Raw genomic sequence first — 41,296 nt, forward strand, 5'->3', positions numbered from 1 at the left:
CTATTATAACAACGAAAGAATTAAATCAAATTTAAACAAAATGAGCCCGATAAAATATCGAGCTCATTATTATCAAAATTAATTATAAATTTGTCTAACTTTTTGGGTGCAGTCTATTTCAGGAGCTTTTTATTTATTCTAAAGACAAAGTAATCTGTCCGTCATCTTCCAATTGAATATCAGAATCATCAGCATCCGTTTCTCCTTTTACTTCTAAATCCTCAGGAATAACCTCAACAGGGATTTCATATGGCAAAGGTTCCAGCAGGTTTACTTGTTTCAACTTATCGGTTGTCAATTGATTCCCTAAAGCCTTAAATCCTTTTACCGAAATAAACGATTCTATATCTACCGTCATTGCCTCTTTTTGAACTCCTTTTACTTTTGTAAAAATTAATTCAGCCACAGGGCGATAATCCGTTGATACAATCTCTAATTGTGAATTAGGATGTTCCGTGATAAAACTTTCTTCTTTATTCTCTGTTTCCACTAAGAAACGTTTGATGTAATAACGTTCTTTTTCTCCATCATAATAAATCGCCGAAATTGGTTTCTTAGGAATCCATTTCTCCAAAACCACCATATCTTCATCAAAATGAGTCGATAATTCTGGTGTAATTACTTTTATTTTTCCAGATTGCGATATGACCAAAATTTTATCATTAGGCCTGAACTCCCCTAACAACTCCCCTCTTGCATCTACGTTTAATCGTTGAACGGTATCATCAAACCAAACTTTTCTTGGCAATAAAGTAGAAATACCTTTTTCCTTCAGTTCTATTTTTTTGATTGGATATTTGGTTACCAAATTCCCTTTGGAAGCACGACCTTTTATCGCTAAACTGGCAAAATCAATATCGAATTTCAATTTTTTGACACTTCCTACCTGACGCAATAATATCGTAATTACTTCAGCTTCTCCATTTGGATTACAAGAAAAATACAATACTTGTGAACCAGCAGTTTCATTGGTCAAATCGTATGCTTTGTCTCGGGTAACTCCTGAAACATTGAATCGTTTGATATAAGAAGGCCCAGATTTTCCATCGCGGTAAATCATGTTATAAATGGTACGCTTATCACTTTTGTCAAAAATAGCAATGTGAATAATATCTTTACCCACGAAGGTTTTCGCATCAACTTTGGTAATCATCATTTTTCCATCACGCAAAAACACGATAACATCATCAATATCAGAGCAATCCGTAACGTACTCGTCTTTTTTCAGGCTCGTACCTACAAATCCTTCCTCTTTATTGACGTATAATTTAGTGTTTCTTAAAACTACTTTGGTCGCTTCAATATCATCAAAAATACGAAGTTCGGTTTGGCGTTCCCGCCCTTTTCCATACTTCTCTTTTAATTTGGTAAAATAGGCAATAGCAAAATCAATCAGATGTTCTAAATTGTGTTTTACTTGTTCGATATCGCCTTCCAACGCTTCGATTTTGTCTTGCGCTTTATTGCTGTCAAATTTGGAAATACGCATGATTCGAATATCCAATAAACGCAGAATATCGTCTTCGGTAACAGCGCGTTTTAAATGTTTTGTGTGTGGTTTCAAACCATCATCAACGGCCTTAATTACCGTTTCTCTGGTCGTCATTTCTTCAATGTCACGATAGATTTTATTTTCGATAAAAATACGTTCCAAAGAAAGAAAATGCCATTGTTCTTCCAGTTCACTCAATTGAATCTCCAATTCACTTTTCAGTAATTGTACCGTTCTATTGGTTGAAATTTTCAACATATCCGAAACCCCGATAAACAACGGTTTGTTATCTTCAATCACACAACCCAATGGTGCCACCGAAGTTTCACAAGCTGTGAAAGCAAACAATGCATCAATGGTTTTATCTGGAGAAACACCTGGAAAAAGATGAATTAATATCTCGACCTCAGCAGCGGTATTATCCTCAATTTTCTTGATTTTGATTTTCCCTTTATCATTTGCTTTCAAAATACTGTCAATCAAAGTCGTCGTATTTGTAGAAAACGGAATTTGGGTAATCACCAAAGTATTTTTGTCTAGTTGACCAATTTTGGCACGAACACGAATACGTCCGCCACGCAATCCATCATTATAATTAGACACATCGGCAATACCTTGCGTCATAAAATCCGGATACAGTGTAAAAGGTTTCCCCTTTAATATTTTTATAGAAGAATCGATTAATTCATTGAAATTATGAGGCAACACTTTCGTCGAAAGACCAACAGCAATACCTTCAGCTCCTTGTGCCAAAAGCAATGGAAACTTCACCGGAAGATTGTTTGGTTCTGCTCTTCGTCCATCGTAAGAAACGCCCCAATCGGTAATTTTTGGACTGTAAATAACCTCCAAAGCAAATTTAGACAAACGCGCTTCGATGTAACGAGAAGCTGCAGCGCCATCACCCGTTAGGATATTCCCCCAGTTCCCCTGACAGTCAATCAATAATTCTTTTTGTCCAATTTGCACCATTGCATCTCCAATACTCTGATCTCCGTGAGGATGATACTGCATGGTGTGACCTACAACATTGGCAACTTTATTATAACGACCGTCATCTAATTCTTTTAGAGAGTGCATGATACGACGTTGAACCGGTTTAAAACCATCTTCAATCGCCGGAACGGCACGTTCAAGAATCACATACGAAGCATAATCCAGAAACCAGTCCTTATACATCCCAGTAACTTTGGTAATGGTATCGTTTCCGTCTTCTTGATTATCGTAAAAATGCTGGCCTTCAAAAGATTTAGCATCTACTTCAATAATTCCGTCAGCATCATTCTCTTCTTGATTTTCATCAATAGAATGATCTTCTGAATTATTTTCTTCGTCCTGACCTTCTGGGATTGTGTTATCGTCTTCTTCGTCTTTCATTTATTTTGTTAACAGCTTTTAGTTAACGATTTTTAGTTAACAATTAAAAAAAATCAATAATTTATATAACCTTTACTTTTTAAAAATAAATATTCTTCTTGTTCATCTTTACTATCTTCAACAAAATATTTAATACCAAATTTTTTAAATAAAGCACTCATATCTGAATAACAGTATTTTTGAAATCCATCCAAATTAGTTGAACTTCTAGAGCCAATACAGCTTATACAAAACTCATCATACCCTATAATTCTGTTTTTATTGTCTCTAAACAAAATCATATGTCTGGGGTTGTAACAAGCAGCGGACATTTCATGAGAAACACAAGTATCGCAAACCATTAAATTCAAAAGTTCTTTTTCTTGCTTTTTATTTAAAATAACTCTCTCTTGTATCATGGTACTATCGAAGGTTAATTTAAAATTATCTACTAATTCTTTTTGAAATGGTCGTTCTCCCTTATGTTTTAGTGTATCCCAAAGAATTCTGTCATAGTAGGAAACTAATTCAACTTTTGAAATACCTTTCAAAGGAAAATCTCTTTTAACGATTCCTTTACTAACTGATTTTACAATAGGCACTCCTATTTCATTTTGTGTTTCCCCGTTTTTACAAGAAAAAATTAAAATACTGGTCAAAATTATTATCAAATATTTCATTAAATATATTCTATTGAATAGTAATCAATTCTAATTTTGTGCTAAAATGCTAAAAAGAATATTTCTCTTTACAAACATGTTCTTCCTTTGCAACTTCAATTCCATTTTTATCCATCTCTTTTTTTACAATTGTACTACATTCTTTATGATCATTACTCCTTATAATAAAAAAGGTAGTTGAAAAACTAATCACAAATAGTAAAGCGATAAAAATTAGTGTTCTTTTTTTAGGCATTTTATAAATATTTAAACTTTCTCGATTACATCTAATTCTACCTTCAAATTCTTGATAATAAATTCTTGTCTGTCTGGCGTATTTTTCCCCATATAGAAAGACAATAATTGTTCAATAGAAGTATTTTTGTCCATCATAATTGGATCAAGACGAATGGTTTCTCCAATAAAATTCTTGAACTCATCTGGAGAGATTTCTCCCAATCCCTTGAATCGTGTGATTTCCGGTTTTGGCTTTAGTTTTTCAATAGCATCTTTGCGTTCTTCATCAGAGTAGCAGTATATTGTTTCTTTTTTATTTCTAACCCTAAAAAGTGGCGTTTGCAAAATATACAAATGTCCTTCTTTTATCAATTCAGGAAAAAACTGAAGAAAAAACGTAATCAATAGTAATCGAATGTGCATCCCATCGACATCGGCATCCGTTGCAATAACGATATTATTGTAACGCAATTTTTCCAATCCGTCTTCAATATCCAAAGCCGCTTGCAGTAAATTGAATTCTTCATTTTCATAAACAATTTTCTTGCTCATTCCATATGAATTCAAAGGCTTACCACGTAAACTAAAAACCGCTTGTGTATTTACATCCCGTGATTTGGTAATAGAACCTGACGCCGAATCTCCCTCAGTGATAAAAAGGGTACTCTCTAAACTTTTAGGATTTTTGGTGTCTGGAAGATGCGCCCGACAATCCCTTAATTTTTTATTGTGCAAATTCGCTTTTTTGGCACGATCTGTCGCTAATTTTCTAATACCGGAAAGTTCTTTCCGTTCTCTCTCCGCTTGAAGAATTTTTCGAAGTAAAGCATCCGCAGTTGCAGGATTCTTGTGTAAATAATTATCTAATTTGGTTTTTACAAAATCATTTACAAAAGTACGTACCGAAGGCATTCCCGGTTCTGAACCCATATCAGTCGAACCTAATTTGGTTTTGGTCTGTGACTCAAAAACAGGTTCCATAACCTTTATACTTACCGCACTTACAATGGATTTTCTAACATCAGAAGCTTCAAAGCTTTTGTTATAAAACTCCCGAATAGTTTTCACTAACGCTTCCCTGTAAGCCGCTAAGTGCGTTCCTCCTTGTGTGGTATTTTGTCCGTTTACGAAAGAATGGTATTCTTCGCTGTATTGTGTTTTACTGTGTGTTAAAGCGACTTCGATATCGTCGCCTTTCAAGTGAATGATTGGATATTCCAAATCATCAGCATGTATTGTTTCTTCCAATAAATCTTTTAGACCATTCTCCGAAAAGTATTTTTCACCATTGAATAAAATAGTCAAACCATTGTTCAAGTAACAATAGTTTTTAAGCATTTTGATTACATATTCATATCGGAATTTGTAATTTTTGAAAATCGCTTCATCCGGAATAAAAGTTACTTTAGTTCCTTTTCGTTTAGTGGTATCAATTACATCTTCTTCGAGAACCAAATTTCCTGCAGAGAATTCCGCAGCTTTTTGTTTTTCGTCTCGAACAGATTCTACACGAAAATAATTGGACAAAGCATTAACGGCTTTTGTCCCTACTCCGTTCAAACCTACAGATTTCTTAAATGCCAAGGAATCGTATTTTCCTCCGGTATTCATTTTAGAAACCACATCAATCACTTTTCCTAACGGAATTCCACGTCCGTAATCTCGAACAGTAACCGTTTTGTCTTTAATCGTTACCTCGATAGTTTTACCGGCACCCATAACAAATTCATCGATACAGTTATCGAGTACCTCTTTTAGAAGAATATAAATACCATCATCTGGGGAAGATCCGTCGCCCAATTTCCCGATGTACATTCCGGGACGCATGCGAATATGTTCTTTCCAGTCGAGTGACCGAATATTATCTTCGGTATATTGATTTTGTTCGGACATTGTAAAATTTGTGGATTTGGTGCTAATGTAGTGTAATTCGATAAAATTTAAAATAGGAAGCCATCAAAGTTATCAAGAATGATATTGACAACCGATTGAGGATTTAGAATTAATGATTTTAGAATGCAGATTTCAAATTGATATTGATTTTTGATGTTCAAATTTAAAAATTCTTGATAATCTCTTTCAATTGATTGTCTAATTCAGGATTAGAAATTTTACCGTTTACAATATCAAAATTAGCATCAAAACTAGGAAGTGAAAAAGCAGCCTTAACGTTTCCGCCATAAAATGGAAAAGCTTTTTTAGCGATTTCCAAAACACTTGCGCCACCTCTGGCTCCCGGAGAAGTTGCCATCAACAACATGGGTTTTTCCTGAAAAATTTTTCCTGTAATTCTGGAACACCAATCAAAAACATTTTTGAAAGCCGCTGAATAATTTCCGTTATTTTCAGCAAGAGAAACCACTAGAATATCTGCGGTGGCAATTTTAGCCAAAAATGCTTTTGCCAGCTCGTGCTGACCAATTTCTTTTTCTATATCAACAGTAAATATGGGCATTTGGAAATCGTTTAAATCCAATACCTCTACTTCGGCATTTTCAAAAAGATTTGCTGCGTACGTTGCTAATTTTTTATTGATAGAGTTTTTGCTGGGGCTTGCGCCAAAAGCGATTATTTTCATAATATTTTATTTTTACTAAAAGTAATAAAAATTGGCTCTGATGCAAAATAATTAGACACAGATTCACACATTTTGAAAACGAATAAGAAACTATGAAATCTGATATTAACCGAAAGCTATTTTACCCCGGATTACTTCACTAAGGCTTTTATTTTTAATTGGAGTTCAGTGAACTTTGTTTACAACGGAAAGCATTTATCAGATCAATCTTATTTTTTCTTGATAAAAAAGAGCGACCAAAGGAAGCTCCTTTTTTGTATTAGAAAAAAGAGATTGATAGAAAAATCTTAAAGTGTAAAGCTGGATTAGGTGCATAAAAAAAGTCGAAAGCTATTGCTAACTTTCGACTTTATGATTTTTTATTTTACGCCTTATTTTAGACGTTGAATCTAAAGTGCATGACATCACCATCTTTAACAATGTATTCTTTTCCTTCTACTTTAAATTTCCCGGCTTCTTTACATTTAGCTTCTGAACCATATTGAACAAAATCTTCGTAAGCAATAACTTCGGCACGGATAAATCCTTTTTCAAAATCAGTGTGAATAACTCCAGCAGCTTGTGGCGCAGTTGAACCAACATCTATAGTCCAAGCACGAACTTCTTTGACACCTGCGGTAAAATAAGTTTGTTGTTTCAATAATTTGTAAGCGGCACGAATCAATACTGATGCTCCTGGCTCACTTAAACCCATATCTTCTAGGAAAACCTGACGTTCTTCGTAGCTTTCTAATTCGGTGATATCAGCTTCAGCACCTACAGAAAGCACGATAACCTCAGCATCTTCATCTTTTACCAATTCACGAACTTGATCTACATATTTATTTCCGTCAACTGCTGAATTTTCATCAACATTACAAACGTACAATACTGGTTTTGCAGTAATCAATTGAAAACCTTCCATCAAAACTTCTTCGTCATTATTTTGTGGCGTAATAGTCCTAGCTGATTTCGCTTGAAGTAAAGTCTCTCTAATTCTGTTCAACAACGCTTCTTCAACGATTGCTTCTTTATTTCCAGTTTTAGCGGCACGTTTTACTTTTTCCAAACGTTTTTCAACATTTTCTAAATCTTTCAACTGCAACTCAATATCGATTGTTTCTTTGTCACGAATTGGATTTACATTTCCGTCAACGTGAACAATATTGTCGTTATCAAAACAACGCAAAACGTGAATAATAGCATTACACTCTCTAATGTTTCCTAGAAACTGATTTCCTAAACCTTCACCTTTACTGGCTCCTTTTACCAATCCTGCAATATCCACAATATCAACAGTAGCCATTTGCACTCGCTCTGGCTTTACTAATTCTTCCAGTTTTTCTATTCTGGAATCCGGAACATTCACAACACCTATATTAGGTTCGATAGTACAAAAAGGAAAATTCGCACTTTGTGCTTTTGCATTAGATAAACAATTGAATAATGTTGATTTTCCAACATTTGGTAATCCTACAATCCCTGCTTTCATATGTAGATAATATTTATTTTTTTAATAGAATATTGTATCGCAATCCTAATTTGTTTAAAAAAACTGAAGGATTGTGACATTATGATCATTTTGTTTACCAATAACCGTTACCAGTTAAAAGTTTAGCTATTACTTTAAAAGTTTGCAAATATAAGATTTTATAAATGTTTAAGTAAGTAAAAATTGCAGTTTAAACAGGCTTAATATGTTTTTTATAAAAAATTAAACGATGTGCCAATCTTTTGTTAAAAAAAAATTATATTGCAGCCGATTTTAAACCAAACAAAAACCAAACACAACTTATTATGAAAAAATTTGCATTATTATTATTTCTATTAAACGTCTCGTTTCTTTTTGCACAAAAAGAAGTCTCGGGGGTTGTAAAAGATAACACCGGCAATGCTTTGCCTGGTGTAAATATTATTGAAAAGGGAACTCAAAACGGAGTTTCTACCGATATGGACGGTATGTACAAGATTAAAGTAAAAGAGGGCGCTACTTTAGTTTTTAGTTATGTAGGGTTTTCTAAATTAGAGAAAGCTGCTACAGATGCAGTAATAAATGTTGTTTTATCCGAAGAAGGTGGACAAAACCTGGACGAAGTTGTTGTTACGGGTAGCAGAATGGCCGCTAGAACTAATACAACATCTGCACTTCCAATAGATGTATTATCATCAAAAGACATGATGTCGACAGGTCAAGCAACATTTGACAAAGCATTACAGTACAGAATCCCTTCATTTAACACGGTAAACACACCGGTAAATGACGCAACTTCGCTTTTGGATCCTTATGAAATCAGAAACATGGGACCAAGTAGAACATTAATCCTTATTAATGGAAAACGTAAAAACTTAAGTGCGTTAGTTTATGTTCAAACGTCTCCAGGACGTGGTGAGACAGGAGCAGACATTTCTGCAATTCCTACAGATGCTATAGAAAGAGTGGAAATACTTCGTGATGGAGCATCTGCTCAATACGGTTCTGATGCTATTGCAGGAGTTATGAACATCATATTAAAAAAGAACACTAACGGAGGATCTGCAACTCTTAGAACTGGAGTTACCAGTGAAGGAGACGGAGAAATGTATGGTATTAGTATCAACAACGGTACTACAGTAGGTGATAAAGGATTTATTAATTATACGCTAGATTTCTCTAAAACAGAAATGTCAAATCGTCCAGGAACTGTAGATGCGGGTGGTGAATTTAATTACTGGGGAGGAACTACTGCTGGAGTAAACACTCTAACTGACATACAAAACTTTTTATCTAAACGTCCTGATGCAGGGAATATTAATGGGGCTCCAGAAACTGCTGCCGCTAAATTCTTAGTGAATGGTGGAAAAGAATTAAGCGAAAATGCACAGGTATATTACAATGCAGCTTATGTGTATAAAAAAGTAAATTCATTTGCAAATTACAGAACGCCATATTGGAGAACTGCAACAGATTTCCCTTATTTACCATCATTATATGGTAATGGTACACTTGCTTCTTATCAAGGCTATGTCCCTACATTTGAAGGAGAATTAAACGATTATAACGCAACATTAGGATACAAATTCAACAAAGATGGTTGGAACGGAGATGCTAGTATTACAACTGGTGGAAATCAACAAAATTATACTGTTTCAAATTCTCATAACCGTTCTAAAGATGCCAGCGGAGATTTTATTTACGCTCCAGACCCAACTTTTTATAGTGGACCACTACGCTTTAACCCAGGCGGTGTAGGATTTACTCATTATGTTGGGAACATAGACATTAGTAAACAAATTTTTGACAACTTCAGCATTGCATTTGGTTCTGAATTTAGAACAGAAATATTTGAAGTAAGAGCAGGCGATGAAGCTTCTTATGTAGGGGTTGGAGCTGATTCTTACCAAGGAAATACACCTGAGAATTCTGGTAAATTTAACCGCTACAATATTGGTTTTTACGGTAGTGCTTCTTTGGACATAAATGAAGATTGGTTAGCAGAAGGAACTGTTCGTTATGAGGATTATAGCGATTTTGGCAGCAAAGCTGTTTGGAAAATTAGCTCAAGATATAAATTTGCAGATGACAAAGTTACTTTAAGAGGTTCTGCTTCTACTGGTTTTAGAGCACCTACTTTACATCAAATATACACTCAAAAAGTACAATCTTCATTTGGTGGTGGAGGTATTCAGTTAGAAGGAATTATAAATAACGTTTCTTCAGCTGCAAGACAAAATGGGATTGAAAATTTAAAAGCAGAAAGTTCTACTAACTATACTATCGGACTTGGAGTAAAACCTTCAAAAAACTTTAGCGCAACTTTAGACTATTACAATATTAGTGTAAAAGACCGTATCGTTTTAGGAGATAAAATCACATACAGCCCGGGTAATATTCAATCATGGTTCACAAATGCAATTGACACAAAAACTTCTGGTTTAGACTTAGTTGCAAATTATAGAAACATTGAATTAGGTAGTGGTAAATTAACCGTAAATCTTTCAGGAAATTATACTTTGGAAAACAAGCTAGATGGTCCTGTTCGTAACATAGCTAGTGTTCAAGCTGTAAATCAATCCGTATTTGGAGCAACACAAGAAGCTTTATTACTTACTTCTCGTCCTAAATTCAAATACATAATTGGAGGAGACTACGAGATTAATAAATTCTCATTCTCACTAAACAATACGGTTTTTGGACCTGCAAAATTCAAAAATGCTGATTTATATGACAAAGCACTAACTGTCGAGTTTTTAACTAAAATGGTTACAGACTTAGGTGTTTCATATAAAGCAACAGAAAAAGTTACTTTAAATTTAAACGTAAATAACTTATTTAATGTGTTACCAGAATGGAAATTAAAATCTGATGGGTCAGCTGGTGCTGAAGCTATCGTAAACAATCCTACAACATTAAAAAATCAAATTAATGATTTGACATTCAACGGTCGTTATTCTCAAATGACGTATGATGGATCGCACTTTAGCCAATTAGGAACAATGTTTAATTTATCTCTAAACTATAAATTCTAATTCATTTATTGAATAAATCAAAAAGGGCTGTCGAAAGATAGCCCTTTTTTTATTTTGCTCATTCTCTGTGAAATTAGTGATTATAAAGCATCTGCAACTGGAAAACAATTTTATCATAAAATTTCATTCTGGAGTGAATCACGCAACATTACACCTCAAGAAGGACGAAAAGAAATAATTGCTAATGATTTCTACAGTTCGTGTTTTTACCTTAAAACGAAATACAATTATTTTATATCTAAATGATTTTTAAATCATTAAAACAATTTACCAAAAAACTATAAACATGACACTTTTGCAATTGTTACTAGACAAAATTAAAAATATTGTATTTAGCTTCCTTAATGTAAATTATATAATCTTTTATCATAATTACGTAACAAGTACTCAACCAGAGGATTGTAAATTAGCTTTATATTAATCCTAAAATTAAATATTATGAAGACTCTAATTCTTGGAATGGTTGCTTTTCTATTTTCAGTAAATATTCAAGCTCAAAATAAAAATGTTAAATCCGAAATTAAAACGACAATTACTACTGTAAAGAACTCTGACGGCCAAAAAAAATCAGTAAAAACTCAAGAAGTCAAAGAGATTCAAAAAATCGAATTAAAAGACGCAGAATCTAATGCCTTAAACAAAGAAAGAAAAGAAACTCCGGTTGAAGTGACAGCTATTACTAGCATTACCGCAAATGGAGTTACAAATATTGTTGATGTAGATAGATCCGCATATTATGATTTGAACGGGCAAAAATATGAAGTCAAACTAGCTGACAGTGGATATACAATTTACCAACCTAATGCTGAAAAAGCCGCTGTTTTGAGAAAAACATCAAACAATAACTATATTTATAGTTCAAAAAATAAAACTTCTTATGGTTACTTTGATGCCAATGGGAATTTAGTTTTAGAATCTTATGATGACAAAACAGACAAAATTACGGTAGAAACTTTTGTAATTATCAAAAAATAATCTGTTTCCTAGTACCTCAAAAAAAATCCTGTTTGCCGTGGCAAACAGGATTTTTTTTATTGTAAAAATATAAAAATTTTATCTTTATTCGTTATGTAAAAACGCTTGCCTACTCAATAACGTTTCTTCACTTTCCACATGATTATCATCCGGAATACAACAATCTACAGGACATACTGCAGCACATTGTGGCTCATCGTGAAAACCTTTACATTCTGTACATTTTCCGGGTACAATGTAATACACTTCATCAGAAATAGGAGTTTGAGCTTCATCAGAATCTACTTCTGTACCATCCGGCAAAATTACTTTCCCTTTAAGTTTTGTTCCGTCTTTATATCTCCAATCATCTGCGCCTTCGTATATTGCTGTATTTGGGCACTCTGGTTCACATGCACCACAGTTAATACATTCGTCTGTTATAATAATTGCCATTTTTCTATAGTTTTAAAGTCTTAATATCGAATGTCGAATGTCAAAATTCTTTTGACATTAGGACTTTTGACTTTCGACATATTTATGCTTATTTTTGTACAAAATTACAATCAAAACTATTCATAAGCAAACATTATGACATTAGAAACAAAAAAAAGTGTTTTTGTTGAATTAGGAAAATTCCTAAGTCAATTTTCTGAAGATAATACTTACCGAAATCCGAGTGTTTTGCACAACAATGTGTTTTTTGAAGATTTCATAGCATTAATAAAATTATCTCAATCCCATAATGGATGGTATACACCGGAGCAAGTGTATTTTGCTATTCAATCTTGGGCAGAAGCATTAACTGCAGAAAACTTAAATCAATGGCTTTCGGCTTATGACTTTCCAATAAAAGAACCTAAAAATATCGCCTTAATTCTTGCTGGAAATATTCCGTTAGTGGGTTTTCATGATTTCCTTTCAGTTTTAATTACAGGGAATAACGTATTGGTAAAAACATCTTCAAATGACCAACATTTGTTGCCTTTTTTAGCAAAGTACATCCTGGCAGTTGCCCCTGAATTAGCCAATAACATTACTTTTGTAGAAGGGAAATTAGAAAATTTTGATGCTGTAATAGCAACAGGAAGCAATAATACGGCACGTTATTTTGAATATTATTTCAAAGACAAACCTTCTATCATTCGAAAAAGCAGAAACTCAATTGCTGTCTTGAATGGAAAAGAAACCAAAGAACAACTAGCAGCTTTAGGGGAAGATATATTCCGCTATTTTGGATTGGGTTGTCGCAATGTTTCAAAACTTTTTGTCCCAAAAGGATATATATTTGATACGTTTTTTGAAGCCATATTCGAATACCAAGACGTAATACATTATGAAAAATACGCTAACAATTACGATTACAATAAGGCTGTTTTCCTAATGAGTAATTTTAAATTATTAGACAATGGGTTTTTGACAATAAAAGAAGATCAAAGCCACGCCTCCCCTATTTCTAGTGTGTTTTATGAGTTTTATGATGATATCAATGAATTGAAAACAAGATTACAATCAGAAAACGAGCAAATTCAGTGCATTGTAAGTGACAATCTTATAGAGGACAGCATTGGTTTTGGACAAACCCAAAAACCTAAATTATGGAATTACGCGGATAACATCGATACTATTTCGTTTTTGTTAACAACATAGCTGAAATATGTTTAATTATTTCGAATTATTTAACGCCTTTTAAATTCCTATTGCCGAAATTTGCACTTTAATTTTTTGGACTTAAACTACACCATGAAAAAACACAACTACAGCGCAGGACCTTGTATTTTACCACAAGAAGTTTTCGAAAAATCAGCACAAGCAATTTTAAATTTTAACGATTCTGGGTTATCGCTTTTAGAAATTTCGCATAGAAGCAAAGACTTCGTTGCCGTAATGGACGAAGCAAGAGCAATTGTTATTGAACTTTTAGGCCTTGAAGGCAAAGGCTACAGCGCCTTGTTTCTTGCTGGCGGAGCTAGTTTAGAATTTTTGATGGCTCCTTATAATTTAATGAAAGAAGGCGGAAAAGCAGCTTATCTTGATACTGGAACATGGGCATCAGCTGCTATAAAAGAAGCAAAACTTTTTGGAGATACCGTTGTTGTCGCTTCATCAAAAGAACAAAATTACAATCATATTCCAAAAGGATACACTGTACCTACAGATGCTGATTATTTCCATTGCACGAGTAACAACACTATTTTTGGTACACAAATGAAGGAATTTCCGTCACTTGATATGCCAATTGTATGTGACATGAGTTCTGATATATTTTCAAGAGAATTGGATTTTTCTAAATTTGATTTGATTTATGCAGGAGCACAAAAAAATATGGGTCCAGCAGGAACTACTTTGGTTGTTGTGAAAGAGGAAATTTTAGGCAAAAATGGCAGAATAATCCCAAGCATGTTGGATTATGCTAAACATATCAAAGCAGAAAGTATGTACAATACGCCACCTGTTTTCCCTGTTTACGCATCTTTATTGACCTTACAATGGTTGAAAAACCTTGGAGGTGTTGCTGCAATTGAAAAAATAAATAATGCTAAAGCTGCATTACTTTATGGAGAAATTGACAGAAACCCTTTATTTAAAGGAGCTGCAGCTGTTCAAGACCGTTCAAACATGAATGCTACTTTCTTATTAAATGATGAAGCACATGCTGCGACATTTGATACAATGTGGAAAGCAGCAGGAATATCTGGTTTACCTGGACATCGCTCAGTAGGTGGTTACAGAGCTTCTATGTACAACGCACTTCCATTAGAAAGTGTTCAAGTATTAGTTGATGTAATGCAAGCTTTGGAAAAGGCAATTTAAAAAATTAAAATATTGAATGATTTAAAGATTTAAAAAGTCAATTTTTAATCAATCACAAATTAAACAACACAGATTGAAACTTAAAATCATTTAATTTTTCAATCTTAAAATATAAAATAAAAATGAAAGTATTAGCCAACGATGGAATTTCTAAAAGTGGAATTCTAGCTTTAGAGAAAGGTGGATTTGAAGTTATAACTACAAAAGTAGCTCAAGAACAAGTAGCTAATTTTGTAAACGAAAATAATGTAAGTGTAGTTTTAGTTCGAAGTGCGACTAAAGTTCGTAAAGATATCATCGACGCTTGCCCAGGATTAAAAATTATAGGCCGTGGAGGTGTAGGAATGGATAACATTGATGTGGATTATGCTAAAAGCAAAGGAATTCACGTAATCAATACTCCAGCTTCGTCATCAGAATCAGTGGCAGAATTGGTTTTTGCACATTTATTTTCTGGTGTACGTTTTTTACACGATTCTAACAGAAATATGCCCCTTGAAGGAGATACAAACTTTGAAGGTTTGAAAAAAGCATATGCTAACGGAATCGAATTAAGAGGAAAAACTCTTGGTGTTGTAGGAATTGGCCGTATTGGTCAGGCTACCGCTAAAATGGCATTAGGTTTAGGAATGAAAGTAATTGCTGCTGATATGTTTATTCCACAAGTTGACGTTAAAGTAGAGTTTTTTGACGGTCAATCTATCACAACAACTATCGTTTCTCAATCATTGGAATCCTTGTTCAAAGAATCTGATTTCATCACTTTACACGTTCCCGCTCAAGATGGTTACATCATTGGAGAGAAAGAACTTGCCATTATGAAAGATGGTGTAGGTATTGTAAACTGTGCACGTGGCGGTGTTATTGACGAAGTGGCATTAGTAAAAGCATTAGACAGTGGAAAAGTATTATTTGCAGGATTAGATGTTTTTGAAAATGAACCAACTCCTGAAATGACTATTTTGATGAATCATAAAATCTCGTTGACTCCTCATATTGGAGCCGCAACAGGAGAAGCTCAAGATAGAATTGGTACTGAATTAGCTGCACAAATTATTAGTATATTAGGCTAGTATTTTTTGACTAAATAAATAAAAAGAGATTTATTAACTTTGTTTAATAAATCTCTTTTTTCATTAAATTTGATTTCTAATCAAAAAATACTTTCCATGTTTGAACAATTAACACAATTAGCACAACAGTTTGGAGTAGAATCAGTTGTTAAAAACCAAGCGATTCCAAACGAACAAAATGAAGCAGTTATGACCGAGGCAAGTAGTTCTATTTTTTCAGGATTACAAAAAATAGTTTCAGAAGGCGGAGCAGATCAACTTGCTGGTTTATTTCAAGGAAATAATGCACAAGACAGTTCAAATCCTGTAGTACAAAAACTCACCGAACAACTTACAGGAAGCTTAGGCGAAAAATTTGGTGTCAATAGTGAAACTGCCTCTAGTGTTGCAGGAAGTTTAATTCCTCAAATTTTAGGATCTTTAATCAATAAAGCTAAAGATCCAAATGACAGTAGCTTTCAAATTTCTGATATTATTGGAGCTATTTCTGGTAATAACACCCAAAATTCAGGCATAATGGAGGCTATATCTAAATATGGAGGTCAATTTGGTTTAGACCAAAATGCAGATGGAAAAGTAGATATAAGTGATGCCATGTCAGTCGTTACAAAAAAAGGTGGTGGAATAGGAAGCATACTAGGCAAACTTTTTGGAAAATAATAAAAGTAAAAATATTTATAAAAAATCATCTACAATTAGTAGGTGATTTTTTTATGTTAAAACGCTATAAACAAATCATTTAATTTTGTAAATTTAATATTCAATTTTCTGATTATGAAAAATAGTGTTTATCTATTAGCAATTATTCTAGTTTCTATTTTTAGTTGTAACACTTCAAAGTCTAATTTTCCAAGTACCGAAAAACCTGTTGTAAATCAAGGCGATACCGTGCGAATTGCCAATGACGAGCTCGAATATGAAGTTATCATTATTGATCCCGGTTTTAGCACATGGCTTAACTCCAGGGCATACCCAAGAGGATATCATTCTCAAAGCTATTTAGAGAATAAAAATCAATTGTATGTCAGCGAGTGGAATAGTCGTGTTATGCAACCTATGCGATACAATCCAAATTTATATGAAATGTCCATCAATTATGATCCAAATATTGATTATGGCTACGAAGTAAATTATCTGATTTACAATTACATGATTTATTTTCAAAATACCTACAAACAAAAACTTTTTGGTTTAGTCCCCATCAGATAATGTTACTATATTTGTAATCATTATAAATAAAAATGAATAAACTAAAACAACGTTGGGGAATTGAATCTAATTTCCAACTCATAATCATATTTATCGTTTTTGCAATTACCGGCTCGGCTTCGGCATGGTTGTCAAAACCGTTTTGTTTTTGGTTGGGAATTACAAAAGAAGACTTAGGATATTGGTTTACACCAGTGCGATTAATTCTGATTTTTCCAATATACCAAGTGCTTTTAGTTCTAATAGGATTTCTTTTTGGGCAGTTCAGTTTCTTTTGGGCATTCGAAAAAAAGATGCTAAAACGCATGGGATTAGGATTTCTTTTTAAAAAATAAAAAAACGCCTCAATTACGAGGCGTTTTTGTTTTTAATCCAATACTTATAAATCCAAGTCAATGTAAACGTTGGAATAAAATCCGAAAAGGGTAAAATTTCTTCCAGAAAAGTAACCACACCTCCTACTCGTCCTATCGTTCCTTTATACATCCAGGTCATTAAAAATCCCGCCAATGGTGCCCAAATCACATCGGAAAACTCACCAACCAACGGAACCGTAAACGATACTAATCCTATTGCATCAAACAGAATTCCTAATATAAGATTTCTTGTTTTATTATTTTCTGTACTAACGGGCACTTGCTCTGTCATACTATTTCAATTTACTAGAAAGTTGTACAAATCCAATGCCAATTATTTTTTTAGCTTGTCTTGATACACTTTTTTCAGCTTCTCAATTTTTGGAGTAATCACATAACTGCAATATCCTTGTGTTTTGTTTTGATTGTAATAATTTTGATGATAATCTTCGGCTTCATAAAATTTAGAAGTGGCAGAAATCTTGGTCATAATTGGTTTACCAAATGTATTCTCGCTAGTCATCAAAGCAATATAATCTTCGGAAAGTTGTTTTTGGGTAGGATTGTGGTAAAAAATCTCACTACGATATTGTGTCCCAATATCATTCCCCTGACGATTTAACGTAGTTGGGTCGTGTGTTGCAAAAAATATTTCCAATAATTCTCCAAAACTTATTTGGCTGGGATCAAAAGTAATTTCAATAGCTTCCGCATGGCCCGTATCTCCATTACAAATATCCTTGTAGGTTGGATTCACCGTATTGCCGCCTATATATCCTGAAACAACTTTTTTTACTCCATTTAATTCTAAAAAAACTGCTTCTGTACACCAAAAACAACCTCCTGCGAAGGTTGCAACTTCCAATCCGTTTTGTATTTCCATATTTTTTATTTCTTTACTTTTTGGCACATTAATTCTATTTTCTTTTGCACAAAATGAAAAAGGCAATAGCGCCAGAAAAATACCAATTATTTTTTTCATCATTACCAATTTAGAATCAAATTTATTCATTAAAACGAACTGATTATTCGATATTAACTAAAGTTTATATTTTGTCAAAGCAAAATATATTGGGATGCATTTAATAATCATTAAAATCTTTGTTTCTTTGTGAAAATAGTTTCAAAATGATACAAGCCAAAAATCTACATAAATATTACGATCAACTACATGTGTTGAAAGGAGTCGATTTACATATTCAAAAAGGAGAAATTGTCTCTATCGTAGGGGCTTCGGGAGCCGGGAAAACGACTCTTTTGCAAATCCTTGGAACTTTAGACAAGCCTACAGTCGAAAATGGAATTGAATTACGCATCAACAATGAAGACATTCTGACTATGAATGACAAAACCTTATCTAAATTCAGAAATTTAAATTTAGGTTTTATTTTTCAATTTCATCAATTATTACCTGAATTTACTGCATTAGAAAATGTTTGCATTCCCGCTTTTATTGCTAATAAATCAAAATCGGAAACGGAGATTGAAGCAAAAAAACTGCTGACTTATCTTGGACTTTCCCATCGAATGAATCACAAACCCAATGAACTTTCTGGCGGAGAACAACAACGTGTAGCGGTTGCAAGAGCTTTAATCAACAAACCGGCAATCATTTTTGCAGATGAACCTTCGGGAAATCTTGACACCGCTTCGGCTGAAAACCTGCATCAATTATTTTTTAAATTGCGTGATGAGTTTGGGCAAACCTTTGTCATTGTGACCCATAATGAAGATTTAGCGAATATGGCCGATAGAAAATTAGTAATGGTTGATGGCTTAATTTCAAATTAGTATTAATGATTATAATAGCATTAAGTTGGGTTGTTCTGTTATTATTTTGCATTCCTACAGGAATCATAGCAAAATCAATATTCAAAATAAACACTACTGATAATTATATCACTATATTTTTGGGCATATTTATGCAATGTTTTGGATTAAGTATATGCAGCTTTTTCTTTAAAATTGGCTGGATTGTTTTTCTTATTAATTTTCTTATTGTCATTGGATTTTCTTTCTGGAAATTACGAGATATAAAAAATAGTTTGAAAGAAATAAAAACGGACTTACTATGGATCTCAACAATTTCAAAACTTATCCTTTCAACAATATTTATTTTTGCATTATTCAAATGTGCGCAATCACCTTTTCTAATTGATAACGAAAGCTATTATGTACAAACCATAAAATGGATTAACGAATATGGATTCGTAAAAGGATTAGCTAATCTTCATATCTATTTAGGACAAACATCACCGTTTCACGTTTTGCAAGCGGGTTTTAATTTTAGTTTCTTTACCGATAGGATCAATGATATAAATGGATTTTTACTATTATTATCCTCCGTTTATTTTATCACTGAATTCGAAAAAAAAAATTCAAGGAACGGAGAAATTCATTGGATCGGATTTATTCTGACATTCAATATTCTTTTTTTTCAATTTATCAATGCACCTTCCCCTGATTTATCAATAATACTGGTGTCCCAAATTCTTTTCTATTATTTTTTAGACAAAGAAGATTCTCTGGATAATTTCAAAATTGTAACACTTTTATATTTATACCTTCTGTTTATAAAAATTACCATTGCTCCTTTTGGATTACTTTTTATTTATTTACATCATTTTGACAAAAAAAGAATTTCGTTTTTATTCATTTTCGGAACATTAATAGCTATTATTTTATTACTAAAAAACGCTATAATCACAGGTTATCCGTTATATCCATTTGATATTTTACCTTTACATACTGATTGGAAAATTCCGGAAGAAGTATTAAAATTCATTTCTGATTACACCAAAAGAGAAGGTTATAGCCAAAACGAATCTTTCTATAATCCTTCATTATCAATCAACTTAAAATCGTGGTTAAATCTTGAAGGTATTAATCGTTTTTTTAATTTTGGGATACTTATTTTATTTGTTTTTGGATTATTTATAATCAAATTTAAGAAGCAAATTAAACACAAAATATTGTTACTAATTCTTGTTTTCCATTTTATAATACTGCTTTTAACTTCGCCACAATTTCGATTTTTCCTGCCAGAATTTGTGTTTTTATCTGTTTTAGCAGTAAGTTCTTTTTTAACATATTTTAAAATGAACACTAATATTATTCGATTATCATTACTTGCTATTATTATTTTTCCTCTTATTTCAATTGAATTTATCAATTATAAAAACCTCACAGCAAACAAACTACACCAGCAAAAAGAACTCTATAGTTGGCATCAAATTTTATTTCCACAAAAAAACTCTAAATACGCCGAAATAGCTTTCGAAAAAATAAATGAAGGTAACTTGAACTATAATTCTCCTCAAGAAAACTTCTTTTTTTATGGCACTGCCAATGGCGATTTGCCTTGCGTGAACAAAGTTCAAATTGATTATTTCAAGCAGTATTATTATATAAAACCGCAGCTACGAACTTCTAATTTAGGCGACGGATTTTATTCCAAACGCATTTCACATAATGAATAAAAAAGAACTCAAATCGTTTCTTGACGAAAAAGTGGTACAGTACAACACACTCGACTTTATCGAAAGTGATCCTGTCCAAATTCCGCATTTGTTTTCACAAAAAGAAGATATCGAAATTGCCGGTTTTCTTAGTGCTACAATAGCCTGGGGAAATCGCAAAATGATTATAAAAAATTCCCATAAAATGATGGATTTAATGGGGAATGCACCTTATGATTTTGTTATGTCACATTCCGAAAATGATTTGGAACGACTAGAAACTTTTGTGCATCGCACTTTTAACGGTCAGGATTTTGCAAGTTTTATCAGAAGTCTAAAAAACATCTATGAAAACCATGATGGATTAGAATCCGTATATGCTAAAAACCAAGAGTTAAAAACCATGCAAAATAGCATCTCGGAATTCAAAAAGACATTCTTCGAAATTCCACATCAATCTAGAACCCAAAAACACATTTCAGACCCTCTGAACAATTCTGCAGCCAAGCGAATAAACATGTAAGTAAGGGTAATTTAGATGGTATTAATCAAATAAAACTAATTCTTTTGGATTTAGGTCAACACTTTCTCCAATCATACCCGAAACAGTAGTATTTCCTTCATAGTCAATTAAGTCTTCTTCATTAAATGGTATGCCTTTGCGTTCGTAATTAGCTTTAAGCATTTCAATGTCTTCAGCAAGTTGTTCCTCATTTAATGCTTTTTCTCGATAATGTGTATGCCAATACCACTTCAAGCCTTTCCAGTCTGTGGTAAATGTAGATTCCTCAGAGTAATTTCTATATTTGATAACTATAAAATAATATCCAAATTTGTTTTGTTTTGAATGATGTATTTTGATGCTCTCAATCAATGAATGCACCAAACGTTTAATTTCATCAAATTGAATATCGTCAGTATAAGTTTCTATCAAAGTTTTGGTTCTTGAGTTTCTGGTCTCATTTTCCATTTCTAAAACTTTTATCTGGAGGTCATCAATTTCTAAATTTAATTTAACCCTTTTTACTTTCGTTGATTTGTAGTCCTCTTTAAAAGTTTCATCATCCTCTAAGTCTGGGTCTCTTAATAATTTTACTAAACGTTCAACTTGTTTCTCCAACTGAACTAACTCTTTCTTCTTACTAATTAGTTTTTCTCTTAGTGGAATTGATAGATTACTCTTTGGAGCATCTATCAATAAATCTTTAAGATTTTTAGTCTTAAATAAGTGTTGAATTATAAAATTCTCTACTTTAGGAAGTGAAATCGCTCTACTGTCTGGACAATCTTTATGTGGTGGTCTCTTACCCTTACATTTATAGGAGTTGTCATTCCCTCTCAGTCTTTTCTTCCCTAGAAATTCATTACCACAGTGACCACAAATAATTAGCCCATTAAGTAAATAATGATATTCTGCTTTCTTACCAACATTTTTAATGTTTTTAGAAAGATTCTCATTTACTTTATCCCACAAATCGTCAGAAATAATTTGGACATTAAGTTTGACTTCAACTCTTCTTTCAACATCATTTTTGTTCCAAATTCGAATGCCTTTATTAATAGGATTCCTTAACATGTCATGAATGACATTGCCTCTCCATTTTACATTACTTTTTTCGAACTCAGTAATTTTCTTGGTGAATTCATTTTTTCTTTTTATTCTCCCTTTAAATCGATTAAATTTTGTTGGAGCTTCTTCTTCATTCAAAATATTTGCAATTGTATATGTGCCAATTCCTTGTAATGACAAATCATACATCTTACGTACATATTGAGCTTCTTCTTCAAAAATCTGATAATCATTATTTTCATCACGTTGATAGCCGTAAGGTTTCATTCCGTGAGTTTTACCTTTAAGAGTTTTATTGTAATTTGCTAGTTTTACTTTTCTTGATGTGATTTTCGCATAATAGGAATTGACTAGAGACATCAATTTTGAATTAAAGACGCTTTCGTCATTGGTCAAATCAAATTCGATTCCATTTGGATGGTATTTGCACTTATGATTTAGACATTCAGCAGAAAACATATCCCATACTATTGAATTTCGCTCAATTCTTGATTGGTCAATACAGTAGATATCAGTTATTGTACCTTTTTTTAAATCAGACATCATATCAGCTAATGATGGTCTGTCTTCAATAGCCAAAGTTCCACTCATTCCTTCATCTACATAAAATCTATGTTCTAAACCTAATTGGATAGCTAACTTCAAACCACCCTGTTGCTGAGTTTCGATTGAATAGTCTGTTCCATCTACTTTATTTTTGGATGTACGACAATAAATTGCAAGCATAAAAAATATTTTTAACAAATATAATTAAATGTTTAATAAGGGTAATTAAGGTAGTTAAATAAAATTTATCTTATTGTAGTTTTATAGATGCAATGATGCCAAACCCTTCCATTACATTTTCTTAATCTTTTGCACTTTCATAATAATCTCCCATCTTAGTTTCTAAATCGGTGCTGAATTTTTTACCATGTTTAATTAATCTCAAAGTCGTCCACTTACTTTTAGCATCCAAATCTAAATTATGCTTTTTAAAAATCTCAGTTTTTAGCCAACTTTTAAAATCAACAAATGCTTTTGAATGATTTTCATTATTACTAGCGTAGGCAAGATTTTCATTATATACACCTTTTAAAAATTTATCAACCTCTTTTTTAATATGTACAATTGGTAGTTCTTTTACCATCATGTCAATAACTAATTCATGAGGCTTTGGATAATTTAATAAATTGTCAATTGACTCCAAATAATCGCTTAAATCATTTTTTATTTCTACTTGAGGCTGAGCAGACTCTTTGGTTACTTCATTAGCAACGACTGAGTTTGGAGCTTTTTCTTCATTTTGAGTTGGTGTGGTTTCTTGAAAATTTTCCTTTTTTTCAATAACCGATTCTTCTACTTTTTTGTCTTTTGAATTGAGATTTCCAAATTCAGAAATAGTATAACTGTAAAGTTTTTTTACTGTTTTTGTGTTCTTTGTGCTTTTGGTTTTTAATTCCGTTTTTCTTAAATAACCATTATCTTCTAGATTATCTATAGCTCTAAAAAAAGTTGGCTTAGTAATACCTAATCTATTGCAATAAAGAGTTTGTGATAAATTGAATTCAGTATCAGAATCAGACAGTATCATGGTCAATAGTCTAAAAGCGGTTGCTGATAGTCTTGTATCCAATAGTATTGAATGGTGTATGGTGGTAAATTTACCACCTTCATTATTTTTACGAATAACTGTTTTGTTTGTCATTATAATTTTATTTCCTCATTGTTATTTTCTCCTCTTGTGTTTGGTGAGGAAAGCTGATGGACATGACCCCATCAGCAACCAAAATAATCAATCATTTAGATTTTAATACATGCTACAAACTAACATCTTTAATCTTACAATAATATTAAACAAGTATAATCAATTTTAAAAAAAAGTCAATCTTATTTAAAACCAATCATATTATTTTTACATTTATTTCATTGAGAGTAGCTCACAAATCTTGATTTTCGTTGAAATATATTTTTATTCACAAAAGTTGGTATGATTTCTTTACCAATTCTTGGTAATGTTTTTATACCATATACTATAATAGTAATATAACTCACTCCGTGAGGTGAGAGTGTGTATATTAAATTATTATGTGTTCTAGTGAGTATCTTCGTTTATACTCCGATACATCACTAACACATAAAGATAAAGGTTAAGAAAAAACATATCAACTAAACTTATTTAAAAACCTAATAACTTTAATACTCAAGAAAAACCTATCTCAACTCAAAAATAAGTTTTTCGGAAGCTAACATCTCAACTTCCCTAGGAAAAGGTGAGCGATTACAGCATCCAATCTCAACTTGAACAAATAGACCCAGCCCATCGTACCTTTTTGCTTCTTAATGGGGTAAAAAACCTCCCTAGTTCCCCCACATGCTCCTGTAAACGTTCTATCACCACATATTCCCAATCATTGATTACCACCCTTCTAAAACCCTTTTCAGTCAATAATCACTTCATAAATATGATACTGTGTTCACACTCCCTATATTTTTTGAATTTGAAATTATTTTACCATCAAAATCAGTCTTTTAATTAGTTAATTCGAATCAAACTTCCCATCAATTCCCCACGTTTATAATAGACTCTATTACCAATACCGCATGCTATTATTTGACCTTTTTTAGTCCAATTATGTAATGTAGTAATATTAATCTTCAACAAATTAGATGCTTCCGCTCTGGTTAATAATTCGTCTGGATTTTCGATAGGTGCATTTTTTACAAATGCTTCTAGTTGTTTGCTTACCACTCTTGTGATTAATTCCTCCAAATCTTTGGGTGCCAAATTATGTAATAGGATTGCGTTTTCCATTTTTTTTTAATTAAAATTATGAATCATTTTTTCGGTATTTCAAATTTCATCTGAATAATTACTCCTTCAAACCGATTATTCATAAAGCTTAAAAAATAAAACAGACACAAAATGCGGAAAACCGTAAGGATGCTATCATTTTATTCTTTAACCTTGCAAAACACATATTACCAAAGTAAATTAGGAATGATGTATTGCTATAAAAGAATGTGACTCTTAAAAAATGATTATTAGCATTGAAATATGGGATTAATGCATCAATGAATACTTTCAATAGTTACAAATAATAGTATGATAAATGGGATATTTTATCTTACTTTTAGCATTCATAAAACAGGCTTATTAGATACCTATAACAATGTTAATCGAGTAGGTAATTAAGAGTCAATGACATTAATTGAACATTAAATACTATTTCAATTCAAAATAATAAATGAAAAACGTTAAAGAATCAGCCAATTTTATTTGGTCTATTGCTGACTTACTAAGAGGTGATTACAAACAAAGTGACTACGGTAAAGTAATACTACCATTAACTGTACTGAGAAGATTGGATTGCGTTTTAGAATCTTCAAAAGAGGATGTTTTAAAAAAACACGAACAATTAAAAAATACTGGAATTGAAGACCTTGATGCATTATTGAACAGGGCTTCTGGATATAAATTTCACAACCGAAGCAATTTTACTTTTGATAAGTTGGTTGCTGACCCAAACAATATTGCTTTAAATCTTAGAAACTACATCAACGGATTCTCTGAAGATGCCAGAGAAATTATTGAGCAATTTGAGTTTGAAAACCAAATTAATAAAATGGATGACAACAATTTATTGTTCATGGTTATCAAACGTTTTCAAGAAATAGACCTACATCCTGACCGCATTTCAAGTATGGAAATGGGATATATGTTTGAAGAATTGATTCGCAAATTTGCTGAGATTTCAAATGAAACCGCTGGAGAGCATTTTACACCTCGTGAAGTAATTAAACTGATGGTAAATATCCTGTTCTTGAACGATAGAGATATTTTGACCAAGAAAGGAATCACCAAAACCATCTATGATTGTTGTGCTGGAACTGGTGGAATGTTATCTGTTGCTGAAGAATACTTAAATGAGTTGAATCCTGATGCACGTCTAGAAGTATTTGGACAAGAATTAAATCCAGAATCCTATGCAATCTGTAAATCAGATTTGTTGATAAAAGGACAAAATGCTTCCAACATCAAGAAAGGAAATTCTATTTCTGAAGACAAATTAGAGAACGAAAAATTTGATTATCTAATTACCAACCCTCCTTTTGGGGTGAAATGGGAAAAATTTGCCAAACCTGTAAAAGCAGAGCATGAACAGTTAGGACATGGTGGACGCTTTGGTGCTGGATTACCTTCTGTGGGTGATGGCTCGTTTTTATTCTTGATGCACCTAATGAGCAAAATGAAACGTCCTGAAGATGGTGGTTCTCGTTTGGCATTGGTATTCAACGGTTCACCACTCTTTTCTGGCTCTCCCAGCAAGACTAAAAACGAAAGCAGTATTCGTCAATGGATTATAGAAAACGACCTCTTAGAAGCGGTAATTGCACTACCTAATCAATTGTTTTACAATACAGGAATATCAACTTATGTATGGGTAATTTCCAACCACAAGCCTAAAGAACGCAAAGGAAAAGTACAACTGATAAATGCCGTTGATTTCTTCAAGAAAATGAGTAAATCATTAGGTAACAAGCGTAACGAAATTACCAAAAAACAAATTGCTGAAATCACCGAAATTTACGGTAGTTTCAAAGCTTCTGAATGTTCTAAGATATTCGACAACAAAAATTTTGGATATGCTAAGGTAACTGTAGAACGACCAGAACGTAATGACAAAGGACAAATAGTAACCGATAAAAAAGGAAACCCGAAAGCCGATTCTTCTTTACGTGATACCGAGAATATTCCGTTGACAATTGATATGCAAGAATACATGCAAAAAGAAGTGTTGCCACACGTTCCTGATGCTTGGATAGACGAAAGTAAAACTAATATTGGTTACGAGGTTAATTTTACTAAATATTTCTATAAATATAAACCTTTACGTTCTTTGGATGATATTCGTAAAGACATTATGGCGATTGAGCAAGAAACAGATGGTTTACTTAAAGAAGTTATTGGATAATGAAAAAGTACGATAACTATAAAGATTCAGGGATTGAATGGATTGGTGAAGTTCCAGAGCATTGGAATATTTTAAGAGGAAAAGAGGTTTTAAGATTCACTAATGGATATCCATTTAATAGTAATTTGTTTTCCAAAGACGAAAACGATGGGATGCCACTTGTAAGAATACGGGATTTAAAATCAGCAAATTTTTCCACATATTATAAAGGTGAAATTATTGATAACGCTATTATTGATAATGAAGATATTATTATTGGAATGGATGGTGATTTTAATATCACTAAATGGAGTAAAGGAAAAGCTTTGCTAAATCAAAGATTATGTAAAATATACGGAATTAATGGATTATCTATTAATTTTTTGTTTTTTTCACTTCCGTACTATCTTCAAATTATTAATGATTTAACATATTATACAACTGTAAAACATTTATCAAATGGAGATTTATTTGAAGAAAAATATCTAGTTCCTCCTTTAAATGAACAAACTTCAATTTCAAACTACCTAGACCACAAAACTTCTCAAATTGACACTTTAATTGCTAAAAAAGAGCAGTTTATTAGTTTATTACAAGAAGAACACACTGCTGTAATCAATCAAGCTGTTACCAAAGGTTTAGACCCACAAGCTAAGATGAAAGATTCTGGGATTGAATGGCTGGGAGAAATTCCTGAACATTGGACAAGCTATAGAATTGATTGGGTAACAGATATTGTTAGAGGTAATACAGGTTTTAAAAAAGATGAATTACTTAAAAATGGAGAATATGTAGCTCTACAATATGGTAAAACATATAAAGTTGATATTGTTGATGATAGTTTTAACTTCTTTGTAAACAGTGAGTTTTTTAAAGAAAGTCAGATTGTTTCAAAAGGTGATACCATTCTAATTTCAACATCTGAGACAGTTGAAGACTTAGGACATACATGTTTCTACAATAATGGAAATATAGGTTTATTGGGTGGAGAGCAAATTTTACTAAAACCTAATCGAAAGGTTTTATACGAAAAGTATCTGTATCAATACGCACGACAATTTCGTTTGGAATTAAAAAAGTATGCTAAGGGCTTAAAAGTATTTAGATTCAGTACTACTGACTTAAAACAAATTTTTATTGCCATTCCTTCAATTGAAGAACAAATTCAAATAGCTGATTTCCTCGACCGTGAAACAATTCGAATAGATAGTTTAATTTCAAAATCCAAACAAGAAATCGAACTATTAAAAGAATACAAAACGGCTTTGATTAGCGAAGTGGTTACGGGTAAGGTGGATGTGAGAAATGTGATTTTAAATTAATCTTTATGATAAAAACCATTCACATTAAAAATTTCAGGTCTATAAAGGAGATTTTACTTGAACCAAACTCACTATGTGCAATCTTAGGGGCAAATAGTGTTGGCAAAACCAATGTTCTTAAAGCAATAGATTTAACTTTAGGTGAAGGTTGGGCTACCAAAGCTAAAGTTGCCAGAGAATTGTTCAACGATACTAGTAAACCTATCGAGATTAAAATTGATTTTAATATTCCGCTACCTCACGAATATTACGGTACAGTATATAGTATCAATTACATTACTCTCTATATGGAAATGTATCCCGAATTTAAATGTGAGGTAAGATTAAAAAGTTACGATGTAGAGCGTGATTTTTTTGTCAATGATGAATTTAAAAGAAAATGTCATTTTATTTATATCCCGTCAAATAGAGATTTAAATGGTCAATTAAGGGTAACAAATTGGACATTATTAGGTAAGCTGATGAAAGAAGTTTATCAGAATTATGTCAATTTTTATAGTGGCAATGAAGAACAATTACGAGAAACATTTAAAGAAATTATGTCAGAACCACGACAATTTCTAGAAGATGATTTTGATGTAGAAAGTTTAACATTTAAAAAATTCTCTGATTCATTCGTGAAAAATTGTTCAAATAACTCTTTAGGTTTAAGCTCTGGCATGAAACCTGAACTTAACATTTATAATTTAAATTGGTTTTATAAAACACTTCAAATAACATTGACGGAAGACCATTCAGATAAAATTTTTGATTCAGAAGAAGTGGGTTCAGGAATGCAGAATTTGATTCTTATATCAATTTTTCAAACCTATGCGGAATTGATGGGAGGAAATGTGATTTTTGGTATTGAAGAACCTGAGATTTATCTTTATCCACAAGCTCAAAGAGCTCTCTATAAAAGTTTTCAAGAAATTTCTAATACGTCTCAAATTTTTTATACATCTCATAATCCAAATTTCATAGATGCATCCCGTGCTTATGAGATTGAGATGTTATGTAAAACAACTGAAGATGGAACTATCAATACACAAAAAAACAAAAATTTTATCAATGCCATTGAAGGAGAAAAGCAAAGGTTTAAAATTTATACACATTTCAACACAGAAAGGAATGAAATATTTTTTGCAAAAAAAGTAGTTCTTGTTGAAGGTGATTCTGATAAAATATTCTATCAAACGTTAGCTGAGTTATATTGGAATTATGATTTAGATAGAAAAGGTGTTTCAATAATAAGTTGTGGTGGAAAAGGAGGTGTTGCCTACTTTACGGGGCTTTGTGTTGCAATGGGAATCACAAACTATTATTCAATTTGGGATGAAGATGAACCGTTGGATAACTCCAAATTATTAAATACAACTAAACTTAAAGGAAAAGGATTAGAGCTTTCTCCAAACTTAGAGGTTTTCTTAAACAATTCACTGGATTTACAATTGAGTAATGATAGTAGTATGAAAGTTAAGCAATCTTACGAAGTAGCAAAAGATAAAATTACTAAAGAGCAATCTGAAGCAATGTTTGAAGGATTGTTAATTTTTTTAGAATTATAAACAATGGCAAAAGGAATACATACGGAACTAACCTTTGAAAGAGCAATAGAAGAAGCTTTATTAGAAAACGGAGGTTACACTAAAGGTCGTTCAGAAGATTTTGATGCACAAACAGGATTGTTTCCTGCTTACATCATCAACTTTCTGAAAGAATCCCAACCTATTTTGTGGGCTAAATTGGCTAATATTCACAAAGACGAAGTGGATAAAAAAGTAATCCAACGCTTAATCAAAGAAATAGACTTACGTGGTATTCTTGATGTTATTCGTAACGGTTTTACTGATTATGGGGTTAAATTTCAAATGGCATTTTTCAAGCCTGAAAGTACCTTAAACCCTGATGCAGAATTATTATACAACAAGAATAACTTATCCGTCATAAGACAGGTGTATTATGAGCGTGTGGGTAAAAACTCACTTGACATGGTATTTGCATTAAACGGTTTACCAATTGCAACTATAGAGCTTAAAAATCAGTTTTCTGGTCAATCCGTAGAAAATGCTAAAAAGCAATATGTGTACGACCGTGAACCTAATGAACCAATCTTTCTATTTAAAAAAAGAGCTTTAGTTCATTTTGCTGTAGATGCTGATGAATGTTATATGACCACTAAATTAGATGGAAAACGCACTCGCTATTTACCCTTCAACTTAGGAAATAATAATGGAGCTGGAAATCCTTTGAATAAACACGGTTACCGTACTTCTTATTTATGGGATAAACTTCCTGATGGAAACGCTGGAGTTTGGACAAAAGACAGTTTCATGGACATCATTGGTAAATTCCTTCACCTCAGTGTGGAAGAATTTGAACTAAATGGAATTAAAAAGAAAAAAGAAAGCATCATTTTCCCGAGATTTCACCAGATGCAAGTAGTTAGAAAAGCTACTGAAGATGCAAGAAGCAATGGAGCTGGAAAAAATTACCTAATTCAACACTCAGCTGGTTCAGGAAAATCCAATTCAATTGCTTGGTTGTCTTATCGTTTATCAAGTTTACATGATAATGACAATAACAGAATATTTGATTCGGTAATCGTAATCACCGATAGAAAAGTTTTAGATTCACAATTGCAAAACACTATATATCAGTTTGAGCATAAAGACGGTGTGGTTCAAAAGATAGACAAAGATTCTCAGCAGTTGGCAGATGCTTTAACTGCTGGCTCTAATATTATTATTACTACTTTACAGAAGTTCCCTTTTATTTTAGAAAAGATTGGAGAAATCCCAGCTAGAAAATATGCTGTGATTATTGACGAAGCACACTCGTCTCAAGGTGGTGAAGCGACCAAAAAAATGAAAGAAGTATTGTCATCCAAATCATTAGAAGATGCTGAAAAAGATGAAGCCTACACAGGACTTGAGGAAGATGCTGAGGATGAAATAAGAAAATCAATGCTGGCACGTGGCAAACAAGATAATTTAAGCTTCTTTGGATTCACTGCCACACCAAAACCAAAAACAATAGAAGTATTTGGTACAAAAGGAAGCAATGGTAAACCAGAACCTTTTCATTTGTATTCGATGAAACAAGCCATTGAAGAAGGCTTTATTTTGGATGTACTTAAAAACTACACGACTTATAAAACATACTTCAAGTTATCCAAAGAAATAGAAGATGACCCCAAAGTAAACAAGAAGAAAGCATCGAGAGCAATAGGACGTTTTATGTCATTGCATCCACACAATCTAGCTCAAAAAACAGAAGTTATGGTGGAACACTTTAGACAAGTTGTTTCAAAAAAAATAGGTGGAAAAGCAAAAGCAATGGTAGTGAGTAGTTCCAGACTTCACGCTGTACGCTACAAAGAAGAATTTGATAAATACATCTCCGAAAAAGGATATACGGATGTAAAAACCATTGTAGCTTTTTCAGGAAAAGTAATCTATGAAGCCTCACCCGAAGGAGTAACAGAAGTAGAACTAAATGGTTTTGCTGAAAAAATGTTGCCCAAGAAATTTGCATCCAATGAATACCAATTATTGTTAGTAGCTGATAAATACCAAACAGGTTTTGACCAACCTTTGTTGCACACCATGTATGTGGATAAAAAATTATCTGGAGTAAAAGCGGTTCAAACACTATCACGATTAAACAGAATGTCTGCTGGGAAAGAAGATACTTTTGTTCTAGATTTTGCCAATGAAACCGAAGATATTTTAAATTCGTTTCAACCGTATTATGAATCAACATCCATCATAGAAAATTCAGACCCCAACCATTTGTATGACCTGAAAGCACAAATAGATGCTTCACAAATCATTTGGCATTCTGAAGTTGACAATTTTTGTAATGTGTATTTTAAGTCTGCGAAAACCCTTACTGTTTCAGACCAAAAGAAATTATATTCTTTTGTTGACCCAGCCGTTGACCGATTTAAAAAACTACCAAAAGAACAGTCAAAAGAGAATACAATTGGTACAGAAATAACACAAGAGGACTTAAAAAATACTTTACAAGTTTTCAACAGAACCTATTCATTTTTGACTCAAATAATGCCATTTTCAGATATTGATTTGGAAAAGTTGTTTACCTATACTAGATACTTAATCAAGAAATTACCTCGAACCAGTCAAGATGATAAATTCAAGTTGGGTGACGAAGTTTCATTAGAATATTACCGCCTTCAAAAAATTGCCGAGCAAGATATTCTCCTAGAACCACAAAGCGTTTATGAATTAGAAGGTGGTGGTTCAGCTGGAATTAGAATGAGTCAAGAAGAAGAAACTGCTTTATCGGAAATCATAAACGTGTTAAACAAACGATTTGGAACAGAATTTAGTACAGCTGATAAACTCTATTTTGACCAGATATATGAAGAGTTGATAGCTGATAATAGTTTAGGACTTCAAGCCAAATCCAATACAATGGAAAATTTTAAATATGGTTTTGAGGATAAATTCATGGATACAACCATAAGCAGAATGGAACAAAATCAGGATATTTTCACCAAAATGATGAATGATAAAGAGTTTGGAAATATTGTAAAGGATTATATGTTGAAGAAGGTTTATCAGCAGTTTAGAAAGTAAGAAACTTAGAAAAATAAATATAAAAGGAAATAAAATGAATGATGCAGAAATTCGTTTATCGAAAATTTTAAGAAAATTAGACATATCACTTAAAACAGCTATAGATTTTTTGAAATCGAAAGGTATAGTAATGGTGTCAAATCCCAATTTGAAAATAAACCAAACCACCTGTGCGCTACTTGTAAATAAATTTTGCTATGATAATTCACTTAAATTAAGCATTGTATCTGATTTAATGGATAATATAAAAGAAAAACATCCAAAAATAATTTTAACTAACAGTGGAAAACTTAGTTTGAACGAGCATGTAAAATTTAAAATTATTGAACAAAAGGACAGAAGTACAATTTTATTAAATGAACGAACTGGTTTAACATATGCTTGTAAAAAAATCTCAAAATTAGTAAATGATAATGTCGTAATGCAGATAAATTCATTAGATAGTTTAGAAAGACCATCTATGAAGTATAGTGTTTTAAATGATTTTATCGAGGGTAAAGAATATGAATTCGGCATTGTAGACAAAATAGAAAAAGGTTTTATTATTGAAAATTCAGAGGATTATACTTCCTTCATACCTCTCTCGTTTGAAAAACATATTGTTGATGAAAAAAAAATAAAACTAACTATTGATAGAATAGACAAAGAAAAAAATCATCTTATTTTTCAATCAAAAAACACTTTTAACAGAGCCTTTTTTACATTAGAAAATGACGCAAAAGATGCAACTAGTCTATTTAAATTAGGAGAGAAATATGAATTTAAAGTTGAAGGCTTTAGGGTTATTGATGAAGATATTTCTATAATATTATTAGATTATCAAGGTTATAAATCGACAGTTAAATCATTCTCTTTTCAAAATAAAGATAATTTACCTGAAACAATTGTTTGTATTGTAGCACAAGTATCAGAGGATAAAATAAAGCTTTTTCAAGATAGGTATAACTTGCTTCTCAATTTATATAAGGAAGGCAATAAGCATGAATTTAATGTTGTTTCACAAGAGAATGACTCCAACAATAATTCTAAATATTTTATTCTTACAGATAAATATGGATTTACTCATAAACTCTATAGTAATGATTTTGATAATGATGAATTTGAAGATGTTCAATCGGGGCAAAATATTTGGCTATATGTAAAAAGAATTGATGAAAAAGGTCATGTGGTACTTAATATAGATGCACCTGAAAGACATGGTTCATTTACTTATGTTGAATCAATTTTTGAATTTATAAACAAATCAGATGAGATAGATAGATATTTTTATTTTATTAGGGATGAACTTAAAAAAGATATTTACAAAGAAAAGCATTACGTACAATTATTTGAAGATTACGAGAAAAGAGAAAATCTTTGGGTTTTTTCTTATTTGAGTTTTTTGAATGAATATATCCATAATTCTGTAAAAGAAAACTTGTTAGAAATAGCAATTGAATTCTCTGATTTATATCTTGAAATTGAAGAATGGATGCTAGAAGGTTCTGACTTTTTACAAAAATTCAGTCCTGAAAAAAGACCTACTATCATTCAAAAAGCAGAACAACAACTTAAAAATGCTAGAATAAGAAAAGAAGCTTTAATACTGATAAAAAATCAGCAAAGTGAACATTACATTCAAGATGTATTAAAGACCTTGAGAGTTAGTAGTTATTTGCGAGATGATAAAGTAAATATTTTTAAGAATCTTATTTTCAATACTTCACATAATAATCTTAAAAATACAAGTGAAATTGTTGAGATTATTTTACTTTTAAATAAGGGAGACCTATTAAATACTTTTGATGTAAATAACTTCATCGGAATACTAGAATATAAAATAAACATTGAAAAGTATGATTTAAATCCTGTCTTATTAAATAACGGACAAAACCTCATTGACGATGAAACAAAGAATGCTTTACAGAATATTATAAAAATTTTAGGTTTACAAATTATATTAAATAATAAAAACAAAAACTATGAAATAGCTATTTTAAAGTCTGCAATAATGTTTCGATATCTTAGTCACCTTACTAATGATGAAAATATTAAAATAAGTTTTTTAAACAAAGCAATAAAATGTATTGTTACATCTCAATCTATTTCTTTAAAAACAGACTTAGTAGCAAATTTTGATATAAATATTTTTAACGAATTAGTTATTGAAAATCAAAATGCTCCAAAAGAGTACGTTAATAGTCAGGTTTACAACAATAATGGAGCCATATATTCAACAAGGAATGGATGGGCAATATTATCAAGACAACAGCTTTATAATGGCAGAACTAGAGATTTAAAACTGAATACTTTAAAATCTTTTTTTAACAATAGTATTTGTATTTCTAGTCATTATGATATTGAAAGCGAACTAAATATCGATAATAACTTAAACATTAATGATTGTACTATTAATTGGAAAAAATACTTTACTAATTTAGAAATCAAGCGAATTGAAGTTAATAACTTAAATTCAGACTTATCTGCTGGCCAAAGTGTTAGAGTTATTGCTAAAAATTACATGAAGAATAATAATAAGATATTATTCTTGAAAATTATGGAACCCAATTTTGAAGGTGAAGGGATTATCAATTTAAATGATATTTTTAGAAAGAATATTGAAGACTTTGAAGATGTCATTAATTCAGGTGATGAATTAACTGTAGAAATAAAAAAAATAGATGAAGCGGGAATAACATTCACCATGTCTAATGAAATTTGGATTAGAACCTTAGATGAAACAAATATTGATGATGTTGTGGACGCAAAAGTCATGCATATTTACGCAAATATTGCCTTTTTAATAACTGAAAATGGTCATTTTGCATCAATATATATTGGAGATAAAAATAATGAAATACAGGAAAGAAAAGTATATAAATTTAAAATTATAGATTTAAATTCTAACAAATCCACATTAGGATTAGCTTATATTGCAAATTCTGAACGAAATTTCAATGAAAAACAGGTTTTACGAAATTTTCTTGTTAGAACAGGAATAATTAGTGTAAGCGAAGTCGAAATCGACAATTCAAAAAAAATAGAAAAATTATTATCTGAATTAATTAATTGTATTGAAAATATAATGCATTTTGAGAAGGATAATTTGCGAAAAGTTGAATGTTTACAATTGTTAAAACTACTTTCATCTGTAAACAAAAGCCCTAAATCATTCTATTTTGAAAGTTTAATCAATTATTATCTAAACATATACAATTTCAAGCAAGAATCTAACAATGAAATTAGTTTAGAGTTTGAACCTATTGATGAAAAAACAACAAGCATATTTAAATCATTGGAAGTAATAAATGATAGATATAAATATCTTAACCTATTTAATAAATTAGAAAGTATCCCCGAATTAATTGCACTTCGAAAAGAGGTTGAGAATGCTGAGGAGTTAAAGCTAATAAATATGCTGTTAGCTCACAATCTTTTAAAATTTGACAGCCCTAATGATGTAATTCTTCTTCGAACTAAAGATTTGATTTTTGAATTTTTATCTAATGAGAAAGTAGATACATTTAATGATGTTATATCAGTTATAAACAACGATTTTATTTCTGAAGAAAAAGAAGTAGAATTAGTAGAAGAAATATTACATCTTGGTAAAGAAGGGACATATAGAGAATTCAAAACTTCTTTTGTGTATTATGCGGGTAATAATAGTCTTGATATAGAAAAACAATCTAGCATAATAATGAAAACAATTGCTGGTTTTTTAAATTCAAAAGGTGGAAGTTTATTTATCGGGGTAAATGATTCAGGCGAAATAATAGGTTTGCAAAATGATTATGATTATTTTGGTAAATCAGCTACTAGTGATAAATTTGAAAGAGAGATTAGAGCCACTATAGTTAAATCATTTAACAAAGATGTTAATTCACATATTGAATTTAAATTTTTAAGTTCGAACAACTTAGAATATTGTGAAATAATTATTCCGTCATATGATAAACCAGTATCATATTTTGATAATTTCTATCAAAGACAAGGAAATGAAACGAGAGTTATTACTGGAAATGATTTAATATTCTTTTTTGAAAGAAAATTCAGTAATGGACTATCAAATGAAAATAATCTAATATTTAAAATAAATAGAGAAGAAAATGATAACCATCCTATATCTAAACATATAGAATTAGAACAACCAATTCAAATTAATTTATTTGAAGAAAATGTTGACTTTTATTCAGACCAAAAATCTGAAAACAACAATCTCAATATTGACTATAACATAGCTACCAATTCAATTATTGCATATATGTATATTTACATAAATGGTAAATATATTATAAGTCGTAAAAAACTAGATATTCAAAAATCAGCCGAAGAAGTTCTTATTTACAATAACTTCAAAAAAGGATTTTTACTTCAATGCTATGATAATGGTTGCGTTAATAAAATTGAAGTTAGAACTATTTTAGAGAAAACTTTAGGAAGGATTTACAGTAATGGTTTTAGTCTTCAGGGAAATTTAGTCGGTTTGTTTTTAATACAGGAAGATTGTTTGTTACAAGTGAATACAATGAGAAATAATATTGAATATGTAAAAGTTGTTGATACTGAAATAATTTCAACACATAATCAACTAAACCTAAAAGGTAATAATATTGTACAAGAAGATTTTGATTTATTGACTGCGTTTAAAATTATAGATAAGTCCCATAGAGAAAAATTAAACAGAATAACATATAAATCAAAACAATCATTAGGTGTGAAAGTCGATAAATTATCATATAAGAATGAAATGGAATATTTATCTACCATTAATTAAATAATCATAAGCTTAAGGGGACTTAGAGTAAAATAAGTCCTCTTTAATTAACTAATAGAATTGCCATTCCATATTGATAAAATGAGATATGAAAATCATTCTCATCTTAACTTTTTTAAAACTGAATATTATCAGCATTTTTATCCCAGTCAAAATTGTCTATCTCTTTTTTAATAATATCAAGAATACTGCGATTAGGAACATGAGTAAAACCCTATCATCAAATTAATAAGTGAAAGTTTAAATATTTCCTTTTAAAATCAGAAGACTTTTTTCTAACAACGCTTTAGCTTCTTCAATTTCGCTTTGTACAACTAAATTTCCTTTAGTTGGAACAAACATTTCCCTTATATCTACATCAAGGGCTTCAGCTATTTGTAATAATAAATGTATAGTTGGTAAATTCTTTTCCGAATTAATATTGCTTATGGTAGTCATTGAGACCCCAACTTTTTTTGCCAAATCTTCACGGCTCATCCCTTTTTGAGCCATTAGTTCCTTTAATCTTAGAATTTCCATATTTCTTATTTTTTACAAATATAGCAAAAAAGAAAGTATTACTTTATTTTTTACAAAATAAATAAAACAATATTTGCTTTTTAATAAAACATTGCTTTACTTTGTATTGTATTAATGAAGTAACACTTGATTTTATGACTGCAACAGATTTTAAATTAGAATTAAGAGAAATCAAAGAAAACATGAAAGGATTGACTCTTCAATTGGTTACTAAGAATGGTTACAGACCATATTTTAATTTGAAAGAATTTGGCAATGCTATTTTAAACGAAGAGTCAAAAGGAAATGATTTCAGAATAAATCAAGTTTGGACAATTTGTGGAACTGTATCAGTAAAATCAATTAAGAGCCTTGCAGAGCTAATCAAAACTGAAACTGTCACTGGAATTCAATTTGAAAGTTTCTGGAATCCTAAAACACAAGAAGAATACATCAAAAGCTTTGGAGCATTAGACTAATCATATATAAAATAAAAAAATATGGCAACTACAACTAGAACAATGGAAATAGCTCAAATAATTTTAGAACAAATAAAATATGCTGACAGAAGTGCTTTAATGGCTTGGGGAGCCAAAAACTTTTCAGCTATCAGCGAAAGTAAAGAATTTGAAGGTGGATTAGCTTTTCAAGTTAATGGATTAAAACATAAAGGCTGGGTTAAAATTTGTCTTCGTTGGGCTGATGACTATACAATCATATTCATCAACAAAAATAGTGAGACAGTTAAAACTTTTGAAGGAGCTTATTGTGACATGTTGGTTCCTGTTATAGATTGGATTGAAGGTAGGTAATCTTCAATCCTGTTCAAAATTAGGTTATACTTTATCACTGAATAGTAATGTAAAACTTAATCTTAGTAAACACATTAAAAAAACCGTGCAAAATACACCATGCTAATATTGCACATAAAAACAACAGATTATGAAATGTAGATATGTCAGACAAAGTACTTCTCAACAGTCAAACCTGCGCCAGCTGGCAAAAGCCCATCCAGATGAAATATTATTTATTGATACAATAAGCGGTTCTATTCCATTTAATGAAAGACCCGCTGGAAAAAAACTTATTGAAGCCGTTGAAGCTGGAGAAGTAAATTACGTTTCATTCCACGCAATCGACCGTGCTGGGAGAAATACTATAAACGTACTTCAAACACTGCAATACTTTTATAGTAAAGGCGTAATAGTCAAAATAGAAAATCTTGGACTAGAATCTATGATTAACGGTAAAGCAAATCCTGTTTTCAATCTAATTACAACGACCCTAAGCGAATTAAGCTCTTTAGAGAAAATTTCTCTCCTTGAAAGACAATCCGAGGGGATTTTACAAGCGAAAATCCGAGGTGCATACAAAGGACGACAAAAAGATACTTTTGAATCTGACGAGGTGATTTTAGCAAAGCATAAAAAAGTGGTGAAGGAGCTAAAAGCAAATCCAAATTTATCATTAAGGAAAATTGGAACCCTTACTAACGTATCTCCAAATACAGTAAAAAAAGTAATTAGCATTCTTCAAAAACAAAATTAGATTTTATGGAAATTAAAATTCAACATCAAGAGGATAAAACTTATTATACTTTCAGAATTAAGAATGCTGATAAGCTTACATCTGTTGAGGTAAATCGTATTTGCATTAAGATGGGAGTTAAGGCATTATTCGTAAATGGCAAGTACTATGAAAATTAGTTATAATTAATTTTATTAGTCAAATACTCAATTAAAAAAAAGAGTCTTTAAAGTTGTTATAACCCTCCTCTCCCTCAATATTATAGTCTAAGAATAAAATTATTAATCAGCCATTTCTCCAGAGAATCCATGACTCCAGTTCATAGATACCTATTCTAAAATGTACACCTACGATTAGGTCTTCAAACACAAATTAATGTTTAATTAAGCATTTTAAAATATTATTATTTTTCCTCATTTTTCCGAAATCACCTCATGGAATCCAAAAGTGCCAAAAAATTTTTTTTTGAATTTTTTCAGTTTAAAAAAAATGAATTAAACCCTTCTTTACAGATATTTATTATCAAAGAAGAATATGGAACAAAATGATTTAATTAGCATACCACCAAGTGTATTAGACCAACTTAAAAAAAACGTAAACAAGTACATCCTAAAAGACAAAAAACCATTCGGTTTTGATGAAGCGTTGAGGTATATAGCCCTAGAAAAAGCAACAAAGTCACAATTAGCAAAGCTTAATTCATTTTCAAATCATCATTCACTATCCAATGATGAAGACAAACAGAAAATTGATATATTGGATAAAATGATTGTGTTTGCACAGAATTGGACAAAACAGGATAATAGAAAAAAAGACTTATCAAATAAAATCAGAACCACAACAGACCATCCAACTGGAGCATCCACAAAAAAGCAATCTGGAAGAGAAGTTGACAGGCTCTCTCCAAGTCTTTCATCAGTAAAGCCATATACAACGGCACAGATTAAAGATAAAGGCTTAATGAATGAATGTTTTAGGATTATAGAAATTATTAAACTAATAAATTAAATCAGATGTCAAGGTCATTTAAATAGTATGATATTGTGAAAAAACATTTGACACTATCCTTTCTTGGTCTAATAACTCATGATATTTCTTATTATTAGCATCTTTTCTTTCTTTTAAATCCTTTGGCAAGTTCTCGCAACTGGTTATAAAAAATAATAAAGTTAGCAATAAATATAATTTTCTCATTTTCCTGTTTTTTTACAACGAACACGTTTTTGAATCTTTGGTTTTTCTAATAGGTTATCTTTTTTAAATAATTAAATAGGTGTAATATCTTTTATAGAGTAAATTCATTTTTGTAATTGATTTAATTGATTGTCCGTTTTTAGTCATAATCCTGTAATACTTGCTATTACTAGCCTATCGAATAATTTTTCCTCAAAATACCGTCTGTTAAGCTTGTAAACGAACTCGTTTAGGTATAATT

General features: G+C 31.4%; 32 protein-coding genes and 2 pseudogenes. 20 read left to right on the forward strand and 14 right to left on the reverse strand.

Features of this window, described 5'->3' with window-relative positions; genetic code table 11:
• Positions 1-133: 133 nt before the first annotated feature.
• The 6 genes from QLS31_RS13980 to ychF form a co-directional block, all read right to left on the reverse strand.
• On the reverse strand, positions 134-2,869 hold the full coding sequence (locus QLS31_RS13980) for a DNA gyrase/topoisomerase IV subunit A (protein WP_282744359.1): 2,736 nt from the start codon (positions 2,867-2,869) through the stop codon (positions 134-136).
• Positions 2,870-2,922: 53 nt separating this feature from the next.
• Complete coding sequence (locus tag QLS31_RS13985) at positions 2,923-3,528, reverse strand: hypothetical protein (RefSeq protein WP_282744360.1); 606 nt, start codon at positions 3,526-3,528, stop codon at positions 2,923-2,925.
• A 49-nt stretch (positions 3,529-3,577) separates the two neighbouring features.
• On the reverse strand, positions 3,578-3,763 hold the full coding sequence (locus tag QLS31_RS13990; RefSeq protein WP_282744361.1) for a hypothetical protein: 186 nt from the start codon (positions 3,761-3,763) through the stop codon (positions 3,578-3,580).
• A gap of 11 nt (positions 3,764-3,774) precedes the next feature.
• On the reverse strand, positions 3,775-5,637 hold the full coding sequence (locus QLS31_RS13995; protein ID WP_282744362.1) for a DNA topoisomerase IV subunit B: 1,863 nt from the start codon (positions 5,635-5,637) through the stop codon (positions 3,775-3,777).
• A 163-nt stretch (positions 5,638-5,800) separates the two neighbouring features.
• On the reverse strand, positions 5,801-6,322 hold the full coding sequence (locus QLS31_RS14000) for an NAD(P)H-dependent oxidoreductase (protein WP_282744363.1): 522 nt from the start codon (positions 6,320-6,322) through the stop codon (positions 5,801-5,803).
• A 376-nt stretch (positions 6,323-6,698) separates the two neighbouring features.
• Positions 6,699-7,793: a redox-regulated ATPase YchF gene (gene ychF / locus QLS31_RS14005; protein WP_282744364.1), complete on the reverse strand. Its 1,095-nt coding sequence runs from the start codon at positions 7,791-7,793 to the stop codon at positions 6,699-6,701.
• A gap of 305 nt (positions 7,794-8,098) precedes the next feature.
• On the opposite strand from ychF, the gene QLS31_RS14010 reads away from it, so the two are divergent.
• Positions 8,099-10,807, forward strand: a complete 2,709-nt coding sequence (locus QLS31_RS14010; RefSeq protein WP_282744365.1) for a TonB-dependent receptor — start codon at positions 8,099-8,101, stop codon at positions 10,805-10,807.
• Between the two features lie 438 nt (positions 10,808-11,245).
• Positions 11,246-11,782: a hypothetical protein gene (locus QLS31_RS14015; protein ID WP_282744366.1), complete on the forward strand. Its 537-nt coding sequence runs from the start codon at positions 11,246-11,248 to the stop codon at positions 11,780-11,782.
• 84 nt (positions 11,783-11,866) lie between these two features.
• Here QLS31_RS14015 and QLS31_RS14020 read toward each other — a convergent pair whose 3' ends face one another.
• Entirely contained in the window at positions 11,867-12,217 is a 351-nt protein-coding gene (locus tag QLS31_RS14020; protein WP_282744368.1) for a 4Fe-4S dicluster domain-containing protein, read from the reverse strand.
• A gap of 135 nt (positions 12,218-12,352) precedes the next feature.
• Between QLS31_RS14020 and QLS31_RS14025 the strand changes: the two genes are divergently transcribed.
• The 6 genes from QLS31_RS14025 (at position 12,353) to QLS31_RS14050 (ending at position 17,192) form a co-directional block, all read left to right on the forward strand.
• Positions 12,353-13,411 (forward strand): acyl-CoA reductase, encoded by a 1,059-nt coding sequence (locus QLS31_RS14025; protein WP_282744369.1) that lies wholly within the window; start codon positions 12,353-12,355, stop codon positions 13,409-13,411.
• A 93-nt stretch (positions 13,412-13,504) separates the two neighbouring features.
• Positions 13,505-14,575 carry a 3-phosphoserine/phosphohydroxythreonine transaminase gene (gene serC / locus QLS31_RS14030; RefSeq protein WP_282744370.1) on the forward strand — a complete coding sequence of 357 codons (1,071 nt, stop codon included), beginning with the start codon at positions 13,505-13,507 and terminating at the stop codon, positions 14,573-14,575.
• A gap of 122 nt (positions 14,576-14,697) precedes the next feature.
• On the forward strand, positions 14,698-15,648 hold the full coding sequence (locus tag QLS31_RS14035) for a D-2-hydroxyacid dehydrogenase (protein WP_282744371.1): 951 nt from the start codon (positions 14,698-14,700) through the stop codon (positions 15,646-15,648).
• Positions 15,649-15,744: 96 nt separating this feature from the next.
• Positions 15,745-16,308 carry a DUF937 domain-containing protein gene (locus tag QLS31_RS14040; RefSeq protein ID WP_282744372.1) on the forward strand — a complete coding sequence of 188 codons (564 nt, stop codon included), beginning with the start codon at positions 15,745-15,747 and terminating at the stop codon, positions 16,306-16,308.
• Positions 16,309-16,422: 114 nt separating this feature from the next.
• On the forward strand, positions 16,423-16,857 hold the full coding sequence (locus tag QLS31_RS14045) for a DUF6146 family protein (protein WP_282744373.1): 435 nt from the start codon (positions 16,423-16,425) through the stop codon (positions 16,855-16,857).
• Positions 16,858-16,889: 32 nt separating this feature from the next.
• Positions 16,890-17,192 carry a DUF6787 family protein gene (locus QLS31_RS14050; protein ID WP_282744374.1) on the forward strand — a complete coding sequence of 101 codons (303 nt, stop codon included), beginning with the start codon at positions 16,890-16,892 and terminating at the stop codon, positions 17,190-17,192.
• 13 nt (positions 17,193-17,205) lie between these two features.
• Here the strand turns inward: QLS31_RS14050 and QLS31_RS14055 are convergent, their stop codons facing one another.
• Positions 17,206-17,505 carry a hypothetical protein gene (locus QLS31_RS14055; protein WP_282744375.1) on the reverse strand — a complete coding sequence of 100 codons (300 nt, stop codon included), beginning with the start codon at positions 17,503-17,505 and terminating at the stop codon, positions 17,206-17,208.
• Between the two features lie 42 nt (positions 17,506-17,547).
• Entirely contained in the window at positions 17,548-18,096 is a 549-nt protein-coding gene (gene msrA / locus QLS31_RS14060; RefSeq protein ID WP_282744394.1) for a peptide-methionine (S)-S-oxide reductase MsrA, read from the reverse strand.
• Positions 18,097-18,341: 245 nt separating this feature from the next.
• Between msrA and QLS31_RS14065 the strand changes: the two genes are divergently transcribed.
• The 3 genes and pseudogenes from QLS31_RS14065 to QLS31_RS14075 form a co-directional block, all read left to right on the forward strand.
• The gene (locus QLS31_RS14065; RefSeq protein WP_282744376.1) at positions 18,342-19,004 is read left to right on the forward strand and encodes an ABC transporter ATP-binding protein; all 663 of its coding nucleotides are present in this window, start codon (positions 18,342-18,344) and stop codon (positions 19,002-19,004) included.
• Positions 19,005-19,009: 5 nt separating this feature from the next.
• Entirely contained in the window at positions 19,010-20,692 is a 1,683-nt protein-coding gene (locus QLS31_RS14070) for a hypothetical protein (protein ID WP_282744377.1), read from the forward strand.
• Positions 20,685-21,191: pseudogene (locus tag QLS31_RS14075) on the forward strand (DUF2400 domain-containing protein); the annotation flags it as partial. The gene QLS31_RS14070 and the pseudogene QLS31_RS14075, both read left to right, overlap by 8 nt.
• 24 nt (positions 21,192-21,215) lie before the next feature.
• Here the strand turns inward: QLS31_RS14075 and QLS31_RS14080 are convergent.
• The 3 genes from QLS31_RS14080 to QLS31_RS14090 all read right to left on the reverse strand — a co-directional run bounded on the left by QLS31_RS14080 (position 21,216) and on the right by QLS31_RS14090 (position 25,035).
• On the reverse strand, positions 21,216-22,967 hold the full coding sequence (locus QLS31_RS14080; protein WP_282744378.1) for a recombinase family protein: 1,752 nt from the start codon (positions 22,965-22,967) through the stop codon (positions 21,216-21,218).
• Between the two features lie 121 nt (positions 22,968-23,088).
• A complete protein-coding gene (locus QLS31_RS14085) occupies positions 23,089-23,928 on the reverse strand; it encodes a hypothetical protein (RefSeq protein WP_282744379.1) in 840 nt (279 codons plus the stop codon).
• A gap of 828 nt (positions 23,929-24,756) precedes the next feature.
• Positions 24,757-25,035, reverse strand: a complete 279-nt coding sequence (locus QLS31_RS14090; protein ID WP_282744381.1) for a helix-turn-helix domain-containing protein — start codon at positions 25,033-25,035, stop codon at positions 24,757-24,759.
• 433 nt (positions 25,036-25,468) lie between these two features.
• Between QLS31_RS14090 and QLS31_RS14095 the strand changes: the two genes are divergently transcribed.
• The 5 genes from QLS31_RS14095 to QLS31_RS14115 are packed head-to-tail and all read left to right on the forward strand — an operon-like array spanning position 25,469 to position 37,836.
• Positions 25,469-27,196: a class I SAM-dependent DNA methyltransferase gene (locus QLS31_RS14095; protein WP_282744382.1), complete on the forward strand. Its 1,728-nt coding sequence runs from the start codon at positions 25,469-25,471 to the stop codon at positions 27,194-27,196.
• Positions 27,196-28,497 carry a restriction endonuclease subunit S gene (locus QLS31_RS14100; protein WP_282744383.1) on the forward strand — a complete coding sequence of 434 codons (1,302 nt, stop codon included), beginning with the start codon at positions 27,196-27,198 and terminating at the stop codon, positions 28,495-28,497. The genes QLS31_RS14095 and QLS31_RS14100 overlap by 1 nt, the downstream gene beginning before the upstream one ends.
• A gap of 5 nt (positions 28,498-28,502) precedes the next feature.
• Positions 28,503-30,044, forward strand: coding sequence for an AAA family ATPase (locus QLS31_RS14105; RefSeq protein WP_282744384.1), 1,542 nt, complete (start codon positions 28,503-28,505; stop codon positions 30,042-30,044).
• A 3-nt stretch (positions 30,045-30,047) separates the two neighbouring features.
• Positions 30,048-33,080 (forward strand): DEAD/DEAH box helicase family protein, encoded by a 3,033-nt coding sequence (locus QLS31_RS14110; RefSeq protein WP_282744385.1) that lies wholly within the window; start codon positions 30,048-30,050, stop codon positions 33,078-33,080.
• A 34-nt stretch (positions 33,081-33,114) separates the two neighbouring features.
• Positions 33,115-37,836, forward strand: coding sequence for an ATP-binding protein (locus tag QLS31_RS14115; RefSeq protein ID WP_282744386.1), 4,722 nt, complete (start codon positions 33,115-33,117; stop codon positions 37,834-37,836).
• Positions 37,837-38,076: 240 nt separating this feature from the next.
• On the opposite strand, the gene QLS31_RS14120 is transcribed toward QLS31_RS14115, so the two are convergent.
• Positions 38,077-38,355 (reverse strand): helix-turn-helix transcriptional regulator, encoded by a 279-nt coding sequence (locus tag QLS31_RS14120; RefSeq protein WP_282744387.1) that lies wholly within the window; start codon positions 38,353-38,355, stop codon positions 38,077-38,079.
• Positions 38,356-38,489: 134 nt separating this feature from the next.
• Between QLS31_RS14120 and QLS31_RS14125 the strand changes: the two genes are divergently transcribed.
• The 4 genes from QLS31_RS14125 to QLS31_RS14140 all read left to right on the forward strand — a co-directional run bounded on the left by QLS31_RS14125 (position 38,490) and on the right by QLS31_RS14140 (position 40,869).
• On the forward strand, positions 38,490-38,813 hold the full coding sequence (locus QLS31_RS14125) for a hypothetical protein (protein ID WP_282744388.1): 324 nt from the start codon (positions 38,490-38,492) through the stop codon (positions 38,811-38,813).
• A 21-nt stretch (positions 38,814-38,834) separates the two neighbouring features.
• The gene (locus QLS31_RS14130) at positions 38,835-39,146 is read left to right on the forward strand and encodes a hypothetical protein (RefSeq protein ID WP_282744389.1); all 312 of its coding nucleotides are present in this window, start codon (positions 38,835-38,837) and stop codon (positions 39,144-39,146) included.
• Positions 39,147-39,276: 130 nt separating this feature from the next.
• A complete protein-coding gene (locus QLS31_RS14135; RefSeq protein WP_282744390.1) occupies positions 39,277-39,882 on the forward strand; it encodes a recombinase family protein in 606 nt (201 codons plus the stop codon).
• Positions 39,883-40,395: 513 nt separating this feature from the next.
• Positions 40,396-40,869 (forward strand): hypothetical protein, encoded by a 474-nt coding sequence (locus tag QLS31_RS14140; RefSeq protein WP_282744393.1) that lies wholly within the window; start codon positions 40,396-40,398, stop codon positions 40,867-40,869.
• 329 nt (positions 40,870-41,198) lie between these two features.
• Here QLS31_RS14140 and QLS31_RS14145 read toward each other — a convergent pair.
• Positions 41,199-41,296: pseudogene (locus tag QLS31_RS14145) on the reverse strand (IS1595 family transposase); the annotation flags it as partial.

The organism is Flavobacterium sp. XS2P24 (genome assembly GCF_030010285.1).
GTDB classification, from domain to species: Bacteria; Bacteroidota; Bacteroidia; order Flavobacteriales; family Flavobacteriaceae; genus Flavobacterium; species Flavobacterium algoritolerans.

Excerpts from the sequence above, each read along its gene's own strand:
- QLS31_RS13980 (WP_282744359.1), bottom strand. The coding sequence starts at position 2,869 with ATGAAAGACGAAGAAGACGATAACACAATCCCAGAAGGTCAGGACGAA.
- QLS31_RS13985 (WP_282744360.1), bottom strand. The coding sequence starts at position 3,528 with ATGAAATATTTGATAATAATTTTGACCAGTATTTTAATTTTTTCTTGT.
- QLS31_RS13990 (WP_282744361.1), bottom strand. The coding sequence starts at position 3,763 with ATGCCTAAAAAAAGAACACTAATTTTTATCGCTTTACTATTTGTGATT.
- QLS31_RS13995 (WP_282744362.1), bottom strand. The coding sequence starts at position 5,637 with ATGTCCGAACAAAATCAATATACCGAAGATAATATTCGGTCACTCGAC.
- QLS31_RS14000 (WP_282744363.1), bottom strand. The coding sequence starts at position 6,322 with ATGAAAATAATCGCTTTTGGCGCAAGCCCCAGCAAAAACTCTATCAAT.
- ychF (WP_282744364.1), bottom strand. The coding sequence starts at position 7,793 with ATGAAAGCAGGGATTGTAGGATTACCAAATGTTGGAAAATCAACATTA.
- QLS31_RS14010 (WP_282744365.1), top strand. The coding sequence starts at position 8,099 with ATGAAAAAATTTGCATTATTATTATTTCTATTAAACGTCTCGTTTCTT.
- QLS31_RS14015 (WP_282744366.1), top strand. The coding sequence starts at position 11,246 with ATGAAGACTCTAATTCTTGGAATGGTTGCTTTTCTATTTTCAGTAAAT.
- QLS31_RS14020 (WP_282744368.1), bottom strand. The coding sequence starts at position 12,217 with ATGGCAATTATTATAACAGACGAATGTATTAACTGTGGTGCATGTGAA.
- QLS31_RS14025 (WP_282744369.1), top strand. The coding sequence starts at position 12,353 with ATGACATTAGAAACAAAAAAAAGTGTTTTTGTTGAATTAGGAAAATTC.
- serC (WP_282744370.1), top strand. The coding sequence starts at position 13,505 with ATGAAAAAACACAACTACAGCGCAGGACCTTGTATTTTACCACAAGAA.
- QLS31_RS14035 (WP_282744371.1), top strand. The coding sequence starts at position 14,698 with ATGAAAGTATTAGCCAACGATGGAATTTCTAAAAGTGGAATTCTAGCT.
- QLS31_RS14040 (WP_282744372.1), top strand. The coding sequence starts at position 15,745 with ATGTTTGAACAATTAACACAATTAGCACAACAGTTTGGAGTAGAATCA.
- QLS31_RS14045 (WP_282744373.1), top strand. The coding sequence starts at position 16,423 with ATGAAAAATAGTGTTTATCTATTAGCAATTATTCTAGTTTCTATTTTT.
- QLS31_RS14050 (WP_282744374.1), top strand. The coding sequence starts at position 16,890 with ATGAATAAACTAAAACAACGTTGGGGAATTGAATCTAATTTCCAACTC.
- QLS31_RS14055 (WP_282744375.1), bottom strand. The coding sequence starts at position 17,505 with ATGACAGAGCAAGTGCCCGTTAGTACAGAAAATAATAAAACAAGAAAT.
- msrA (WP_282744394.1), bottom strand. The coding sequence starts at position 18,096 with ATGGAAATACAAAACGGATTGGAAGTTGCAACCTTCGCAGGAGGTTGT.
- QLS31_RS14065 (WP_282744376.1), top strand. The coding sequence starts at position 18,342 with ATGATACAAGCCAAAAATCTACATAAATATTACGATCAACTACATGTG.
- QLS31_RS14070 (WP_282744377.1), top strand. The coding sequence starts at position 19,010 with ATGATTATAATAGCATTAAGTTGGGTTGTTCTGTTATTATTTTGCATT.
- QLS31_RS14080 (WP_282744378.1), bottom strand. The coding sequence starts at position 22,967 with ATGCTTGCAATTTATTGTCGTACATCCAAAAATAAAGTAGATGGAACA.
- QLS31_RS14085 (WP_282744379.1), bottom strand. The coding sequence starts at position 23,928 with ATGACAAACAAAACAGTTATTCGTAAAAATAATGAAGGTGGTAAATTT.
- QLS31_RS14090 (WP_282744381.1), bottom strand. The coding sequence starts at position 25,035 with ATGGAAAACGCAATCCTATTACATAATTTGGCACCCAAAGATTTGGAG.
- QLS31_RS14095 (WP_282744382.1), top strand. The coding sequence starts at position 25,469 with ATGAAAAACGTTAAAGAATCAGCCAATTTTATTTGGTCTATTGCTGAC.
- QLS31_RS14100 (WP_282744383.1), top strand. The coding sequence starts at position 27,196 with ATGAAAAAGTACGATAACTATAAAGATTCAGGGATTGAATGGATTGGT.
- QLS31_RS14105 (WP_282744384.1), top strand. The coding sequence starts at position 28,503 with ATGATAAAAACCATTCACATTAAAAATTTCAGGTCTATAAAGGAGATT.
- QLS31_RS14110 (WP_282744385.1), top strand. The coding sequence starts at position 30,048 with ATGGCAAAAGGAATACATACGGAACTAACCTTTGAAAGAGCAATAGAA.
- QLS31_RS14115 (WP_282744386.1), top strand. The coding sequence starts at position 33,115 with ATGAATGATGCAGAAATTCGTTTATCGAAAATTTTAAGAAAATTAGAC.
- QLS31_RS14120 (WP_282744387.1), bottom strand. The coding sequence starts at position 38,355 with ATGGAAATTCTAAGATTAAAGGAACTAATGGCTCAAAAAGGGATGAGC.
- QLS31_RS14125 (WP_282744388.1), top strand. The coding sequence starts at position 38,490 with ATGACTGCAACAGATTTTAAATTAGAATTAAGAGAAATCAAAGAAAAC.
- QLS31_RS14130 (WP_282744389.1), top strand. The coding sequence starts at position 38,835 with ATGGCAACTACAACTAGAACAATGGAAATAGCTCAAATAATTTTAGAA.
- QLS31_RS14135 (WP_282744390.1), top strand. The coding sequence starts at position 39,277 with ATGAAATGTAGATATGTCAGACAAAGTACTTCTCAACAGTCAAACCTG.
- QLS31_RS14140 (WP_282744393.1), top strand. The coding sequence starts at position 40,396 with ATGGAACAAAATGATTTAATTAGCATACCACCAAGTGTATTAGACCAA.